General features: G+C 38.1%; 57 protein-coding genes (2 of these 57 running past the window's edge). 30 read left to right on the top strand and 27 right to left on the bottom strand.

The window, feature by feature from the left end:
* Window positions 1–715, top strand: partial view of a ribosomal protein uL16 3-hydroxylase gene (locus NBG71_RS03565; protein WP_191902050.1) — the 3' portion only. Its footprint begins 407 nt before the window's first position; only the last 715 of its 1,122 coding nucleotides appear in the window; the start codon falls outside the window, past its left edge; its stop codon occupies window positions 713–715.
* 163 nt (window positions 716–878) lie between these two features.
* On the opposite strand, the gene arsC is transcribed toward NBG71_RS03565, so the two are convergent.
* The 3 genes from arsC to NBG71_RS03550 form a co-directional block, all read right to left on the bottom strand.
* Window positions 879–1,304 (bottom strand): glutaredoxin-dependent arsenate reductase, encoded by a 426-nt coding sequence (gene arsC, locus NBG71_RS03560; RefSeq protein WP_075673826.1) that lies wholly within the window; start codon window positions 1,302–1,304, stop codon window positions 879–881.
* 10 nt (window positions 1,305–1,314) lie between these two features.
* Window positions 1,315–2,604, bottom strand: a complete 1,290-nt coding sequence (locus NBG71_RS03555) for an arsenic transporter (protein ID WP_075673825.1) — start codon at window positions 2,602–2,604, stop codon at window positions 1,315–1,317.
* Between the two features lie 74 nt (window positions 2,605–2,678).
* A complete protein-coding gene (locus NBG71_RS03550) occupies window positions 2,679–3,014 on the bottom strand; it encodes a metalloregulator ArsR/SmtB family transcription factor (RefSeq protein ID WP_075673824.1) in 336 nt (111 codons plus the stop codon).
* A gap of 261 nt (window positions 3,015–3,275) precedes the next feature.
* On the opposite strand from NBG71_RS03550, the gene dhaT reads away from it, so the two are divergent.
* Window positions 3,276–4,439, top strand: coding sequence for a 1,3-propanediol dehydrogenase (gene dhaT, locus NBG71_RS03545; protein WP_075673823.1), 1,164 nt, complete (start codon window positions 3,276–3,278; stop codon window positions 4,437–4,439).
* Between the two features lie 77 nt (window positions 4,440–4,516).
* Here the strand turns inward: dhaT and NBG71_RS03540 are convergent, their stop codons facing one another.
* The gene (locus tag NBG71_RS03540; RefSeq protein WP_075673822.1) at window positions 4,517–4,819 is read right to left on the bottom strand and encodes a hypothetical protein; all 303 of its coding nucleotides are present in this window, start codon (window positions 4,817–4,819) and stop codon (window positions 4,517–4,519) included.
* Between the two features lie 61 nt (window positions 4,820–4,880).
* Between NBG71_RS03540 and NBG71_RS03535 the strand changes: the two genes are divergently transcribed.
* Entirely contained in the window at window positions 4,881–5,405 is a 525-nt protein-coding gene (locus NBG71_RS03535) for a P-loop NTPase family protein (RefSeq protein WP_075673821.1), read from the top strand.
* 22 nt (window positions 5,406–5,427) lie between these two features.
* On the opposite strand, the gene tehA is transcribed toward NBG71_RS03535, so the two are convergent.
* Window positions 5,428–6,414: a dicarboxylate transporter/tellurite-resistance protein TehA gene (tehA, locus tag NBG71_RS03530; protein ID WP_075673820.1), complete on the bottom strand. Its 987-nt coding sequence runs from the start codon at window positions 6,412–6,414 to the stop codon at window positions 5,428–5,430.
* 229 nt (window positions 6,415–6,643) lie between these two features.
* Here tehA and osmB point away from each other — a divergent pair, with 229 nt between their 5' ends.
* The 4 genes from osmB (at window position 6,644) to NBG71_RS03510 (ending at window position 8,881) form a co-directional block, all read left to right on the top strand.
* Window positions 6,644–6,865, top strand: coding sequence for an osmotically-inducible lipoprotein OsmB (gene osmB / locus NBG71_RS03525; protein ID WP_006536908.1), 222 nt, complete (start codon window positions 6,644–6,646; stop codon window positions 6,863–6,865).
* Between the two features lie 519 nt (window positions 6,866–7,384).
* A complete protein-coding gene (gene ydfG, locus NBG71_RS03520; RefSeq protein ID WP_156733394.1) occupies window positions 7,385–8,134 on the top strand; it encodes a bifunctional NADP-dependent 3-hydroxy acid dehydrogenase/3-hydroxypropionate dehydrogenase YdfG in 750 nt (249 codons plus the stop codon).
* A 100-nt stretch (window positions 8,135–8,234) separates the two neighbouring features.
* Window positions 8,235–8,591, top strand: a complete 357-nt coding sequence (locus tag NBG71_RS03515) for a DUF1283 family protein (protein ID WP_075673818.1) — start codon at window positions 8,235–8,237, stop codon at window positions 8,589–8,591.
* A 53-nt stretch (window positions 8,592–8,644) separates the two neighbouring features.
* The gene (locus tag NBG71_RS03510; protein ID WP_250916536.1) at window positions 8,645–8,881 is read left to right on the top strand and encodes a DUF1161 domain-containing protein; all 237 of its coding nucleotides are present in this window, start codon (window positions 8,645–8,647) and stop codon (window positions 8,879–8,881) included.
* A gap of 277 nt (window positions 8,882–9,158) precedes the next feature.
* On the opposite strand, the gene bioD is transcribed toward NBG71_RS03510, so the two are convergent.
* The 3 genes from bioD to NBG71_RS03495 form a co-directional block, all read right to left on the bottom strand.
* Window positions 9,159–9,830, bottom strand: coding sequence for a dethiobiotin synthase (gene bioD / locus NBG71_RS03505; protein ID WP_075673816.1), 672 nt, complete (start codon window positions 9,828–9,830; stop codon window positions 9,159–9,161).
* 195 nt (window positions 9,831–10,025) lie between these two features.
* A complete protein-coding gene (gene mlc, locus NBG71_RS03500; protein WP_083629119.1) occupies window positions 10,026–11,237 on the bottom strand; it encodes a sugar metabolism global transcriptional regulator Mlc in 1,212 nt (403 codons plus the stop codon).
* Between the two features lie 128 nt (window positions 11,238–11,365).
* Window positions 11,366–12,280 carry a LysR family transcriptional regulator gene (locus NBG71_RS03495; RefSeq protein ID WP_075673814.1) on the bottom strand — a complete coding sequence of 305 codons (915 nt, stop codon included), beginning with the start codon at window positions 12,278–12,280 and terminating at the stop codon, window positions 11,366–11,368.
* A 125-nt stretch (window positions 12,281–12,405) separates the two neighbouring features.
* Here NBG71_RS03495 and NBG71_RS03490 point away from each other — a divergent pair, with 125 nt between their 5' ends.
* From NBG71_RS03490 to tus, 3 genes are all read left to right on the top strand, one after another.
* Window positions 12,406–13,689 carry an MFS transporter gene (locus NBG71_RS03490; protein ID WP_075673813.1) on the top strand — a complete coding sequence of 428 codons (1,284 nt, stop codon included), beginning with the start codon at window positions 12,406–12,408 and terminating at the stop codon, window positions 13,687–13,689.
* A 110-nt stretch (window positions 13,690–13,799) separates the two neighbouring features.
* Window positions 13,800–13,970, top strand: coding sequence for a hypothetical protein (locus tag NBG71_RS03485; protein WP_156733393.1), 171 nt, complete (start codon window positions 13,800–13,802; stop codon window positions 13,968–13,970).
* Window positions 13,971–14,146: 176 nt separating this feature from the next.
* Window positions 14,147–15,076 (top strand): DNA replication terminus site-binding protein, encoded by a 930-nt coding sequence (gene tus / locus NBG71_RS03480; RefSeq protein WP_250916535.1) that lies wholly within the window; start codon window positions 14,147–14,149, stop codon window positions 15,074–15,076.
* Between the two features lie 8 nt (window positions 15,077–15,084).
* Here the strand turns inward: tus and NBG71_RS03475 are convergent, their stop codons facing one another.
* Both NBG71_RS03475 and fumC read right to left on the bottom strand, forming a co-directional pair.
* Window positions 15,085–15,444 carry a hypothetical protein gene (locus NBG71_RS03475; protein WP_159242189.1) on the bottom strand — a complete coding sequence of 120 codons (360 nt, stop codon included), beginning with the start codon at window positions 15,442–15,444 and terminating at the stop codon, window positions 15,085–15,087.
* Between the two features lie 75 nt (window positions 15,445–15,519).
* On the bottom strand, window positions 15,520–16,917 hold the full coding sequence (fumC, locus tag NBG71_RS03470) for a class II fumarate hydratase (protein WP_075673810.1): 1,398 nt from the start codon (window positions 16,915–16,917) through the stop codon (window positions 15,520–15,522).
* Between the two features lie 580 nt (window positions 16,918–17,497).
* Between fumC and NBG71_RS03465 the strand changes: the two genes are divergently transcribed.
* The gene (locus tag NBG71_RS03465; protein ID WP_075673809.1) at window positions 17,498–19,180 is read left to right on the top strand and encodes a YdgA family protein; all 1,683 of its coding nucleotides are present in this window, start codon (window positions 17,498–17,500) and stop codon (window positions 19,178–19,180) included.
* A 79-nt stretch (window positions 19,181–19,259) separates the two neighbouring features.
* Here the strand turns inward: NBG71_RS03465 and NBG71_RS03460 are convergent, their stop codons facing one another.
* Complete coding sequence (locus tag NBG71_RS03460; RefSeq protein ID WP_075673808.1) at window positions 19,260–20,228, bottom strand: vWA domain-containing protein; 969 nt, start codon at window positions 20,226–20,228, stop codon at window positions 19,260–19,262.
* A 680-nt stretch (window positions 20,229–20,908) separates the two neighbouring features.
* Between NBG71_RS03460 and add the strand changes: the two genes are divergently transcribed.
* Both add and NBG71_RS03450 read left to right on the top strand, forming a co-directional pair.
* Window positions 20,909–21,910: an adenosine deaminase gene (add, locus tag NBG71_RS03455; RefSeq protein WP_099659701.1), complete on the top strand. Its 1,002-nt coding sequence runs from the start codon at window positions 20,909–20,911 to the stop codon at window positions 21,908–21,910.
* A gap of 132 nt (window positions 21,911–22,042) precedes the next feature.
* Complete coding sequence (locus NBG71_RS03450; RefSeq protein WP_075672046.1) at window positions 22,043–22,495, top strand: hypothetical protein; 453 nt, start codon at window positions 22,043–22,045, stop codon at window positions 22,493–22,495.
* Between the two features lie 96 nt (window positions 22,496–22,591).
* On the opposite strand, the gene NBG71_RS03445 is transcribed toward NBG71_RS03450, so the two are convergent.
* Both NBG71_RS03445 and NBG71_RS03440 read right to left on the bottom strand, forming a co-directional pair.
* Window positions 22,592–23,581, bottom strand: a complete 990-nt coding sequence (locus tag NBG71_RS03445) for a bile acid:sodium symporter family protein (protein ID WP_075672047.1) — start codon at window positions 23,579–23,581, stop codon at window positions 22,592–22,594.
* 22 nt (window positions 23,582–23,603) lie between these two features.
* Window positions 23,604–24,647, bottom strand: coding sequence for an oxidoreductase (locus NBG71_RS03440; RefSeq protein WP_075672049.1), 1,044 nt, complete (start codon window positions 24,645–24,647; stop codon window positions 23,604–23,606).
* A gap of 131 nt (window positions 24,648–24,778) precedes the next feature.
* On the opposite strand from NBG71_RS03440, the gene NBG71_RS03435 reads away from it, so the two are divergent.
* The 10 genes from NBG71_RS03435 (at window position 24,779) to NBG71_RS03390 (ending at window position 34,949) form a co-directional block, all read left to right on the top strand.
* The gene (locus tag NBG71_RS03435) at window positions 24,779–25,246 is read left to right on the top strand and encodes a DUF2569 domain-containing protein (RefSeq protein WP_088495674.1); all 468 of its coding nucleotides are present in this window, start codon (window positions 24,779–24,781) and stop codon (window positions 25,244–25,246) included.
* A 94-nt stretch (window positions 25,247–25,340) separates the two neighbouring features.
* Window positions 25,341–25,922 carry an electron transport complex subunit RsxA gene (gene rsxA / locus NBG71_RS03430; RefSeq protein WP_006536930.1) on the top strand — a complete coding sequence of 194 codons (582 nt, stop codon included), beginning with the start codon at window positions 25,341–25,343 and terminating at the stop codon, window positions 25,920–25,922.
* Complete coding sequence (rsxB, locus tag NBG71_RS03425; RefSeq protein ID WP_006536931.1) at window positions 25,922–26,548, top strand: electron transport complex subunit RsxB; 627 nt, start codon at window positions 25,922–25,924, stop codon at window positions 26,546–26,548. The genes rsxA and rsxB overlap by 1 nt, the downstream gene beginning before the upstream one ends.
* Window positions 26,541–29,078 (top strand): electron transport complex subunit RsxC, encoded by a 2,538-nt coding sequence (gene rsxC, locus NBG71_RS03420; protein ID WP_211839004.1) that lies wholly within the window; start codon window positions 26,541–26,543, stop codon window positions 29,076–29,078. The genes rsxB and rsxC overlap by 8 nt, the downstream gene beginning before the upstream one ends.
* Before the next feature lie 6 nt (window positions 29,079–29,084).
* On the top strand, window positions 29,085–30,161 hold the full coding sequence (gene rsxD / locus NBG71_RS03415) for an electron transport complex subunit RsxD (protein WP_075672057.1): 1,077 nt from the start codon (window positions 29,085–29,087) through the stop codon (window positions 30,159–30,161).
* 16 nt (window positions 30,162–30,177) lie between these two features.
* Window positions 30,178–30,804, top strand: a complete 627-nt coding sequence (gene rsxG, locus NBG71_RS03410) for an electron transport complex subunit RsxG (RefSeq protein WP_164530476.1) — start codon at window positions 30,178–30,180, stop codon at window positions 30,802–30,804.
* Between the two features lies 1 nt (window position 30,805).
* On the top strand, window positions 30,806–31,510 hold the full coding sequence (locus NBG71_RS03405; protein WP_075672061.1) for an electron transport complex subunit E: 705 nt from the start codon (window positions 30,806–30,808) through the stop codon (window positions 31,508–31,510).
* Window positions 31,511–31,522: 12 nt separating this feature from the next.
* A complete protein-coding gene (nth, locus tag NBG71_RS03400) occupies window positions 31,523–32,161 on the top strand; it encodes an endonuclease III (protein ID WP_075672064.1) in 639 nt (212 codons plus the stop codon).
* 113 nt (window positions 32,162–32,274) lie between these two features.
* A complete protein-coding gene (locus NBG71_RS03395; RefSeq protein ID WP_075672066.1) occupies window positions 32,275–34,221 on the top strand; it encodes an exoribonuclease II in 1,947 nt (648 codons plus the stop codon).
* A gap of 179 nt (window positions 34,222–34,400) precedes the next feature.
* The gene (locus NBG71_RS03390) at window positions 34,401–34,949 is read left to right on the top strand and encodes an RNA 2'-phosphotransferase (RefSeq protein WP_250916534.1); all 549 of its coding nucleotides are present in this window, start codon (window positions 34,401–34,403) and stop codon (window positions 34,947–34,949) included.
* Between the two features lie 52 nt (window positions 34,950–35,001).
* Here the strand turns inward: NBG71_RS03390 and yciH are convergent, their stop codons facing one another.
* From yciH to pgpB, 5 genes are all read right to left on the bottom strand, one after another.
* On the bottom strand, window positions 35,002–35,325 hold the full coding sequence (gene yciH / locus NBG71_RS03385) for a stress response translation initiation inhibitor YciH (RefSeq protein WP_075672070.1): 324 nt from the start codon (window positions 35,323–35,325) through the stop codon (window positions 35,002–35,004).
* A gap of 6 nt (window positions 35,326–35,331) precedes the next feature.
* Window positions 35,332–36,066, bottom strand: a complete 735-nt coding sequence (pyrF, locus tag NBG71_RS03380; RefSeq protein WP_075672072.1) for an orotidine-5'-phosphate decarboxylase — start codon at window positions 36,064–36,066, stop codon at window positions 35,332–35,334.
* A 45-nt stretch (window positions 36,067–36,111) separates the two neighbouring features.
* Window positions 36,112–37,281, bottom strand: a complete 1,170-nt coding sequence (lapB, locus tag NBG71_RS03375; RefSeq protein WP_075672074.1) for a lipopolysaccharide assembly protein LapB — start codon at window positions 37,279–37,281, stop codon at window positions 36,112–36,114.
* A 12-nt stretch (window positions 37,282–37,293) separates the two neighbouring features.
* Complete coding sequence (locus tag NBG71_RS03370) at window positions 37,294–37,551, bottom strand: LapA family protein (RefSeq protein WP_229578439.1); 258 nt, start codon at window positions 37,549–37,551, stop codon at window positions 37,294–37,296.
* A gap of 219 nt (window positions 37,552–37,770) precedes the next feature.
* Window positions 37,771–38,490 carry a phosphatidylglycerophosphatase B gene (gene pgpB / locus NBG71_RS03365; protein ID WP_219495423.1) on the bottom strand — a complete coding sequence of 240 codons (720 nt, stop codon included), beginning with the start codon at window positions 38,488–38,490 and terminating at the stop codon, window positions 37,771–37,773.
* Between the two features lie 266 nt (window positions 38,491–38,756).
* Here pgpB and ribA point away from each other — a divergent pair, with 266 nt between their 5' ends.
* Both ribA and NBG71_RS03355 read left to right on the top strand, forming a co-directional pair.
* Window positions 38,757–39,356, top strand: a complete 600-nt coding sequence (gene ribA / locus NBG71_RS03360) for a GTP cyclohydrolase II (RefSeq protein ID WP_075672080.1) — start codon at window positions 38,757–38,759, stop codon at window positions 39,354–39,356.
* A gap of 250 nt (window positions 39,357–39,606) precedes the next feature.
* Window positions 39,607–40,422 (top strand): MetQ/NlpA family lipoprotein, encoded by an 816-nt coding sequence (locus tag NBG71_RS03355; protein ID WP_109420116.1) that lies wholly within the window; start codon window positions 39,607–39,609, stop codon window positions 40,420–40,422.
* Between the two features lie 129 nt (window positions 40,423–40,551).
* Here the strand turns inward: NBG71_RS03355 and acnA are convergent, their stop codons facing one another.
* On the bottom strand, window positions 40,552–43,224 hold the full coding sequence (acnA, locus tag NBG71_RS03350; RefSeq protein WP_099659695.1) for an aconitate hydratase AcnA: 2,673 nt from the start codon (window positions 43,222–43,224) through the stop codon (window positions 40,552–40,554).
* A 219-nt stretch (window positions 43,225–43,443) separates the two neighbouring features.
* Between acnA and NBG71_RS03345 the strand changes: the two genes are divergently transcribed.
* Entirely contained in the window at window positions 43,444–44,274 is an 831-nt protein-coding gene (locus NBG71_RS03345) for an Evf family palmitoylated virulence factor (protein ID WP_083629077.1), read from the top strand.
* Window positions 44,275–44,335: 61 nt separating this feature from the next.
* Here NBG71_RS03345 and cysB read toward each other — a convergent pair whose 3' ends face one another.
* The 3 genes from cysB to topA all read right to left on the bottom strand — a co-directional run bounded on the left by cysB (window position 44,336) and on the right by topA (window position 48,825).
* Window positions 44,336–45,310, bottom strand: a complete 975-nt coding sequence (gene cysB / locus NBG71_RS03340) for an HTH-type transcriptional regulator CysB (RefSeq protein ID WP_075672088.1) — start codon at window positions 45,308–45,310, stop codon at window positions 44,336–44,338.
* Window positions 45,311–45,547: 237 nt separating this feature from the next.
* The gene (gene sodC / locus NBG71_RS03335) at window positions 45,548–46,072 is read right to left on the bottom strand and encodes a superoxide dismutase family protein (protein WP_099659693.1); all 525 of its coding nucleotides are present in this window, start codon (window positions 46,070–46,072) and stop codon (window positions 45,548–45,550) included.
* 155 nt (window positions 46,073–46,227) lie between these two features.
* A complete protein-coding gene (gene topA, locus NBG71_RS03330; protein WP_075672092.1) occupies window positions 46,228–48,825 on the bottom strand; it encodes a type I DNA topoisomerase in 2,598 nt (865 codons plus the stop codon).
* A gap of 307 nt (window positions 48,826–49,132) precedes the next feature.
* Here topA and NBG71_RS03325 point away from each other — a divergent pair, with 307 nt between their 5' ends.
* Window positions 49,133–49,381, top strand: a complete 249-nt coding sequence (locus NBG71_RS03325; RefSeq protein ID WP_088495697.1) for a YciN family protein — start codon at window positions 49,133–49,135, stop codon at window positions 49,379–49,381.
* 474 nt (window positions 49,382–49,855) lie between these two features.
* On the opposite strand, the gene sohB is transcribed toward NBG71_RS03325, so the two are convergent.
* On the bottom strand, window positions 49,856–50,902 hold the full coding sequence (gene sohB, locus NBG71_RS03320) for a protease SohB (protein ID WP_075672096.1): 1,047 nt from the start codon (window positions 50,900–50,902) through the stop codon (window positions 49,856–49,858).
* A gap of 213 nt (window positions 50,903–51,115) precedes the next feature.
* Here sohB and NBG71_RS03315 point away from each other — a divergent pair, with 213 nt between their 5' ends.
* A complete protein-coding gene (locus NBG71_RS03315; protein ID WP_191902114.1) occupies window positions 51,116–51,877 on the top strand; it encodes a YciK family oxidoreductase in 762 nt (253 codons plus the stop codon).
* A gap of 25 nt (window positions 51,878–51,902) precedes the next feature.
* Complete coding sequence (gene cobO, locus NBG71_RS03310; protein ID WP_250916533.1) at window positions 51,903–52,493, top strand: cob(I)yrinic acid a,c-diamide adenosyltransferase; 591 nt, start codon at window positions 51,903–51,905, stop codon at window positions 52,491–52,493.
* Window positions 52,494–52,537: 44 nt separating this feature from the next.
* Here the strand turns inward: cobO and NBG71_RS03305 are convergent, their stop codons facing one another.
* From NBG71_RS03305 to rnm, 4 genes are all read right to left on the bottom strand, one after another.
* Window positions 52,538–53,485, bottom strand: coding sequence for a hypothetical protein (locus NBG71_RS03305; protein WP_250916532.1), 948 nt, complete (start codon window positions 53,483–53,485; stop codon window positions 52,538–52,540).
* Between the two features lie 200 nt (window positions 53,486–53,685).
* Window positions 53,686–54,609, bottom strand: a complete 924-nt coding sequence (gene rluB, locus NBG71_RS03300) for a 23S rRNA pseudouridine(2605) synthase RluB (RefSeq protein ID WP_075672104.1) — start codon at window positions 54,607–54,609, stop codon at window positions 53,686–53,688.
* A 423-nt stretch (window positions 54,610–55,032) separates the two neighbouring features.
* Window positions 55,033–55,653, bottom strand: a complete 621-nt coding sequence (locus NBG71_RS03295; protein WP_023582284.1) for an L-threonylcarbamoyladenylate synthase — start codon at window positions 55,651–55,653, stop codon at window positions 55,033–55,035.
* A gap of 24 nt (window positions 55,654–55,677) precedes the next feature.
* Window positions 55,678–56,538: an RNase RNM gene (rnm, locus tag NBG71_RS03290; protein ID WP_159242180.1), complete on the bottom strand. Its 861-nt coding sequence runs from the start codon at window positions 56,536–56,538 to the stop codon at window positions 55,678–55,680.
* A gap of 306 nt (window positions 56,539–56,844) precedes the next feature.
* Here rnm and NBG71_RS03285 point away from each other — a divergent pair, with 306 nt between their 5' ends.
* Window positions 56,845–57,671, top strand: the 5' portion of a protein-coding gene (locus tag NBG71_RS03285; protein WP_235409970.1) for an anthranilate synthase component 1. It continues 751 nt past the right edge of the window; only the first 827 of its 1,578 coding nucleotides appear in the window; it begins with the start codon at window positions 56,845–56,847; its stop codon lies beyond the right edge, outside the window.

Below are 57,671 nucleotides of genomic sequence, written 5' to 3'. Positions count from 1 at the left end.
AATGGGACGCCGTCGCTGGCGTGTCGGTGATGCCCTGCCAATGCGTCAGTTCTGCCCACATCCGGCATTACTACATGTTGATCCGTTTGAGCCAATTATTGATGTGGAAATGGCGCCGGGAGATATTCTGTATATTCCACCTGGATTCCCTCACGATGGCTTCACTTTCGAAGATACCATGAACTATTCTGTCGGCTTTCGTGGACCAAATGGCCGTGATTTACTGAGTAGTTTTGCAGACTATGCGCTGGAGCAAGATCTGGGCGGGATAAATTATGGCGATCCTAACCTAACTGTACGTGACAATTCAGGAAGAATGGAAACTCATGAAGTTGAACGCCTGCGTGCCATGATGATTGAAATGATCAACAAGCCCGGTGATTTTGAACAATGGTTAGGCCGTTTTGCCACTACACCACGTCATGAACTGGATATCGCTCCAGCAGAACCACCATATCAGCCTGAAGAAGTATTGAGTGCTCTGAATGATGGTGAAAAACTGATCCGATTGAGCGGACTACGCGTCCTACGTATCGAAGATAATTTCTTTGTAAATACAGAATGTTGGGCTACCCAAGAAATGAAGGGAGCAAATGCACTGTGCCAGTTTACAGAAGTTGGAAAAGATGAACTCGGTGAAGCACTGATGGACTCAGCCTTTGTTGCGGAATTAACTGAATTTATCAATCAAGGGTATTGGTACTTCGAAGAATAGGCCTTATCTGCGGAATATGATAAAACACCTGCTTGCAGGTGTTTTATTTGATCGTTTCCGCCCTTCTTTTTTCTCAAATCAGATGGTGTTGGCTTAATAACAACAAAAAAACCTCGTTTTAACTAGGTTTTTATTACCGTAAAAATAGAGTTAATAGACTCTTTTATACCAGCCTATTTCCTTTTTCATCGACAACATTTTGTCCATCTTCTTTTGAAAAAGCACCTTTCTGTGCTTGTGAAAGAATATCTAAAACAACTTCAGAAGGTCGACATAATCGTGTTCCCAATGGTGTCACAACGATAGGTCTATTGATTAATATTGGATATTGCAGCATATAATCAATAAGTTGCTCATCAGTCGCATTAACATTATCAAGATCTAATTTATCATAGGGTTCAACATTCTTTCGTAATAATGCCCTAACAGAAATTCCCATATCAGTGATGAGTTTCTCTAAAACATGCTTAGAGGGTGGCGTATCAAGATAAAGGATAATTTCAGGCTCTATACCACTGTTGCGTATCATTTCAAGCGTATTTCGTGAAGTACCACAATGGGGATTGTGATAAATTACAATGCGATTCATATTGCCACCACTAATTCATTAATGTCAGTCTAAGCGCTAATGAAACCAATGTTACTGTTAGCACTGGGATGGTCATAACAATGCCCGTTTTAAAATAATATCCCCATGTAATGGTCATATTTTTTTGTGACAAAACATGTAACCACAATAATGTCGCTAAACTTCCTATTGGCGTAATTTTAGGGCCTAAATCTGCACCAATTACATTGGCATAAATCATTGCCTCTTTAATTAACCCCGTAGCATTACTGCCCTCAATGGATAAGGCACCAACAAGGACTGTTGGCATATTATTCATAATTGATGATAGAAATGCGGTGATATATCCTGTTCCTAAAGTTGCAACCCATACACCTTTGCTTGATAGGAAATCGAGAATTTCTGACAGATATTGAGTCAAACCCGCATTACGTAATCCATAAACAACAAGGTACATACCAAGGGAAAAGATCACGATTTGCCAAGGTGCTCCTCGTAAAACTTTTCGAGTATTAATCGTCTTTCCTTGTGCTGCAATAAACCACAAAATTACGGCACCACCTGCAGCAATGGCACTAATTGGAATACCCAAAGGTTCCAATATAAAAAAGCCAAATAATAAAAGAAGTAATACCAACCAGCCTGCTTTAAATGTTTTTACATCTTTAATTACTGTCGCAGGTACCGCTAATTTAGAGATGTCATATTGCTGAGGAATATCTTTGCGGAAAAACCAATGCAACATAATTAATGTCGCGATAATAGCGGCAATATCAACGGGGATCATCACTGAAGCATATTCTGTAAACCCGATATTAAAGAAATCAGCAGAGACGATATTGACTAAATTTGAAACAATTAAAGGTAAGCTTGCTGTATCTGCAATAAATCCTGCTGCCATAACAAAAGCTAGTGTTGTACCTTTACTAAACCCAAGCGCTAACAACATTGCGATCACAATAGGCGTTAAAATAAGTGCGGCACCATCATTGGCAAAAAGTGCTGCAACGGATGCCCCTAACAGGATAATATAGCTAAATAAAAGCCGACCTTTTCCACCGCCCCATTTTGCAACATGAAGCGCAGCCCATTCAAAGAAACCACTTTCATCAAGAATAAGGCTAATAATAATAACAGCAACAAATGTCGCGGTTGCATTCCAGACAATATTCCAAACCACAGGAATATCTTGGAGATTAATGACACCTAGTAATAGTGCGATTAACGCCCCTATTGTTGCACTCCAACCAATCCCCAATCCTTTAGGCTGCCAAATAACAAAAGTAATTGTTAGAACAAATATTAATACTGCAATAAGCATAAAAACCTCTCACAGAAGACCTATCATACAGATAGGTCATATCTGTTTTTTCATATATATTTAATTAAAAAAATTTATTCAGAACAGCAGATAACCGTTTCTTTCTTTTCAATAGATTGAAGCAAACCTGCTATTTTATTTTTCTCTGTCTCATAAGTGACTTCAATAATGTTTTTCACCCAAGGTAATAATGTCGGAGATAAACGATAGTGAACCCATTTCCCATGCTTAGAATCAAGTAATAGCCCGCTTTCCCGTAACATGGCGAGGTGGCGAGACGTTTTTGGTTGGGATAAATTTAAGGCAGTATAGATGTCACAAACACACAACTCGCCAGATGCTTTTAGCAGCAACACAATATCTAGCCTTGTTGGATCACTTAATACCTTAAATAATTGCAACGGTTCCATATTTGCTCCTCTCTTTGATAAACACCAACGTATACCTGAAATACATATCTGTCAAACCATATGTATTTAAATCGTTATTTTTACTTAACCTCACCCTCTCAAAGAAAGCATATCCTGTTGACTTATATCAAATGAACCAAAGTTAAATGAATCGATTCACCTTGTTAATGAGCCATGTCTCTTGACTTAATAAACTATGGTGTGAGAATGCACTAATACTTTAATTTATCTGAATAATAATCTGATATTGGAAGGTTTATCATGAGCTATCGTATGTTTGATTACCTGGTACCGAATGTTAACTTTTTTGGTCCAGGTGCTATCTCTGTTGTTGGCGAACGTTGCAAATTATTGGGTGGTAAAAAAGCCCTGCTGGTAACAGATAAAGGTCTACGAGCAATAAAAGATGGCGCCGTAGATAAAACTATCGGTTATCTAAAAGAAGCGGGTATTGATGTTGCCGTATTTGATGGCACTGAACCTAACCCAAAAGACACTAATGTTCTTGAAGGTCTTGCAATGTTCCGCAAAGAACAATGCGACATGATAATTACTGTAGGTGGCGGTAGCCCACATGACTGCGGTAAAGGTATTGGTATTGCAGCCACTCATGAAGGCGACCTTTACAATTATGCGGGTATTGAAACACTAACAAATCCACTTCCACCGATTATTGCAGTGAATACAACTGCGGGTACAGCAAGTGAAGTCACCCGCCACTGTGTTCTGACCAATACCAAAACTAAAGTTAAATTTGTTATTGTAAGCTGGCGTAACCTCCCTTCTGTTTCTATTAACGACCCACTATTAATGCTTGGCAAACCAGCAGGACTGACTGCCGCAACGGGTATGGATGCGTTAACTCACGCAGTTGAAGCTTATATTTCTAAAGATGCAAACCCCGTCACTGATGCTTCAGCGATCCAAGCAATCCGTTTAATTTCTCGTAACTTGCGTCAAGCTGTAGCCTTGGGGACAAATCTAAAAGCTCGTGAAAATATGGCTTATGCTTCACTTTTAGCAGGAATGGCATTTAATAATGCTAACCTTGGTTATGTTCATGCAATGGCTCACCAATTAGGTGGCTTATATGATATGCCACATGGTGTAGCTAATGCAGTGCTATTACCACATGTACTGCGTTATAACCTGATTGCTAACCCAGAAAAATTTGCAGATATTGCTGAGTTTATGGGTGAAAACATCACAGGGTTATCAGTGATGGATGCAGCAGAACGCGCTATTTCGGCTATCGCTCGCCTATCTGCGGATATTGGTATTCCGCAACATTTAGGTGAATTAGGCGTGAAAGAGTCTGATTTCCCATATATGGCAGAAATGGCACTTAAAGACGGTAATGCATTCTCTAATCCTCGTAAAGGTAATGAAAAAGAGATCATTGAAATTTTCCGTCAAGCATTTTAAGGTTTCAGTATCTGACCCGTTAATAATATTGTGTTAACGGGTTTTTTAACAATTTATACATCACAAATCCTATTCGTTTAAAATGCTTTCCATTTTTTTTTATATTCTAATGGCACTAATTCTTTGTTATAAACTCTATCGTGATAAATAACTCGTCCATCAAATCGCCGTTGAGGCACTATTGCAACACCGGTATCAAAAATGGCTTGATTCCAATCTTCTTTAATTAAACCTCTTCGCCATAAGCGGTAATATCGATTTGCTTGTGACTCTAATTTATTCTCTTTTAAAATAACCGATAATGGTGCAAATAGTTGTTGTGAAAGGTGATATTTTTCCATCAGCCAGCGTTTATTTCTTTTAATTAACTTTCTTTTCATCGTTATTAGCTCTATTTCCCTTTATACTATTCTTATCTTAAAGCAACTTATTGAAAAAGAAATGAAGATTTGTATTATGGGCCCCTCTGGAGCAGGAAAAACAACATTATCTAAGCAACTTGCAACTGCGTTGTCTTTACCTGTATATCCGTTTGATGCCATTTATTGGGATATGACTGGAGATGAATTCCATAAAAATAGTGAGGATTTTATAACATCTCAAGTAAATGCCATTAAAGAAACAGATAAATGGATCGTTGAAGGTGCTTACGACAAACGTTTATTACCCTTTCTTAATGACTGCACTGTTATTTTTAGAATAGACATTCCTTATTGGAAACGTGTTAATTACTTAATAAAGCGTTTATTTATTAATAGAATTAAGCGCCAATTACCTAAAGAAACGTTAGTAAATACGTGGGAACTTCTTCGCTTTTCAAAGCAATATAATAAACGCTTAGATGTTTTTTTTAATAATCATCCCGAATTATCTTCAAAAGTTATTGTTATTCATGATATTTCTTTATGTGTAGAAATATGTAATAAGCAACTTGAAAATAAAAAGAGCCTAAATAATTTTGTTTAGGCTCTCTTTGTTTTTATGTTTATTAAAGTGCTTTAGATGGACAACATAATTGTTTTAGTCCTTTAAAAGCCCATAATAATGAGTGCCAAATCAGTAATAAGATTATTAAATTAGCAAAGATAAATAGTGCTGTTGAGAGTAGCTGCATAAAATGACTATTAGATGTCATACTCATATTTAATGAAGCTTTTGCCAATGCAGATACACCGAAAGAGAAACTCCAAAAAGGTAATGAAAAAGGCTGTTTAACAAACCAAGGAATTAATCTCACCATAAACAGAAGCTGTAAAAGACCATAGCCTAATAACATTTTAGCGAAGAAATCGATATGATTGTCATTGATAGCCAAGTAAGCACTACAAGCAACTAAAGCAGGTGCTAATTGAATACCAAATGATAGCCGTGATTTTTCATCCATTAACCCTTCACTGCGTATTCTTTTTAAAATAGCGGGTTCTAAACTTAACCAAGAAAATACACCGGCACCGAAAAATAAAACACCCAGATCATTAAAACCTAATGCACCACATGCCATGGTACAAATGAAATTGTTCGCAACTGTGGGTAAATATAAAACTGGTGTCGTCGCCATTTTAGGATATTCACCCTTCCATTGATAACCAATTAACCAACTGGAATACCCTAACTGAGCAATTGCTCCTATGCTAAACAGTGTCAGAGAAAATAACGGTAAATATGGGTTTAGTCCTATCGAGACTAAGACTGTCGTTGCGGGAAATAAGCTAGTAAATCCACTGGCAACCGGATGTTTAATTTCATCAATAATTGCTTGTCGATGAAATAGCCATTTACTCAGCAAAAATAGTGTAAGTGTTAACCAAACCAAACAACCTACACCAATAAATATTTCACCAATATAAGACGGATAGTTGTGCTCTTTTGCTGCATAACGCCATGCCATCCCCGTACCAATCATCCCTAATACAACACCAAAATAACCCGATGCGAATTGTGAAGAGAGTGTTTTTAATTTATTTATCAATATCATATTGTTACGTTAACTCATATAAATGACATAATACATTGATGCTTTTCATCTGAGCATCAAATAATAATATAGATAATAAAATTTATTTTGATTAAATGCATTTAAAATGTATGTTATAAGTGTTCACTCATTTTAAGAGTTTTCTCTCCGTTGTTCCCGAATATTCCGATCCCTGTATAAATACGATAAGTTTATCTTTATATTGTCCTTTATATCGGAGTTTATAAAAATGAATATCACGTTAAAAAAGATTGGAACACTATGTGTCGCTTCTGTTCTGCTTTTTTCACTTGCGGGCTGTTCTAGCATGACAAAACGCGACCGTAATACAGCAATTGGTGCCGGCGCAGGTGCTATCGGTGGCGCTATTTTAACTGATGGTAGCGCATTGGGCACCATTGGTGGCGGTGTCTTAGGTGGCGTTATTGGCCATCAAGTTGGTAAAAAATAACCGTTGTTTTAATATTTTGTTAGACTGAGTTTATATTTTTTTGACTCAGTCTAGCAACGAGTCACAATAAGATAATCTGCATTTATTTTGGTGTGATATGAACAAATCGTTTCTCTCTCAATTAAAAAAAACCATCGTGGTTTTATATAAGTCGTGTAGCGATTTAGTTCATATCGTAGTGACCTTTATTTTTTGTTACTTCTGTTTTCTTTTATCACCCACACTAACGATTGCTGTAATTGGTAGCATCATTATTATTATCACTATGTTCTTACTGAGTTTATTTGTTTTACCTTGATAGCAGGCTTGAATTTTATCTTCTTTGTTTTTAACTAAATAATCACCTCTTGTTCTTCCAGTTAAAAACAAAAATACAGGTTATTATTAAAGATAAAAATCTTTCATATAAGAAAAGGGGCTGGTTTTTAGCCTGATTTATCACAAAGCCGGTTTTTAAACTTGACTCTTTCTAGTGATAGCCTTTTACTTTCAAATATTATAACTATCGAGGGTAATTAAATGATTATTTTTATCACGGGTGCTTCCGCTGGCTTTGGTGAAGCCATTGCTCGCCATTTTATCAGCCATGGACATAAAGTTATTGGTACTGCTCGTCGTTTGAATAAACTTAATAACTTGCATAAAGAGCTAGGTGAACAATTTTATCCGTTACAGTTAGATGTCACAGATAAAAAAGCAGTCAGTGAAATTTACACCCAATTACCTGAAAAATGGCGTGAAATTGATGTATTAGTCAATAATGCAGGCTTAGCCCTAGGTTTAAATACCGCCGATAAAGCTAACCTTGATGACTGGGATACGATGATCGAGACAAATAATAAAGGTCTGGTTCATGTCACTCGCGCTATTCTTCCTTTTATGGTTGAAAGAAATAAAGGTCATATTATTAATATCAGCTCAACAGCAGCCTCTTGGCCTTATATGGGCGGCAATGTTTATGGCGCCACTAAAGCGTTTGTTAAGCAATTTAGTTTAGGATTGCGTGCAGACCTCCAAGGTAAAAAAGTTCGTGTGACCGATATTGAACCGGGCCTTGTTGGTGGTACAGAGTTTTCATTAGTTCGTTTTAAAGGTGATAGTGATAAAGTTGAGCAAACTTATGCCAATGCAAATGCATTAACACCTGAAGATGTCGCAGAAGCGGTATATTGGACAGCGACATTACCTGCTCATGTAAATATCAATACCTTAGAAATGATGCCTGTAAGTCAGTCATTTGCAGGATTAAGTGTTCATCGTCAAAATTAAACGCACTGAAAACACATTTTTTATTAAGGTATCAGCTATAATTATTAAGATATAATAGTCATTGAGAGCAATAGCTACATAACTTTAGAGGATAGCAACCATGATAAACACACTAACTAAGAAACAAGCCATCAGAACCATGGTGTTCTCCTTATTTCTTGGTTTATCAGTGTCTTCTTTTTCTTCTGTTGCCGCTTCAACTAATGTAACCATTAATGGCGATGGCTATGACAATGTCTTAGATAAAGAACAAGCTCGACAAATGAAAGAAGACTGGGATCAAAAGCGCGAGCTTCGTACCCAAGTTAATCAACGAGAAAAAATTGAATTTAATAAAGTAGATAAAGCCATTGATGAGCGAGATGCTTGTCTAAAAAGTGCGAATGTCTATGCATATTGGGAGCCTGAAACGCGTCGTTGTTTAGACAGTAATACTGGTCGCCCTGTTAACCCGTAAGAAAATTGTGTAAAACAGTGATGTTTTACTTCGTAAAACAAGGAGAGAATGATATGAAAAAATATGTATTTGCAGTAATGGCCACTCTTGTTGCATTTGCACCTTTAGCCGCGAATGCGGGATGTGATGAAGTCGTTGAATCTATTCAACAAAAAATCGTTAACAATGGCGTGCCAGCAGCTAACTTTACTTTAACTGTTGTTGAAAACGACCAAGTTGCTCAAACAGATGGTAAAGTTGTCGGAACTTGCGAAAATGATAGTAAGAAAATCATCTATATTCGTCATTAATCTATAGTTGATAACATCTTGTGATTAAAAAAGGGCGCAATATAAGCGCCCTTTTTCTTTGCCACTGTTTATCAATGACTATTCATCTGATTTATCTGCATTTTATCTTATTTAGCTTCAATTTTGTGTGTTACTTTTATCATTAGTTATACTTGAGGCGAAATCAGAAAAAACAAAAACACCCAATGAGTTTACTCATCAGGCGTTTAAAAGTAACAAGTTTGGTATCGTTTAAAAACAGATAGCAATCCACTTCGTTACTTATTTATATTCTCTCTTAAGCAGGTACAGCGATTTCCAACTGACTTAAATCTAGGTAACAAGAGAGATCACGTTCTTCAGGACGTAACAAATATGGGATTTCACCAATCAGCGGTGCAGGAATATGCTGAGACAGCCTTTCCACTATTTTCGCGTAATAAGGTAATCCTGGATTTATTCTATTCGCAACCCAACCTACTAATTTTACACCATCGTTGATAATAGATTGCGCTGTTAATATTGAGTGATTAACACAGCCTGGTTGAATACCGACAACCAAAACAACTGGAATTTGTTCTTTTACCACCCAATCAGAATAAAAGGTATTATCATCGAGCAGATAACGCCAACCGCCATTACCCTCGATAACAACACACTCTGCTTTTTTACTTAAACTGTCGAGCTCATTTGAAATCTTATTAAAATCAATTTCATTTTCACTAACATAACAATTATCAAGCAAAATAGGATTAATTTCGTCGTAGCGAACTTCAACTGGCGATGAATTATGAATAATCATAGCGTCACGATTACGTTCACCATCAGCCGTTTCATGTAATTCTGTTGCAATAGGCTTATAACCCACTGCCGTTGACCCGCCACGATTTAATGACTGAAGAAGTGCTCGGGTTACAACAGTTTTACCCACGTTGGTATCTGTCCCCGTAACAAAAAAGCGTGTTAACATATAATTTACTTCCGTTATGACAGATAAATCAGGTTCATAAAAAATGACAGAGATTAGAGTTTAGGGTAACACTGTTTCTGGTGGCTTGAGATAGCTCAATTTTTTAGTTAATTGGTCGAAAATAGAGAATTCGTTAATGATCAATTGACAGATTTACGCTTGAAAAACACTTTTGTTACGATTTTTTCACTTAACCTAGCCTTGCATCAACTCAATTAACAAAGAGCCATTGTAGAGAGCTTCTTTTACAAGCGAAGCCGCAGGCAATGTTCCTTTGTTTCTTAACTCTGTTTCTTCAATAATTAAAGACTGCGCATAACGTGGCATAACGTGATATTGAACTTGCTTCAAGATCAAAGGAAAAAGAATGGATTTGGCTCGACAAAGTGGTGAACCAATTAATATTTTTTGCGGATTAAAGACATTAATCATGACCGCCAAAATAAAACCTAATCGTTGAGCAACTAAATTAACAATCTCAAGCGCTGATTTATCGCCAACTAATATTGCATCACACAATGTTTCTATAGTAATAGGATATTTGTTCAGCAACGAAGTCGGATCTTCTTGAGCTAATAATTGGGCTTTTTTAATTAATTGAGGAATAGCAATTTCTGTTTCTAAGCACCCTTTTGCCCCGCAATAACAGCTATTTTGAGAATCGATAACTTTAGTATGTCCAATTTCAACGGCACTATGACTGTTAGAGTGTAATGTTTTTCCATTACTTATCACGCCAGCACCAACAATATCATCAATAACAATTTGCAGAACGTCTGAATTGTTTTTTGCCGCACCGTATAACGATTCGGCCATTGTCCATGCAGTTACGCTATGTTGTAAAAATACAGAAACACCTGTTTTTTCATGAATTTTATCGGCAAGTGGAATGTCTTTAATATCATAATAAGGTGAGCTATAAATAACGCCACTAATGGGATCAACAATAGCATTCATTGTAATACTAATTGCCGTCAATCTCTCAACACGAGATTGATAACGTTCGAAGAATTTATCAATTGTAACTAAAAAGTGATTAAGAAAGTCATCGCTATATTCTTTGGGGAAATCGAAAGTATCTTCAGTAACCAGCTTGCTATCTAATTCTCTTAAACTAAAAAGCAAACTACCTTTATTGACGCGGATACAGAGAAATTGCCAGCCTTGACTTTCTAATTTTAATCCGACCGCAGGTCTGCCACGAAATCCCACATCTGGGAACTCTGTTTCATGAATAAGGTGTGCTTCAACTAATTCTCGTGTGATCTTAGTAATACTTGCTGGCGCAAGCTCTGCCTTTTTTGACAGTGAAATACGAGAAATGGGACCATGTTCATCAATCAAGCGAAAGACTGTGCCAAGATTAAATTGTTTTACGTGATCGATGTGACTAGGTTGGTTCCCCATTGAATGCATCCTTAATTAAGGAGCCATAATTAATTCGAGGCTCCAAATAATTCATTACCGATTATGTCGTCAATTTGTGATAATTGTACAATACTTACATAAAAAGCGTGATCAAAAACACAGATAAATCAAGATTTTTGGTGATCTAAGATATTTTTTAATAGTAATTGCGTTAATCGATTCGCTGCCGCTGGAATGGCTCGCTTATTATGAGAAACTAGCCAAACCTCAGAAAACGCCTGAGAATTTGCAAAGTGTAGATAATGCACACCATCGACTTTCATTCGCGTAAATGATTTTGTCACGATCGAAATACCAAGCCCTGCGGCAACCAGTCCTAAAATCGTCATGGCTTCACCCGCTTCTTGTGCAATAGTTGGCGTAATCCCTGACAAACTAAGCAATTGAATAATCTCATCATAAAGAGCCGTACCAACATCTCTTTCAAAGAAAACAAAAGGATATTGCCCAATATCTTGAATATTAACGCCCATTTCTTTGTAAGCAAGTAAAGGATGCCCTTCATAAACCGCTAAAATAAAAGGCTCACGAAACAATAGCTGGTGGTGCAAATTTTCGGGTAACGTCGTGTTTCGCATGATCCCCAGATCAATACGTCCTGTCAGTAACGGCGATATCTGTTGTTTTGTATTCATTTGATGCATATGAATACCGACTTCAGGATAGTTCTCTCTAAATTGTCGCAAACTCAAGGTGACTAAATGCATAAAAGGTGTCGTTGAGGTAAAACCAATTGAAATTTCACCTAACTCACCTTTTTCCATTCTAGCGGCACGTGTTGCGGCTGCGTTGACCTGCGCCATAATTTGATACGACTCTTTTAAAAACATTTGTCCTGCAGGTGTTAACGAAACAGAACGGTTAGTTCGTTCTAATAGCCTAGCGCCTATTTCACCTTCAAGTGCTTGTATTTGTTGGCTTAAAGGAGGCTGAGAAATGTTTAATCTTTCTGCGGCTTTACCAAAATGAAGCTCTTCTGCTACGGCAATAAAGTAACGTAAATGCCTAAGTTCAATATTCATATTTCTCTCATATCGTCATTGATACTTTAAAAGTCTTATTTCTAATGATTAATATATTAGACAAAAAAATCAAATATTTCTAACATTGACATAAATCAAATTTAAGTAATGGAAGTTTAATCAATATGGATACTCACGAAATAGACAGTAAAAGTATGAGCTTAGGCACTGATATTTCAGACAATAAATCAAGTATAGAAAAGCCTGCTCATCGCCAATCTAACCCTAAGCACTATATTCAGCGTGATGATGCGCTGTATATAAAAGTGACAGTGTCATTTTTTATGGTCGGTTTAGCGACATTCGCCTTACTCTATTTTGTGCAACCCATATTGCCGGTGTTATCTAACGAATTTTCCGTCAGCCCTGCGACCAGTAGTCTAGCTCTCTCCCTTTCAACCGCTTTAATGGCGTGTGGATTATTGATTACAGGCCCACTGTCAGACGCTTTTGGGCGTAAGAATGTCATGGTCATTGCATTGTTTTGCGCTGCATTTTTTACATTATTAAGTGCAACTATGAATAGCTGGACAGGTATTTTAATTACACGGGCTTTAGTTGGACTTTCATTAAGTGGTGTAGCCGCAGTGGCAATGACGTATTTAAGTGAAGAAATTCATCCTGCTTATCTCGCATTATCAATGGGTTTATATATTAGTGGTAACTCTATTGGGGGAATGAGCGGCCGCGTTATTACAGGGGTATTAAGTGATTATTATTCTTGGCGTTTATCTGTTGTTATTCTCGGCATTTTTGCCCTTTTTGCTGCAATTACTTTCTGGAAGATATTACCTGCTTCACAGCACTTTAGACCAACAGCATTAAAACCTCGTAATCTTCTTATTACCACTAAATTGCATTTTAGAGATAAAGGACTGCCTTTGTTATTTATTGAAGGTGGTTTATTGATGGGCGGTTTTGTCACTTTATTTAACTATATTGGCTATCGGTTATTAGATGCACCCTATTCATTAAGTCAAACCACAGTGGGACTAATTTCTATCGTCTATTTAAGCGGCACTTATAGTGCATCCAAAGCGGGCTTATTAACGACTAAATATGGATTAGGCAAAATCTTTATTGCTGGGATCTCAATGATGTTAATCGGCATATTGATCACCTTAATTGAATCCCTACCCGTTATTTTTATTGGAATGCTTATCTTAACGACAGGTTTCTTTGCTGCACATGCTGTTGCAAGTAGTTGGGTTGGTCGTCGTGCTAAACGAGGACGCGCCCAAGCATCTTCACTCTATCTCTTTACTTACTATGCAGGTTCTAGCCTTGCAGGAACAGTGGGTGGCTTATTCTGGGTGAGCTTCGGTTGGCTAGGTGTAGGTTTATTTATTGCCCTTTTAATGTTAATTGCTTTATTAATCGCATTACACTTAAACAAAGTTGCCCAATAACTTTATTGATAATGAATAAAGTGCAAAAGTGGATTAATACGGTTTAATGTTGTCGATTTTGCACTCTCTTCTTAAGGTATAGGCTTATTCTTTAAGAAGGAGCAACGATTATGTCTATTATAAAATTATCTATTACCTTATTGTTTTTCTTCTTTACTTCTCTTACGAGTGCGTTTACAGAACACTGCCCACCAACAAAACCAGATTGTGATGTTACTCATGGAACGTTAATACCAACGAGTGAAAAACAGGCTGTTATTGATTTAAAAACCATCAAATAATTCTCTTTTAGGAAAAACATCATCCAAATATGCCCTTTTCACGGTATACTGTATAAATAAACAGTATACCGTATTTTTGGCATTTTTTCCTGTTAAGCGATGTACTTTCCACTGAAGCTAATGTATTGTTTTAAACAAAGGCTTATAGTATGTTGTAACTAAATAAGGATATTAAGATGAGTCGATATGATTTAATTGAGCAATTCAATCTCAGTTTTCAGCAATTAGAAACTGAGATTAAAACGCTAACTGATGTGTTGAAAAATCTAACTTTATTGCCATCAGCCGTATTTGAATTGCCTGAAGTGAGCAAAGAAGAAGAACATGATGAGGTTGTTCGCGTTACAGTGTCACCCTGTTATGATGAAGAAGCTAGAGATCTCACTTTAAAGTTAATAGCGAATCTCTTTATTTATGACAATGCCCCACACATCAGTAGTAAACGCGCTATCCGTTTACCCGGTGTACTCTGTTTTAGTACGGATAATCAAACTTTTAAGTCTGTAAAAAAACACGTTGAGAAAATTAATTTATTAAAAAAACGGCTTTCAGATATTGTCACTAAAGAGCCTGGCATATCGAAGGAAGAGCGTTTTGATTTTGTCCATAATCAACTAAAAGGGTTAATTACGCTGAATGCTTATCGTACCCTCACCCTTTTGTCTGATCCTGATACTGTGCGTTTTGGTTGGGCAAATAAGAATATTATTAAGAATTTAACGCGTAACGATGTTTTGGCTCAATTAGAAAAAAGTCGCGAAGCCAATCGTGCAGTGCCTCCTTACACTAGTGAACAATGGGCTGAACGTATTGATAAAGAGATCATTACCCTTTCACAATTACCTGAAAATGCAAAACTAAAAATAAAGCGTCCTGTCAAAGTGCAACCTATTGCTCGTGTTTGGTATTCAGAACTTCAAAAACAAGTACAATATGCGTGTCCCTTGCCTTTATTAGCTTTCTATATTGATAAAGAGAGCAACTTTAAACCTGTTATTGGCGAGCTTCCTGATTATGATGCCGAGAATATTCAAATTCGCCATCGCCCTAAAGCTAAAAAGCTACAATTAATTATTCCAAGAATGCATTTGTACATTGAAGAATAGATAATATCTTATTTTTCAATAAGTTTAATTGAACTACCTTGAAGAATTTGGAGAAGATAATCATTAAGCTGAGCAAAGTGATTGTTTTCAATATCTAAATGGATCGTTATCACCACATTGTTTTTTAGTACAAGGACAATATTTTTTCGATCAAGCGTAATTTTTTCAAGTGTATTAATGGCTTCAATATCAGATAAATGAGTCATTAAACCAATCGAATTATCGATATCTTCATCTTCTTCGTCAAATCTTGAAAGAATAATGAAATGATCAGGAGAAACTGCATCATCCCCTATTCCAATAATGGTGACATCATCTTCGACATAGCAATTAACTTCTGTCGCAGTAAACGTAATTTCTTCAGTCATTATTTTTCCTATAAGATCTAAAAATCCCGCCATTATGGCGGGATTTAATATCGGCTAAATAAGTGTATTTAACACTTATTTTTTCATGCTACCAACCATATCTTCTGGACGTACCCAGCTATCGAACTCTTCCGATGTAAGGTAGTTCAGTTTCAGTGCGGATTCTTTTAGCGTTAAACCTTCTTTATGCGCTTTTTTCGCGATTTCAGCGGCTTTATCGTAACCGATATGAGTATTTAACGCAGTCACTAGCATTAATGATTCATGCAGTAGTTTATTGATACGCTCACGGTTTGGTTCAATACCAATTGCACAATGCTCATTGAAACTACGCATACCATCAGCCAGTAAACGGACTGATTGTAAGAAGTTATCAATGATCATTGGACGATAAACGTTCAGTTCAAAGTTACCTGATGCACCACCAATATTAATAGCAACATCGTTACCCATTACTTGAGCACATAACATCGTTAATGCTTCACATTGTGTTGGGTTAACTTTACCTGGCATGATTGAACTACCTGGTTCGTTTTCTGGAATAGCGATTTCGCCAATACCACAACGAGGACCAGAAGCTAACCAACGCACATCGTTAGCAATCTTCATTAATGAAGCAGCTAAACCTTTTAATGCACCATGTGAATGAACTAATGCATCACAAGTTGCTAATGCTTCAAATTTATTAGGAGCCGTTACAAAAGGCTGGCCTGATAATTCAGCAATACGCTTAGCAACACGAACAGCATATTCTGGATGGGTATTTAATCCCGTACCCACTGCTGTACCACCTAGCGCTAATTCACAAACATGAGGAACGGAATCATCGATATGTTTGATGCTGTGCTCAAGCATAGCAGCCCAACCGGAGATTTCTTGACCTAATGTCAGTGGTGTCGCATCTTGCAGGTGAGTACGACCAATTTTAACGATGTCATGGAAAGCTTCTGCTTTCTCTTTGAATACTTTCAGCAGTGATTTTAATTCTGGCAGTAAATCCTGACGTAATGCAATAACAGCAGCGACATGCATGGCAGTTGGGAACACATCATTTGAACTCTGACTTTTGTTAACATCATCATTCGGATGGATTTTGCGTTCCATGCCACGGATACCACCAAGTATCTCACTACCACGGTTAGCCAACACTTCATTCATATTCATGTTTGATTGAGTGCCAGAACCGGTCTGCCAGATTGCTAATGGGAATTCAGTTGGGTGTTTACCTGCAAGCACTTCATCTGCAGCTGCGATAATTGCATCAGCGCGCTCTTTTGGTAATAAACCTAAATCCATGTTAACACCAGCGGCTGCTTTCTTCGTAATAGCAAGTGCATGGATAAGTGCAACAGGCATTTTTTCAACTGAAATACGGAAGTGTTCAAGAGAACGCTGCGTTTGAGCTCCCCATAACTGGTCAGCTGGTACTTCGATTTGTCCCATTGAGTCTTTTTCAATGCGAGTGGCTGCCATTTCAATCTCCTTAAGTACACAGAATAATTGATTAATTCCGAATCACTTTCTAGTAAATAACTCGGATTCCAGTATCATGCCATAAACAGAATAATAAATATGAGAGCTAAAGCGAGCTTATGAAATTTATAACAGAATGAAATCTGTTGATTTTTTGGGGAAAGTACGATTAGCAATCTTATTTTATTGCCAATGTTATTATTTAAGCTTTCATATTTATATCCACACTTATTATGAGCCTTTATTATTCATCATAAATAGAATTACATCACAATTAAATATTGTCTAAATCTAAAAATGAGTAAGAAAAAAGAGTTTTAGCCCTTATTTAAATTATCTTATAAATCATATCCATTTTGCTTTAAACTCATTACGTTAGCGATTAACTAAGTAAGTTCTGATTGCGATTTTATTCCACTAAATCTATATTTACGGTTAATATAGATGGCGATGTATATATGTGGATTATCTATATTTAAACTTAGTAAAATTTATCACCAATTTATCGGGTTGTTTAAGGGTTACAAAACAGCCTTTATAACGTACATCGCCAGATGTACACAGAGGATGGACTAGAATTATGAAGAAATCGCTTGTCGCTGTTGGTGTTATCGTCGCACTCGGTGTTGTTTGGACTGGTGCGTCATGGTACATGGGCAGCAAAATTGAAAGTCGCTTACAGGAAGAAACGAAACTAGCTAATGTCCAATTAGCGCAACTTGCTAAAAATGCACAATTTGGTGCTGATGTTAAACTTGAAATTCGTGACTATAAGAAAGGGGTTTTTACCTCTAATGCAGACTTTGCTGTCGTGATTTCACAAGATGCTAGTGATGCAGACCAAGAGAAAAAAGTAGAAGAAGTTGTCTTCTCTACTGATATTGACCATGGTCCATTCCCTCTTTCTGATCTGGCTAAATTTAATTTGGCGCCAAAATTAGCAGCAATGAATAATACGTTGGTTAATAACAACACAACAAAAGATTTATTCAAGCTAACTAAAGAAAAATCTATTTTTAACGTTCACACCTCTTTAGCTTTCGATGGCTCTGTATCGGGTGATGCAACATTAAATCCTATCGATTTTACTGAAAATGGTGGCACAGTTAAAACAACACCATTAACTGTTGAATTCTCATCAGATAAAAATGCAACAAACTTTTCAACCAAAATTAAAGGTGATCAAGTTGTTGTGACTAAAGATGGTGAAGAAACCTTCACAATCAAGAATATTTCTGGTGCTATTGCTGGAACAAAAGTTAATAACGATCAATACCTATTTAATGAACAGTTATTAAGTTTTGCTGAAATTGCTCATACCAGTAAAGACAAAGCATCTGATTTCTCACTGAAAGATTTTTCTCTTACAACAAAAAGTGATATCAAAGATAAGCTCTTTAATATCTCTCAAACTTATTACTTTAAGTCACTGAATGTTGCTGGACTCGAATTTGGTGCAGGTAAATTTGGCTATTCGATTGATAAAGCTGATCCTGATGCAATGTTGTTATTAACCAAAGTTTATAACAACTCATTGTTACCATGGAATAAAAACCATTTTGATAATTCAGAAATGGTTGAACAAGCCGTTCGTGATGTTCTGGAGAAAGGCTTAGTTTTCCGTATCGATGAAGCGTCTTTAACCAATAAAAGCGGCGCAAGTAAGTTAACCTTTAACTTAGATTTAAATGCTTTTAACGTTAAGGTATTAGAAAACCAAGAGAAATCACCAGCAGAGTTATTTAACTATCTGTTTAAAAACATTGATTTCAATGTTGATTTATCTCTTCCAATGTTAGCTGAATTCCGTAACACCACTCAATATCTTGATGCGGCTCGTTACCAAGAAACCGCATTAACCGATGCTGAGAAAAAAGAGATCGAAGTAGCAACAGCTGCTGATATTGAGCAGTTAAAAACTGAATTACAACAAAATATCAATCAAATCTCTCAAGATGAAAAAGATGCATTACCACTGATGTTACTTGCACAAGACGGTAATGCATTAAGCATGAAACTGAACTATGCTGCTGATAAATTTACCATGAATGGTAAAACCTATACTTTTGATGAGTTTATGGATGTCACTCAAGCTCCTCAAATGTTAGGTTTAGCTGCAATGTTATTCGGCATGGGCGCATCATCTTATGATTACGATGACTCTGATTATTCAGAAGATGGTTATCAAGAAGAGATGACTGAAGATCCAGCGATTATCGAAGAGCAAGAAATCTTAATTCCTGAGCAACAACCAGCGCAATAATTAAGTTTCTGTTAAAACACATAAATAAAAACACCCCATTTGTCAAAACACAATGGGGTGTTTTTTCTTCGTATTTTAATTAACAATCACAATCTTTAGCCGGAAGGTGATGATTGCTCCATTCATCTTTACAGCAAGAATCAATGGTTTTATTAATTATTCCTGCAAGTGTATTTACTGTTGAAATAATCGAGGTTAATTGATCACAAACGTGGCTACAATTGGTCTCTTTCTCATGGGGTTTAGGAATATTAGGCGGAGTTAAGCTATCACAGAGGATCTCTTGCAATACTAATGAAAACTTAGCAATACCTGTTGTGTAGATATAAGAACGCCCTCCTGTTTGCTTCGCTAAGCGTACATACTCTTTTGTAATACTGTCTCTATCCGCAATACTTGGGAAACGATCTAAATTAGTCATTCTATCATCAGGCGTACCTTGGTAAGTGTACACTTTAACTTTCTCGTGCTGAGCAACAGCAATCGCTTCATTATTTTTTCTCTCCGCAGCATCAGTAAGAACACCACCGCCACCTTCCATGCCTTCATCGCCCAACACAAAAATGGCACGACGCGCACCATCACGCCAATCAAAGTACTTACTTAAATCAATCACAGCACGACATAAATCCTCTTTATTACCCGCATGATCACGGCCGTCAGCCTCTTTAAACGGCTTTCTTGCCTGTAAACGATTCTCAGGAACACCCAGCGCTTTTAAATAATCACTGGCTGATTGATCAAATTTAGTGTCATCCCATGTGCCTTCTATACCTAAAAATGTGACCCGAAGTTTTGATGGACATTTTTCTGACGCTTCTTGTATTGCTGCATCAACTTCTTTGCTCAAATCCGAGGATTCATCAGACATTGAACCACTTGTATCAATAACAACAACTAAATCTAACGCAATCGCACCATCGCCAGTAACGACTTGAGAACCATAAGTAAGATTATTTTCTACTGAAGGAGGAAGTAATTTTGAAGCCAACAGATTTTTAATTTTATTATTTCTTTTTTCAATATTTAAATCAGAATTCTCATTCATAATTATTAGCCTTAATTTTAAGTAATAAATTAATATTAAAAAGTCATAATGAAATGACTCCATTCAATTAAATATTTCTATTTAACTAAGAAGTATTATGGCTTTAATTTCTTTTCCGTTATCACTTATTTAATAATATAAATATATTATTATTTGTTTTAATTTTGTTTAATTAAAACCGAACAATATTAAATATAACCAAATTTTAATATCATACTTTTATGAAAAATATCTTAAACATTTTAGCTAATAAAACAAAAAACACACAAAACAGGTAATTTATTGAATAACCAAATGAAAAATTAATATCTTGGCTATTTTTTTCTGTTCGTTTACCCCTGAGCAACCTATCAAAACAATTGATAGGATATTTCAATTGTAATGACAGCCTTATTTTTAGATCAAAAACCGATGTATCAGTTATTTTGATAATACACGTCAATTACATTGAATGTTATAGCTAATAAATAGACAGACCTATTTTTCATTTTTACTTTTTAACTTAAAACTGAGAAAAATAGTCATTTTTAGCTTCAGAAATAACCAATTTATGTTTATTTATTAGTGAATGAAATAAAAATAAGTCATAATAACCCGCAACTATTTTATAACTTACCGATTATAAGAAAATCACTATAAACGATAGATTTTCATTATTTCTATTAAAAGGAAAATAACACGTGATTGACACACAGTTGCCTTTAACCGATTTACATCGCCATTTAGATGGTAATATCCGTCCTCAAACAATTCTAGAGTTAGCAAAACAGCATAATATTGCGCTACCAGCTTATGAATTAGAAGCATTGCGCCCTCATGTGCAAATCACAAAGAATGAGCCAAGTCTTGTTAGCTTTTTACAAAAATTGGATTGGGGGGTGGCGGTTTTAGCCGACTTAGATGCATGTCATCGTGTTGCTTATGAAAACGTGGTGGATGTAGTTAATGCAGGTATTGATTACGCTGAACTGCGTTTTTCTCCTTACTATATGGCAATGAAACATCAACTTCCTGTCGAAGGTGTAGTGGAGGCTATTGTTGATGGTGTACAGAGTGCATTGCAATCTCACGATGTAGACATTCGTTTAATCGGTATTTTAAGCCGTACCTTTGGTGAAAATGCCTGCCAACAAGAACTCAATGGTTTGCTAAAACATCAAGATAAAATTACTGCGCTTGATTTAGCGGGTGATGAATTAGGTTTCCCAGGTCATTTATTCCAACCTCATTTTAATCGTGCTCGTGATACAGGCTGGAATATTACTGTTCACGCAGGTGAAGCTGCGGGTGCAGAAAGCATTTGGCATGCGATTAAAGAATTAGGCGCAAGTCGTATCGGTCATGGTGTTAAAGCTATTGAAGATCCACGTTTAATGGACTACCTCGCAGAGCATCAAATTGGGATTGAGTCTTGTTTAACGTCGAATATTCAAACCAGTACCATCAATTCGTTAGCAGAGCATCCTTTAAAAAAATTTTTAGAGCATGGCATTATTGCATCGCTTAACACAGATGATCCTGCGGTTGAAGGCATTGAATTAAAACACGAATATACCGTTGCGGCACCGGCAGCTGGATTAACGCCAGAGCAAATCCGTCAGACACAGATTAATGGCTTAAAAATGGCATTTATTAGCCAAGCAGAACGTGACGCATTAATTAAGAAAGTCAGCTCACGTTGATATTTTAATAACTTATTGATTAAAACCATCTGTTAATCAGATGGTTTTTTATATTTATTGAAAATAGATGGAATTATTAATGACTCTTAGACTAAAATTAATTTTCAAGGGGTTACTTATTAAGGAAAATCTATGTGGAATATTCATCCGACAAGAGGTCAATATAGATTATTAGCTCAGTATCTATCACCACTTGATGCTTCTATTGAAGCAGGCTTTCTTCAGTCAGAAGGCATTGATGCTATCCTTTTAGATGAAAATATTGTTTGGAATAACCAAGTGTATGCTCAAGCTACTGGTGGCGTAAAACTACTGGTTAACTACAAAGAATTTGAGCAAGCGCAAGCAATGCTTAATGAGCTTTACCAAGGCAAATATAATATTAACGACCAGTTAGAACCCATCGATTGTGAATTAAAAGTTGATGTGAAAAATAATATATCCGACTATTTAAATATGGGTTTTGTTTTCTTAATTTACCTTGTATTCGGCTTACCTCTTCCCTTTAAATCTCAACAACTTTCATTAACAGATAAAAAAGAAAATAGTGACCATAACAAGAATGATGACCTTTATAACAAATAAAAAAGCACCGATGAAAAACTAAATCGATGCTTTTTCTTATTTATCTAATTATCAATATTTAATTAATATTATTGATTACCCACCAGCTTAAATACATTATTTCTTTTCAGTTTCTTTAGCTTGATTAGCGTAGCGCTGTGCTAACACAGCACAAACCATTAATTGGATCTGATGGAATATCATTAATGGTAATAACATTACCCCAACTGTCGCTGCAGGAAATAACACATTCGCCATAGGGACACCATTTGCTAAGCTCTTTTTAGAACCACAAAAAACAATGGTGATTTCATCTTCTTTATTAAAACCAAGCAATCTAGCACTATATACGTTCACAAAAATGACAATCGCTAACAAAATACAGCTCACTATTGCAATCGTTAATAGCGACCAACCGTCAATTTTATGCCAGATCCCTTCAACAACCGCCTCACTAAATGCGACATAAACCACCAGCAAAATAGAAGAGCGATCCGTTCTATTAACTAATTTTTTATGTTTATCAACCCAGCGACCAATTAAAGGTCGTGATAAATGACCAATTATAAAAGGTACCATCAGTTGCAGTAAGATTGATTGAATAGCCCCTGCCGTGTCGAAATCATCCGCAGAGCCTTGTGTTTGCATTAAAAAACCAACTAATACCGGCGAAAGGAAAACACCAAGAATACTGGATGCAGATGCACTACAAATAGCAGCAGCTACATTTCCCCCAGCGACAGAAGTAAAAGCAATGGCAGATTGAACTGTTGCAGGTAACGCACAAAGGTATAAAAAACCCATATAGACAGTCGGTGACATCCATTCAGGCACAATAACTTGTAATCCTAGCCCTAAAACAGGGAAAAGAATAAAGGTACTGGCAAATACCGTAAGATGTAAACGCCAATGCCCAAGCCCTGCCAATATCGCCTCTCTAGAAAGCTTGGCACCATGCAAGAAGAACAGCAGAGCTATCGCACCAGTTGTAAGATATTGGAACAGGACTTTAATATCGCCTTGTGCGGGTAGTAGCGTTGCTAGCGTCACCACACAAATCATAATCATGAGAAAAGGATCAAGTTTTAGTTTTTGCCACCAAGACATTAGATTTAACGCTCCCTTTTGCTTATAGCGTAATAGTTTGTTTTAAACGATTAGAAATTTCGCCAGCTTCAATCAAACGCATAATGGCTGTTGCTTGTATTGGCGTAACAGGGTTTTCTTCACCCAATGTAATTGCACGATAAATTTGTTGATAGTAAGCGGGGTAATCACCAGAAAGTGTAGTGAGTGTGGTTGTCTCTAACTCACCAGACTCTGACAGTGTTGTTAACTCACCATCTTGACTATCCCTTCCCCAATTATAAGCTTGATTAGGGAGATAGCCGGCTTTTAGGGCGTCTTCTTGAGTATCTAGGCCATATTTAACATAACTGCCTTTTGTCCCATGAATAGCAAAGATAGGTGTTGGAGAAGCAACGAGCATAGAGGCATGAAGGACAACTCTAAGATTGTCATATTCTAATAGTGCATGAAAGTAATCGGCATTTTTTGCATTAGGGCGTAATTGAGCAATATCAGCAGTAATTGCCTTAGGTTCACCAAAAAGGCAAACCGCTTGGTCAAGTACATGGGGCGCTAAATCATACCAAAGCCCCCCTCCTATACCTGCATCTTCTCGCCACCGTTGGCGCACGGTTGGACGAAAACGATCAAAATGCGCTTCATAAGCACTAATCTCACCGAGTGTTTTATCCGCTAAAAGTTTTTTAACGGTTAAGAAGCCAGAATCCCAACGGCGATTATGAAAGACAGAAAGGAGTTTACCGGCATCTGTAGCTTGCTGAGTCAATTTCTCTGCTTCTTCTAGCGTCAATGTAAACGGTTTATCAACAATAACATGTTTACCTTTTTCCAGAGCCAGTGTAGCCAGTGAATAATGGGTATCATTCGGCGTTGGAATAATGACTAAGTCTATTGAGGGATCGTTAATAAGTGCTTGAGGGTCTGCATAAACCGTAATGTGAGGAAAATCTTGTTTAACTTTATTTTCATCAGAGCTTGAAATTGCACTAAGATTTAAGCCTTCGGTTGTTGTTATTAGCGGAGCATGAAAGGTTTTACTTGCATAACCATATCCGATAATCCCAACATTGAGTTTAATTGCCATAACCCTATCCTATTTTTATATACTTTTTTATTAACAAAAATCACTTTCACTTTTGTAGCTAAATAAATAATAACAAAGTTTGTGATAATATCCCGTTTAGTTCTATACATACGAGTAGGAATAATTAATTAATGAAATTTGATCTCAAAGCAAACACGCAGAATAACCTTTCAGGAAAAGCGCCTATTACAGGGTGGTTGCTTGCGCCATTGGCTTATATGATCTTGTCAGTGATTGGTTCTGGGTTGATGTCTGTTTTGTATATTATTAAATATTTTTCAGACTTTTCGATCCTCCACCAGCTTCCTTTTCATTTGATCTCAAGTTGGTATCTCTCCGCGTTAACAACATGGGTAATGTTTAGTTTTACGCTTTATCTACTAAGACAATTTTTTTATCGCGCTAAAAACTTTCCGCGTCTGTTTATTTTTTGGTTACTTATCAACTTACTCTTAGCCATTAAGAGCTTTGGTTTTGCGCCTGTCGACGACCAAACAGCATTACAATCCCTTCTATGGTCTGTTTTCTCAACTGTCTGCTTTGTGCCTTATATCAAGTACTCTAAACGTGTTCGTGAAACTTTCACACAAGTTCGATAACTTCACAACTTTACCCTTGATATTATATACACTTGTTTAGCCTCTTTATTTCAGGAGGCTTTTTGTTTCTCTGTTTAACAATTTTGGCATAACAATGACTGATTACTTACTTCTATTCGTCGGCACCGTATTGGTGAATAACTTTGTACTCGTCAAATTCCTTGGTTTATGCCCATTTATGGGTGTATCAAAAAAATTAGAAACCGCGATTGGTATGGGATTTGCGACAACCTTTGTTATGACTCTCGCCTCGATTAGTTCTTGGCTGATGGATAATTTTATTTTAGTTCCTTTAGACTTACTTTATTTACGCACACTGAGCTTTATTTTAGTTATTGCAGTAGTTGTACAATTCACGGAAATGGTCGTAAGAAAAACAAGTCCGACACTCTATCGTTTATTAGGGATCTTCTTACCTTTAATCACCACAAACTGCGCTGTATTAGGTGTGGCATTATTAAATATCAATCAAGCCCACACATTTATGCAATCTGCCGTTTATGGTTTTGGTGCAGCCGTCGGTTTCTCTCTTGTAATGGTATTATTTGCTGCTATTAGAGAACGCTTAGCCGTCGCCAATGTACCCGCACCCTTTAAAGGTGCTTCAATTGGTTTAATTACCGCAGGTTTAATGTCTCTCGCCTTTATGGGTTTTAGTGGTTTGGTGAAACTGTAATGAATTCTTTATGGATAGCAATTGGAGTACTTGGTGCGCTAGGTCTTATCTTTGGGCTAATTTTAGGATATTCCGCACGTCGCTTTAAAGTGGAAGAAGATCCTATTGTCGAAAAAATTGACGCAATATTACCGCAAAGCCAATGCGGACAATGTGGTCATCCTGGGTGTCGTCCTTATGCAGATGCAGTCGCAAACAATGGTGAGATGATTAACCGTTGCGCGCCAGGTGGCGAACAAGTGATGTTAAAAATAGCTGAATTGATGGGTGTTGATCCTCAACCACTTGATGGTGACGAAGAAGCATTAAATCCAATTAGAAAAGTCGCCTTAATTGATGAAGATAATTGCATAGGATGTACTAAGTGTATCCAAGCGTGCCCCGTTGATGCCATTGTGGGTGCCACACGCGCTATGCACACCGTTATTGAAGACTTATGTACTGGATGTGATTTATGTGTGCCTCCTTGCCCTACTGATTGTATAACTTTGGTTCCTGTCAAAGTCACAACCTCAAATTGGAAATGGGATTTAAATACAATCCCTGTAAAAAACATTCCCGCAGAGCCAGAAGAAACACCTGAAGATGAACCGTCATTAAAGACGGAGGATAACGCTCATGTTTAATCTCTTTTCACTATTTAAAAAAGATAAAATCTGGGATTTTAAAGGCGGTATTCATCCTCCTGAAATGAAATTACAGTCAAGTCGTACACCAATGCGTATCGCGCAATTACCTGATGAAGTGATTATTCCTATTCATCAGCACTTAGGTGTACCTGGCCAACTGTGTGTCAGCGTAGGTGAACATGTTTTAAAAGGCCAACCATTAACAAAAGGAGTTGGTAGAACATTACCTGTTCATGCATCTATCTCTGGTACAGTTACAGCAATAGAACCGTTTCCAAGTGCTCATCCTTCTGGATTACCTGAAATTGCGGTAAGAATTCAATCTGATGGTAAAGATGAATGGCGAGAGAAATCCCCTATCATCGATTACCAACTAGAAAGTAGAGATACATTACTTAACCGTATCCATGAAGCAGGTATTGCAGGATTAGGGGGCGCGGGATTCCCAACTGCATCAAAATTAAAAGGTGGTGGTGACCTCGTTAAAACACTCATCATCAATGCGGCGGAGTGTGAACCTTATATCACAGCAGATGATCGCTTAATGCAAGAACATGCTGATGAAGTGATTGCTGGGTGTCAGGTCTTAATTCACCTTCTCTCTCCAGATGAAGTGTTAATTGGTATTGAAGATAATAAGCCTGAAGCCATTGAGTCATTAAAACACGCTTTAAGTGCTGTACCTGATGAGAAACGTATTTTCATTCGTGTCATCCCCACTAAATACCCATCAGGTGGTGCTAAACAACTTACTAAGATCTTAACCGGTAAAGAAGTCCCATCAGGAGGACGTTCGTCTGATATTGGCGTTTTGATGCAAAACGTAGGTACAGTTGTTGCCATCAAACGTGCCATTATTGACGACGAGCCATTAATTGAACGTGTAGTCACGGTCACAGGTAATGGCGCTAAAACACCGGGTAACTTTTGGGCTCGTTTAGGTACACCTATCTACTCATTACTAAAACAAGCTGGTTTTGTTGCTGGCTCTGAGCAGATGGTAATTATGGGTGGGCCATTAATGGGATTTACATTACCAGACTTAAATGCCCCTGTTGTTAAGATAACCAACTGCCTACTTATTCCTTCAGTCGAAGAGATGGATACAGATAACCTTGAAGAAGCCTGTATCCGTTGTGGTCATTGTGTTGATGCTTGTCCTAGTGGTTTATTACCTCAACAACTTTACTGGTTTAGTAAAGGTAAAGAGCATGAGAAAGCACAACAACATAATTTATTTGATTGTATTGAATGTGGTGCCTGTGCGTATGTTTGCCCAAGTAATATTCCGTTAGTTCAATACTATCGCCAAGAAAAAGCAGAAATACGTGAAATTGATGCAGAAGCAAAACGCGCGGCTGAGGCCAAAGCACGTTTTGAAGCGAAAAAAATACGTATGGAGCGTGAAAAACTGGAGCGTGAAGCCAGACATCAACGCGCCGCAGTTAAGCTTGATGATGAAGATCACAGTGAAGTTCAATCTGCACTTTCTCGCGTAAAAGCGAAACAATCTATTGGCAAAATTATTTCTGTTAAAGCGGGTGAAGAGCCAGATAATGCAGCCGCTATTGCTGCGCGTAAAAAACGTAAAGAGGAAGTCAGAGCAAAACAAGCTGCTAAATTAGCACAGCAAAAAGCACTAGAAGCCTCGAGCGAGAATATAGCGAGTGAAAGCAAAGATGCTGATCCGCGTAAAGCCGCCGTTGCTGCTGCATTAGCGCGTGTTAAAGCTAAAAAAGCACAGCAAGCTAATGAAACAACTTCAACTGTAGAAACACCTGCTCAAAATGTTGAAGTGGAAAATGTCGATCCGCGTAAAGCCGCTGTCGCTGCCGCTATTGCCAGAGCTAAAGCTAAAAAAGCACAGCAAGCTGCTGAAACAGCTTCAACTGTAGAAGCGCCTGTTCAAAATGTTGAAGTGGAAGAAGTCGATCCTCGTAAAGCTGCTGTCGCTGCGGCTATTGCCAGAGTGAAAGCAAAGAAAGAAGCTCAACAAGCTCAAGCTGAAACAACGATTGATAAAGCACCGGCTCAAAATGCTGAAACGGAAGAAGTCGACCCGCGTAAAGCTGCTGTCGCTGCGGCTATTGCCAGAGTGAAAGCTAAAAAAGCACAGCAAGCTGCTGAAACAGCTTCAACTGTAGAAGAGCCTGCTCAAAATGTTGAAACGGAAGAAGTCGACCCGCGTAAAGCTGCTGTCGCTGCGGCTATTGCCAGAGTGAAAGCTAAAAAAGCACAGCAAGCTGCTGAAACAGCTTCAATTGTAGAAGAGCCTGCTCAAAATGTTGAAGTGGAAGAAGTCGACCCGCGTAAAGCCGCTGTCGCTGCCGCTATTGCCAGAGTGAAAGCAAAGAAAGAAGCTCAACAAGCTCAAGCTGAAACAACGATTGATAAAGCACCGGCTCAAAATGCTGAAACGGAAGAAGTCGACCCGCGTAAAGCCGCTGTCGCTGCCGCTATTGCCAGAGTAAAAGCGAAAAAAGAAGCCGAACAACGTCGAGCTAAAGAAGAAGTTACCTTGGATTAATCACAGATGAAATTCAGACCAATACAAAATAACAATAGTAAATTAAAAATTGCGAGTTCACCTTTTACGCATAATCAACAGTCCACCAGCCAAGTTATGCTATGGGTAACATTAGCAGCACTGCCGGGGATCTTAAGCCAGATCTATTTTTTTGGCCTAGGAACCATTTACCAAATTGTGTTAGCGATTGTCGTAGCGCTTGTCACTGAAACACTCTGCGTAAAACTCAAAAAAGAAGATCCTTTACTGTATCTGAAAGACAACTCAGCGTTGCTGACTGGCGTATTACTCGCCATTAGTATTCCACCTCTAGCGCCGTGGTGGATCATTGTGTTAGGCACTTTTGTTGCCATTGTTATCGCAAAACATATTTATGGTGGCTTAGGGCAAAATCCATTTAATCCAGCAATGGTGGGTTATGTGGTTTTACTTATCTCATTCCCAGTACAAATGACATCATGGATGCCTCCAGTTGAATTACAAACTGTCTCTTACAATGTAATGGATAGTTTAAGTATCTTCTTTACTGGACATACATCATCTGGCTTAACGCTTGAAGATTTAAGACGCTCTGTTGATGGAATTACACAAGCAACGCCTCTTGATAGTTTTAAAACAGGCTTATTAACGCACTCTATTGATGAAGTGTTAGCGACACCTATTTTACAAGGTGAATTTGCGGGTATTGGCTGGCAATGGGTGAATGTAGCTTATTTAGTTGGTGGATTAATTCTGCTTTATAAACGCATTATTAGCTGGCATATCCCTGTTGCGATGATTTCTGTATTAGCACTATGCTCGGTTATTAGCTGGGGCATTGATCCTACACGTTACTCACAACCGCTATTACAAATTTTCTCTGGAGCAACCATGCTAGGGGCATTTTTTATTGCCACTGATCCGGTTAGCGCCTCAACAACGCCTAAAGGTCGTTTAATTTATGCAGGAATGATTGGTTTATTAGTTTGGGTTATCCGCGTTTATGGTGGCTATCCAGATGCCGTCGCGTTCTCTGTATTACTTGCCAATATCGCTGTACCTCTTATTGATAGCTATACACGCCCTCGTGTTTACGGGCATTAATGCTAAGGAGAAAATGATGATCGAAATCTTAAAACGCCATGGACTCACATTAGCTATCTTTGCTGCTTGTACTACAGGTTTGACAGCAGTGGTCTATCACCTGACGGCAGATACCATTGCAGAGCAAGTAGCCTTAGAGAAACAAAAACTATTGGATCAAGTGATCCCCAAAGCGATGTATAACAATTCGCTTTCTAAAGATTGTTATCTTCTTACAGCACCAGAGTTAGGTAATACCAAGCCCCATAAACTGTATGTTGCCCGTTTAGACGGCAAGCCAATTGCTGCCGCGTTAGAATCTACGGCACCCGATGGATATTCAGGTGCCATTGAACTTCTTGTGGGTGCCGACTTTAAAGGAAATGTCCTTGGTGTGCGTGTTACTGCCCATAATGAAACACCGGGGCTAGGTGATAAAATTGAAACTCGTATTTCGGATTGGATCACGACACTGAGTAATAGATTCATTTCCAGTGAAAACGATCCTCACTGGGCAGTAAAAAAAGATGGCGGCGATTTTGATCAATTCACGGGTGCGACGATCACCCCTCGTGCTGTCGTCAACTCATCAAAGCGTACTGCGTGGTTAATACAATCTTTACCAGAGAAACTAGATACACTCTCTGTCTGTGAGGCAAATTAATATGAACTCAATTAAAGAGCTCTTTTCTCAAGGGCTATGGAAAAATAACTCAGCTTTAGTGCAATTACTTGGGTTGTGCCCTTTACTTGCGGTTTCCTCAACAGCAACAAATGCCTTAGGCCTTGGTATTGCGACAACATTAGTCCTATTTTGCACAAATGTGGCCGTTTCTAGCTTACGTCGTTGGGTTCCTTCTGAAATTCGTATCCCAATTTATGTTATGATAATTGCGTCAGTCGTCAGCGCTGTACAATTACTGATCAACGCATACGCCTATGGCTTATATCAATCTTTAGGGATCTTCATTCCATTGATCGTCACTAACTGCATTGTTATTGGTCGTGCTGAAGCTTTTGCGGCTAAGAATGAAGTTTTTCCTTCTGCTATTGATGGCCTAGCAATGGGGTTAGGTGCAACTGCTGCGCTCTTTGTTTTAGGTGCTATACGTGAAATATTAGGTAACGGTACATTATTTGACGGGGCTGATTTACTATTAGGTGAATGGGCTCAAGTATTAAGAGTTGAGATAGTACATTTAGACTCACCCTTCTTACTTGCTATTTTGCCACCGGGTGCTTTTATCGGCTTAGGCTTTATGTTAGCAGCAAAATACCTAATTGATGAAAGACAGAAAAAGCGCAGCGCTTCGACAACTAAAACTTACGAAAAAGAACAAGGCTGTGGTAGTCATATCGTTAAAAATTAATTTGTGAGCATAATGAATCAAGCAAAACGTATTGAAATTCTAACTCGGTTGCGCGATGACAATCCGCAACCAACGACAGAGCTAAAATTTGACTCTCCGTTTGAACTATTGATCTCCGTATTACTCTCTGCACAAGCCACCGATGTGAGTGTTAATAAGGCAACAGCTAAGCTTTACCCTGTTGCCAATACACCGCAGGCGATACTCACTTTAGGCGTCGATGGTCTTAAGAAATACATTAAAACCATTGGTCTATATAATACTAAAGCTGAAAATGTGATTAAGACATGTCAAATCTTAGTCGATAAACATAACAGCGAAGTTCCTGAAAACAGAGAAGCCCTAGAAGCTTTACCCGGCGTCGGTCGTAAAACAGCAAATGTCGTTTTAAACACAGCATTTGGTTGGCCAACAATCGCTGTCGATACGCATATCTTTAGAGTGAGTAATCGCACAGGTTTCGCCCCAGGTAAAAATGTCAATGAAGTCGAACAGAAACTGTTAAAGGTTGTTCCGGCAGAATTTAAAGTTGATTGTCACCATTGGCTTATTCTTCATGGTCGTTATACCTGTATTGCACGAAAACCGCGGTGTGGCTCTTGTATTATTGAAGATCTTTGTGAATTTAAAGAAAAAACAGATCCTGAATAATTTTTTACTGATTTGTCTGTTTTGCTGATGCAATATTACTTGCGTCACTACACACAATCGAATAAAACTATTGCCCACTTTTATTATTAAAACTGCCGACTTTCCGGAAAAATATGTTTCAAGACAATCCGCTGCTTGCACAGCTAAAACAGCAACTCCATGCCCAGACACCGCGCGTGGAAGGCCTTGTAAAGGGAACAGATAAAGGCTTTGGCTTCCTTGAAGTTGATGGTCAGAAAAGCTATTTTATCCCCCCTCCACAAATGAAAAAAGTGATGCACGGCGACCGAGTTATTGCTGCAGTTCATACAAACGGCGATAAAGAGTCAGTTGAACCTGAAGAATTAGTCGAGCCGTTCTTAACACGTTTTGTCGGCCGTATTCAGAAAAAAGAAGGTGATAACCGTCTGTGGATAATTCCAGACCACCCTCTTTTAAAAGACGCTATTCCCTGCCGTCCTGCTCAAGGATTAACACATAGCTTTGTTGATCAAGATTGGGCCGTTGCTGTAATGCGTCGTCACCCTCTTAATAAAGGTGATAAAGGTTTTCAGGCAGAAATAACCGACTATATCACGGATAAAGATGATCACTTTGCTCCTTGGTGGGTGACCTTAATGCGTCATCAACTTGAACGTGATGCGCCTGAAATGGGTAACGAAGCGCTGACATTACATGACACTTTGCCTCGTGAAGACCTAACTTCTCTCTCCTTTGTCACTATTGATAGTGCATCAACAGAAGATATGGATGACGCGCTCTTTATTCGTAAAGAAGAGAATGGTCAATTAACGCTATTTATCGCAATCGCCGATCCAACAGCTTATATTCTGCCAAATAGTGAATTAGATAAAGTTGCGGCACAACGTGCCCTGACTAATTATCTACCAGGCTTTAATATCCCAATGTTGCCTCGTGAGCTGTCAGATAACATTTGCTCATTACGCCCTAATGAAAAACGCCCTGCATTAGTTTGCCAAGTCAGCATCAATGAAGATGGTGCTCTGCTTGAAGATATTCACTTTTACTCTGCATGGGTAGAATCAAAAGCTAAGCTGGTTTATGACAATATTTCAGATTGGTTAGAAGGTGAAAATTCACAATGGCAACCTGAAAATGAAATGGTTCATGAGCAAGTAATGTTATTGAAAGAGATGTGTGAAAAACGTCATGAATGGCGTGAAAAGCATGCTCTGGTCTTTAAAGAACGCCCTGATTACCGTTTTATTCTTGATGAAGGCGGCAATGTTTTAGATATCGTGGCAGAAAAACGCCGTATCGCAAACCGCATTGTTGAAGAAGCAATGATCACCGCCAATATCTGTGCAGCAAAAGTACTAGCGAAAAACTTAGGTTTTGGCGTTTACAATGTTCATACAGGCTTTGATCCCGTCTATATCGATCAAGTCGTACAGACCTTAAAAGATAACGGTATTGAAACGACATCTGAAAGTTTGTTAACACTTGAAGGTTTCTGCCAATTGCGTCGTGAACTTGATAATCAGCCAAATCAATTCGTTGATAGCCGTATTCGTCGCTTCCAGAACTTTGCTGAAATCAAAGCTGAGCCAGGCCCTCACTTTGGATTGGGATTAGAAGCTTATGCGACATGGACTTCACCAATTCGTAAATACAGTGATATTTTAAATCACCGTTTACTCAAAGCGATTATCAGCAAAGAAAGTGCTGAAAAACCGCAAGAAGAAGATGGCATTCGTATTGCAGAGCGTCGCCGTGCTAACCGTATGGCTGAACGTGATGTGGGCGATTGGTTATATGCTCGTTTCTTAAAACCTTTTGCTGGCACTGAAACACTATTTAATGCAGAAATTATCGATATTACTCGTGGTGGTGTTCGTGTTCGCCTAGTTGAAAATGGTGCTGTCGCTTTTATTCCTGCACCATTCTTACATGCTGTACGTGATGAAATCCAATGTAGCCAAGAGACAGGCACCGTTATTGTGAAAGGCGAAACCGCATATAAACTCAACGATGTCATTCCTGTTCGTATTGAAGATGTAAAACTAGAAACTCGTAATATCGTCGCTCGTCCTATCTAATAGGACTTAAATCGGTATACAATAAGGCTGATAGTTCGTTTTGAGCTATCAGCTTTTTTATATCTCTAGTTTTTAAATTAGTGATAAAAAGAGCATTCAAAAGAAAGGAAATGTTTTTATGTTGCATGGGAATTTTCTCTTGCATCATAAATTTAATAATTAATAAATGGATTAAATCAATGAAAGACAAAGTACAAATTAGTCGCTTTTTAAGTTATATCTTACGCCATGCTCCTGAAAGTATCGGTTTAACATTAGATGACCAAGGATGGGGAGAAATATCAAAATTGATCCCATTAGCACAGAAAAATGGAACTGCGCTAACCCTTGAATTAATTAAAGATGTTGTAGAAACCAATGATAAAAAGCGTTTTGCTATCTCAGAAGATGGGCTTTTTATTCGTGCAGTTCAAGGCCACTCGCTTAAAACCACAATTGATTACCAAGCCATCACTCCCCCTAAAATACTTTTTCACGGTACAGCAACTCGCTTTCTCGACAGTATTTTTAAGCAAGATTTAATTCCTAATAGTCGTCAATATGTTCATCTTTCACAAGATTATAAAACAGCCGTGAATGTTGGTGAGCGTCATGGAAAAGCTATTGTTTTAACGGTGGATAGTGAAAAAATGTTTAGTGAAGGTTTTGAGTTTTACCAGGCTGAGAATGGAGTCTGGCTAACACTTTCAGTGCCGGTGAAATATCTAAAAATAGATGAGAAAGAATAAAATGAAATACAAAAAAATAGGTGACATTGTCACCTATAATCTGTTAAATAAATTAGCCACCAGCGAGTTTAACTTTCATTCCTTTGGCTTCTAATAGCGATTTAATTAAATCACGTTTATCGCCTTGGATCTCAATTAAGCCGTCTTTTACACTGCCACCACAACCACATTTTTTCTTCAGTTCAGCCGCCAGTTTAGCTAACTCTGCATCATCCAGATCGATACCTGAAACAACGCAAACACCTTTACCTTTACGTCCACTAGTTTGACGCTGAATACGCACAATACCATCACCAGTAGGGCGAGCCGGCTTTTGCTCTTCTTCTTTAATGCGACCCGCATCTGTGGAATAAACCAAACGAGAGTTATTATCCATGTTAAATTACATACCTTGTATAGAACGATTAATTTGATGCAGTGTTTCAAGAGGGTTATCGCTACGCGTGATAGGACGACCAATCACCATATAATCAACACCGGCTGCAATAGCTTGCTCTGGTGTCATTACGCGACGCTGATCGCCAACATCACTTCCTGCCGGGCGAATACCCGGAGTGACTAATAAGAAATCATCACCACAAACTTGTTTAAAACGCATTGCTTCATGCGCAGAGCAGACAACACCATCAAGACCACAAGATTTTGTCAATAATGCTAAACGTTCAGCTTGTTCTGCAGGCGTCAATGTTATTCCCAATTCAATTAAATCAGATTGGTCCATACTGGTAAGTACTGTCACTGCCGTTAAAAGTGGCGCATCTTTACCAAAGGCTGTAAGGCTTTCTTTGGCTGCACGCATCATACGACTTCCACCACTCGCATGTACATTGACCATCCATACACCTAAATCAGCGGCGGCGGCGACAGCTCTTGCAACGGTATTGGGAATATCATGGAATTTCAAATCTAAGAAAATATCAAACCCTTCTTTTTGTAACTGAGTCACAAATTGAGGCCCAAAACGGGTAAACATCTCTTTACCAATTTTTAAACGACAAGATGCGGGATCGATACGTTGTGCAAAATCTAATGCACTTTTTTGGTCTTCATAGTCTAGTGCTACAATAACGGGCGCGCAGGTAAGCTCGGGCGATTTTTTATCACAATGAAATGACATTTTAGGGCCTTTATTTATAAAGAGACTATTAAAAAAGTGACATCGTCACTGACCATCTAAACCGCGAATAGGTTTAACGGTATCCCATGAACGACAGGATGGACAATGCCAATATAATGCATGAGAGGTAAAGCCACATTTATGGCAACGATAATCTGGTTTTGTGCGAATTTGTTCACCAACCATATAGCGTAATAAGATAAGGCTCTCTTTGGCGCGTCCTTCTTCCGCCTCTGCTAAATGGTAACGCATTAAGCGATAGAACAGGCGCATGGTTGGATGACGTTCTAATTGGCGATTAATGTATAACTGAGCCGCTTCAATACCTTCTTTAGCTTCAATAATGTCAGCAAGGTAAAGTTCAGCAATCGCACCACAATTACTATCCACACATTGACGTAAATAAGTTTCCCAGCGAGAAGTATCGCCTTGAGATTGGAAACATTCAAAAAGCATAGGTAAGGTTTCACTGACCATCTCTTTATCTTGCTCAATGACTTTCATTAAAACATCAATGGCTTTTTGCTTATCATCACGAGCAATATAGATACGACCATACATAATTGAAACACGGGCACAAAGTGGATCCATTTGCCCTGCTTTTTGCAACAAATTAAGCGCATTATCAAGATTATCACTGCTCATTTCTTGAAGTGCCAATTCACAATAAAAATGTGAAATTTGTTCTTTTAATTCATGCTGACCTAACTTCACCAATTTTTCAGCCGTTTCTATGGCTTTCCCCCAATCACTGGTTAACTGGTAAATAGCAAGCAAAGACTGTAGCGCACTTTGGCGAAATTCTTGTTCATCAATAAGTTGCTGAAACATATTTTCAGCACGATCGTAAACACCCGCCGCCACATAGTCGCGACCTAGCTGTTGAACAGCAAGTAGGCGTTGATCAAAAGAAAGTGCAGCACTCTCCATTAACGATTGGTGGATACGAATAGCTCGTTCAACTTCGCCACGAGAGCGGAAAAGGTTACCTAAAGTAAGATGAGCCTCAAAAGCGGAGCTATCTTCTTTAAGCATTTCGAGGAAAAGATCAACCGCTTTATCTTGTTGATCAGAAAGTAAGAAGTTAACACCCGCCACATACTCACGTGACAGGCGATCGGCGTTCTGCTGTTTGTCCTGTTGAGCGCCACGACGCCCCATATACCAGCCGTAAGCCGCAGCGACAGGTAATAACAGAAACAGCAATTCTAGCATCAGCTATCGTCCTTATTTCGTAGCAGAAGCAACCGTTGGGCGACTTTCTTGGTTTTCTTGTTTTGTTTGAGCGCTTTCAAGACGTTTAATTTTACGTTTTGCTCGGCCTAATGATAAGCGTGCACGTAGATAAAAAACACCACTTACAATCCAGCCAAGTACAAAGCCTACACCAAACAGGGTCGCTAACAAGGTAGAAATACGATATTCATCTTGAGCAATAAGGTAATTAAATGTGACTACCTGATCGTTATTTGTGCCTAAAGTCATGGCGATCACCACGATGGCAAGAACAAGAATAACCAAAATAAAAAGTAGGACTTTTTTCACATTATTTCCTTTTTTATTCTCTTTTCTTTAGTAGACAGATAAAGGTAGCATTTTCACTGCGCACAAAGAAAGTGATTTCTTAGAATCATCTGATTTTCGTATATTTTTTCACATAAATATCGAAAAAGACATTCTGTATCTCAAAAATAAGGGCTATCGTTAGGATTTGAGCAATAAACGTCGCTCAATCACCTTAAATGCACACCAAACCAGCACTGTGCTGATAAGAATACCGACAATCACATCAGATGCCCAGTGCATTCCTAATACAATACGCCCTACCGTGACATCAATTCCCCATAATAACCCGAGTGACGCTAAAAAATAATGACGACGCAACATAAAAAGGGCAAAAACAAATAATGCGAGCGTGGCAGAAAATAAGCTATGACCCGACGGGAAAGCATAACCCGTTTCAGCTTTCCAATGTTTAAGTTGCCATTCAGGGATCACAGGTGAGTTGGTTAATCCATTTTGAAGCAATTGTTCTCGCTCTAGTCTTGAAACTTGATAAAAAGCCTCAGAGCTAATGTGCAAATTTTCACTAACCCAAACAACATAAGGACGAGGCTCTTTTACTGTGTTTTTAACCGCAACTTTAATTAATTGTCCAATAGCCAGTGTAGCAATAATTATCACGGCTAATTGAATAAAATGGTTACGCTTTAATTTTAAAACCATAAAAAGCAACGTTAAGAAAGTAATAATAGTCACAGCACCCCAAGGTTTTGCTGCACTATCTGCTATCCATAATGTACTTATACCGCCTAAAGGGTGGTCGGTAGGTTGCCATTTCCAACCCAATATCAAAACAACACTCGGTATGATTAAGAGCAACATACTGCCTAATAGAACCAACTTTGTTATTTGCTTATTCAATATATTGCCCCTTCTTAAATACAAATATTATCTTCCGTTCACAGCTAAAGATTATCAGTATAAACGATGCAAGTTTAGCAATAAATCATTATGCAAGAAGGCGCAAAATCTGATAATTTGTAATGGTGTGAATTTATAAGTGTGTGTTACCCCATTTCCTTGCCTATTAGACATGGAAGCATTTCAGTGTTTTATTTCTCTTTGTTCTCGTTATAAAGTGTATAATCTTGAACGAGAGTTTCACCTGAAATTATGAGTCAAAAATAATGAAATTAAGACGTATCGCAGAAGCAAAACTACCTACCCCTTTTGGTGAGTTTTTAATGGTTGGTTTTGAAGAAATCGCAACAGGAAAAGATCATGTCGCACTTGTTTACGGTGATATTTCAGGCTCAGAGCCCGTATTATCTCGTATTCATTCAGAGTGCTTAACGGGCGATGCTTTATTTAGCCTGCGTTGTGATTGTGGTTTCCAACTTGAAGCTGCGCTTTCACAAATCAGCAAAGCGGGTCGTGGCGTATTACTTTATCATCGCCAAGAAGGCCGAAATATTGGATTACTAAATAAAATACGCGCTTATGCACTACAAGATAAAGGATTAGATACCGTTGAAGCGAACCTCGAGTTAGGTTTTAAAGCTGACGAACGTGATTTTACCCTTTGTGCTGACATGTATAACCTATTAGGTGTTCATGAAGTTCGGTTATTAACCAATAATCCGAAGAAAATTGAAATCATGAAAGCCGCAGGCATTAATGTTATCGAGCGAGTGCCATTGATCGTTGGACGTAATCCAAGCAATGCGCATTATCTTGATACTAAAGCCGATAAAATGGGTCATCTTCTATTTAAGAAAGCGCAATAATAAAGTAACAACACAGCATTAATTATTTTCAAATCCGAGTCTGAGTCACTCGGATTTTTTATTTATCACTTTACTCTATTGCCTTGTAAATTCATTCTTTATCTATTTTTCTCTGCTGATATTTTGTTCTTTTTTACTGCTCTTTCATCATTAAATTATATCATGTGAAAATTTGTCATATGCGATTTCATTGACTATCAATCTTATTCTAAGTTATTTATTAATAAATAAATTTTCATAGGAATGCATTATGCCATTACATTTTTCTGGTAGGATCCTCGGCGCACTATTATTAGCAGGAACGTTATTAACTGGTTGTGATAATAGCGATAAAACCAGCTATTCAATCAAGGTTGGTGTAATTAATGGTGCTGAACAAGATGTGGCTGAAATTGCCAAAAAAGTCGCAAAAGAAAAATATGGCTTAGAGGTTGAATTGGTGAGCTTCAGTGGCTCTTTATTACCTAACGATCCCACCGCAAATAAAGAGCTTGATGCCAATGTTTTTCAACATCGCCCTTTTCTTGCCCAAGATAATCAATCTCGTGGTTACAATTTAGTCGCAGTTGGTAATACCTTTGTTTTTCCTATGGCTGGCTATTCAACAAAAATTAAGCATCCTTCGGAGTTAAAATCAGGCGATACCATTGCCGTTCCTAACGATCCTACCAATTTAGGTCGAGCATTACTGCTATTAGATAAAGAAAAGCTGATTACATTAAAACCAAACAGTGGTTTATTGCCTACGGCTATCGACATTATTGATAATCCACTTAAACTTAAAATTATGGAGCTAGAAGGCGCACAATTACCACGAGTTTTAAACGATCCAAAGGTGACTGTCGCAATTATCAGTACAACTTACATACAGCAAATTAATTTATCTCCTACCAAAGACAGTATTTTTATTGAAGATAAAAACTCTCCTTACACCAATATTATTGTGACAAGAGAAGAGAACAAAGACGCTGATAACGTGCGGGATTTTATTAAGGCTTACCAATCACCCGAAGTTGCCACCGCGGCCGAAACCATTTTTAACGGCGGCGCGATTCAGGGCTGGTGATAGAAGCTCAATTTAGCATCAGGTCTTCTTTCAAAATACCAAGCATCATCTAAAGCAATATCTATACGAGGAATATAACGCCCCATTATTTTTATAATGAGGCGTTTGATTTATTACAACTAAACCTAATTAAAGCATATTACGAATAACATAATGCAATATGCCACCGTGTTGGAAATAGGCTAATTCAGTTTGAGTATCAATACGACAACGCGCCATAATGGTTTCAGTGCGATTATCTGCGAAAGTAATATTAACTGCGACATCTTGGCTCGGTGTTAATGCATTAAGCCCTGTGATCTCAATTTTCTCATCACCTTTTAAGCCCAATGTTTGACGTGTTACCCCTTTAGGAAACTCTAAAGGTAAAACTCCCATACCGATCAAGTTGGAACGGTGAATACGCTCAAAAGAGCCTGCGATAACGACTCGTACACCTAATAAACGTGTTCCCTTCGCAGCCCAGTCTCGACTAGAGCCTGAACCGTATTCACTACCAGCAATAATCGCTAATGGTGTATTTTCTTGCTGATAACGCATTGAGGCGTCATAAATAGCCAGTGTTTCACCTGTTGGGATATGCTTAGTAAAACCACCCTCTACTCCAGGCACCATTTCGTTACGAATACGAATATTGGCAAATGTGCCTCGCATCATGACTTCATGATTACCGCGCCTTGATCCATAAGAGTTAAAATCTTTCGGCTCGACACCGTGTTCACGTAAATAACGTCCCGCTGGACTATCTGCCTTAATATTACCCGCAGGTGAGATATGATCAGTTGTCACCGAATCACCTAAAATAGCCAAAATACTGGCTTGATGAATATCTTTAATTGGCGCTGGTATTTTTGACATTCCTTCAAAGAAAGGAGGATGTCGAATATAGGTAGAATCGGGCTGCCAATCATAGACAGGTGTATCTTGTGTTTTCAGTGATTTCCATGTTTCATCACCTTCAAATACAGCGGAGTACTCTTTATGGAACATTTCTGTTTTAACTTTCTCAACAGCATCAGCAATCGCTTTACTATCAGGCCAAATATCTTTTAAATAAACAGGATTGCCCTGTTTATCTTTACCTAATGGCTCTTTAGTGAGATCGATATTCATATTTCCTGATAAAGCATAAGCAACCACTAAAGGCGGTGAGGCTAACCAGTTGGTTTTCACTAAGGGATGAATTCGACCTTCAAAGTTACGGTTACCAGATAATACAGCCGCAATAGTTAAATCATTATCCTTAATTGCACTTTCAATCGGTGCTAATAAAGGTCCTGAGTTACCAATACATGTTGTGCAACCATATCCCACAAGGTTAAATCCTAATTCATCAAGATAAGGGGTTAATCCTGCAAGATTAAGATAATCCGTGACCACTTTAGAGCCTGGAGCCAAAGAAGACTTAACCCAAGGTTTACGCTGTAATCCTTTTTCTACCGCATTTTTAGCCAGTAATCCGGCTGCCATTAAAACATTAGGGTTTGATGTGTTGGTACATGATGTGATCGCTGCAATAACGACAGCACCATCAGTTAACTCAAATGCTGGATAATCATCGATTTTTACTTGAGGAGTATTCGCCAGTGGTTTCTTATTAGTTTCAAGATCTACTGCCGCTTTAAATGCTTTCGGAACATTAGGTAAATTAACTCTATCTTGAGGACGTTTAGGCCCAGCAAGGCTTGCTTCAACAGTTCCCATATCTAGCGATAAAGTTGACGTAAAGATAGGCTCATCGCCAGTATGGCGCCATAAACCTTGTTCTTTACTATAAGCTTCAACAAGCGCAATTTCTTGTTCTTCACGTCCTGTTAAACGTAAATAATCAAGGGTGATATCATCGATTGGGAAAAATCCGCAGGTCGCACCATACTCTGGTGACATATTCGCTATTGTTGCGCGATCAGCTAAAGGTAACGATGCTAAACCGTCTCCATAGAACTCTACAAATTTACCAACAACACCATGAGCACGTAACATCTGGGTGACGGTTAAAACCAGATCAGTTGCGGTGATCCCTTCACGTAATTTTCCTGTCAATTTAAAGCCAACAACATCAGGAATTAACATGGAGATAGGTTGACCTAACATTGCAGCTTCTGCTTCAATGCCTCCTACCCCCCAACCTAGGACACCAAGACCGTTGATCATTGTGGTGTGAGAATCCGTGCCAACTAAGGTATCTGGATAAGCCACATGACGTCCATTTTGCACTTCAGACCAAATAGCTTTACCTAAGTACTCAAGGTTTACCTGATGGCAAATTCCTGTACCTGGTGGCACAACACGGAAGCGTTCAAAGGATTGCTGTCCCCAACGTAAGAAAAGGTAGCGTTCATAGTTACGCTCCATTTCAATTTCCACGTTTTCAGCAAACGCATTTTTACTGGCATATTCATCAACCATAACTGAGTGATCGATAACCAAATCAACAGGTGATAATGGATTGACTTTATCCACTTGCCCACCCAAAGATTTCACTGCTTCACGCATAGCGGCTAAATCAACGACCGCAGGTACACCGGTAAAATCTTGCATAAGCACCCTTGCAGGTCGATAAGCAATTTCACGTGATGCATGCGCTGTTTTTTGCCACTCAACCAACGCCTTAATGTCCTCTTCAACAACAGTTTCATTGTCGAGATAACGCACTAAGTTTTCTAGTAACACCTTCAGAGATTTAGGAAGGCGGGTAATATCGCCTAATTGACGGGCAACTTCTGAAAGACGGTAATACTCATATTCTTGAGATCCGACTAAGAGCGTGGAATGGCTCTCTTTTTTCAAACGTAACGACATAGCTCCTCCTTCTTATTTTTATACTGACAGCATGTTTAAACCATCAAAATAGGTAAGGTTATCTATTAAACATATCATATAACATTGAATTTCGCTTAAAGATCACACGATTTGTTAACGCAATGTTATGACTGTCATGATGTTAATAAATTTTAGTCTCTAGATTTTCACTTAATTAGACTTTAATGGCGGAGGTATAACTGTGTAAGGATAATATTTATGAATAACAAACAATCTGATTTACTAAAAAATATTATGAATGCCGATCGCTATTTTGCGGAGCCTGTTACACCGCCTTTTCCGCAAACCTTATCGATGAATGCATTACATTCTCAAAACATAAAAGATGCAGAAGGTTTAGTGCAGTTTATCATCGCATCACCAAAACCTTTTGAGCCTTCCGAAATAGAAAAAATGTCACAACTTAAAAATATTCAAATTGGACTCATTTCTATTATGGCAAACCATCTTGCTGCATTAAAAAAAGAGGATAATGAAGCCTATTATCGCCCTGAACATTGGTTAGATACCCTCAATCATTTACCCCTTCTAGGGCACAATAAAATCGAAACAAAAAAGCTTCATAAGCAAACCTTTGATTTTTCCGTTGCTCAAGCATTTATTCAGTTATTACTAGGTGCTGCAATCAATGCCACATCACCCGCACTTGGAGAGTTTATTGATTTCTTACGTACCCAAGGACAAAAAATAGAAGTCGGCTTACGAAAATCATTAGACAGCTATCAAACGATAACTATTGCGGGGATCACAGAGATACTCAATCATAATAATCATCTTATTTTTGTTCCAAAGCTGAAAATTTTGAGTCTACGTTTTTCTTATCAATCAGCGAAAATGCTACTCGCCAGCTGTATAGGTCGTAAATTTACCCTCTCTTTAGAGTACACGACTATTACTTCTGTATTTGATGCTAGCGCACTTGATGATCCACTGATTAATCAGCAATTTTATGATTTTTTAAATAAATATCGTCAGTTAAGTATTGCAAAATCCGATGCTTTTTTTAGTGGGGATTTTTATTTGAAATGAGTAATAGCAGAAATTAGGTTTATGAACACGCTTGAAGGCGGGGATCACCCGCCTTTCAGTATTACACTAAGGGTAATTCGATATCTTTAAATAACTCTTCAATCTCTTCGTTAGTTCGCAATGCAACCGCTTGTTCAATCAAATTACGCGTAAGATGAGGGGCAAAACGCCACATAAAATCATACATATAGCCACGTAAGAAACCACTACGACGGAATGCAATTTTAGTGGTGCTATAACTAAACTTATCACGCATATCAATTGCGACTAAATCGCTATCGAGTACAGGATCAAATGCCATACTGGCAATCACACCAATACCTAAATGTAATCTCACATAAGTTTTAATAACATCCGCATCGGTTGCAGTGAAAACAATTTTAGGTTTTAACCCTACTTTACCGAAAGCATCATCAAGATCAGAACGCCCAGTAAAACCTTGGGTATAAGTGACAATATCGTAACCCGCAAGCTCTTTCAGCGTCACCTCTCGTTTTTGTGCCAATGGATGATCTTTTGAAACCACCACAATACGGTTCCAACGATAACAAGGTAACATCACTAAATCGTTATAAAGATGCAGTGATTCTGTCGCGATCGCAAAATCACTTTTACCTCTGCATACATCTTCAGCAATTTGTGTTGGCGACCCTTGGTTCATATGCAATGAAACATCAGGATAGCGCTCAATAAAACCTTTTATTACTGGAGGTAATACATAACGAGCTTGTGTATGCGTTGTTGCAATCGATAATGAGCCTCTATCTGGATAAGTGTGTTCACCCGCAGCAGACCGAATAGCTTCTGTTTTTGATAAGATTTCTCTAGACAGCCTTACAATTTCTTCACCCGCAGGTGTCACATGCGTTAGATGCTTACCACTACGAGAAAATATTTGTATACCTAACTCATCTTCTAACATGCGAATTTGTTTACTTATTCCCGGTTGAGATGTATACAAACGCTCTGCCGTGGTTGAAACATTTAAATCGTTATTCACCACTTCAACGATATAACGCAACTGTTGTAATTTCATGGAGAGGCTATCCCTTCAACAAAAGACTTATTATTCCGTTATTCTATTTATATTCATATAACTAAAAAGAATAATAAAGATGTAATATATAACCACTATATCACTTATTTCATTTCGGTCTAACGTAATTAATAGCGTTATTTAGGTTTTGTTATATCGAATAGTTATAAGCTATAAACAAGCATAAAAAAAGCCGACGTTCACTGTCAGCTTTTATTTCATAATAATGGTACTAAATTATTTAATCACACCGCATGCCATTCTTGCACCACCACCGCCAAGAGCCTCGGGATCATCAGAATAGTTGTCTCCCCCCACATGCACCATGATTGCTTTATCTTTCACTTGCTCAAGTTTGGTGAGTTTTGGCGCTAATACTGCATAATCTGCAACACCTTTGTCATTCACGACTAATCCTGGTAAATCACCTAGATGCCCATTTTTATTATAAGGCCCCAAGTGAACACCAACTTTTTCAGGATCTAAATGGCCACCCGCTTTTAAAGCGGGTACAGGTTTGCCATCTTTCATATCTGGTTCACAAGAACCATTAGCATGAATATGAAAACCATGAATACCCGGTGTTAATCCAGTGAGTTTTGGCGTAAATAACAGCCCATAATCAGTTTCAGTGATAGTGACAACACCAATATCGTTGCCAGCACCCGTTGGTAAGGCTTCTTTTAACGTGACATCTAACGTTGCAGCGCTCGCCACAGAAGTGAAGAGTAAGCCAGATAGTAACAAAGGCATCAGTTTCATAGTATCTCCGTCTTATTATTAGCAAAGTAAAATATCAGACAAATAGAAATCAACCATTAATACTGTTTCAATATCTTTAATTAGCATACCTTCTAAATACAAAAAAGCGACTAACTCTCATTAGTCGCTTTTTTATTTAGCACGTAATACCGATGTTATTTGGTTTTTTCAACCCATTTACCATCGACATAAAACGCAGACCAGCCTGTTGCTTTGCCATCTTTCTCTGAAGAAACATATTGCTGTTTTGTTTTACGGCTAAAACGCACAATCGTTGGGTTTCCTTCAGGATCAGCCACCGGCGCTTCTGCTAAATAACGCATTTTCTCTGCTAAACGGTCTTTAAAGCGAACCAGTTCTTCTACTTTTGGTGCACGCGTTTCTCTTGATTTAGGGAACGTGTTTGCAGCCAAGAAGACGCCCGCAGCACCGTCTCGTAAGACAAAGTAAGCATCTGATTTTTCACATGGCAACTCAGGAAGCGGAACGGGATCTTCCTTTGGTGGTGCAATTTCACCGCTTTTTAAGATCTTACGGGTATTTTTACAATCATCATTAGTACAGCCCATGTATTTACCAAAACGCCCCATTTTCAGGTGCATTTCAGATCCACATTTATCGCACTCAATAACTGGACCTTCATAACCTTTTAAGCGGAACTCACCTTCTTCAACTTCATAACCATCACATGCAGGATTATTACCACAAACATGTAATTTACGATGAGTATCAATCAGGTAACTGTCCATTGCAGTACCACATTTCGGGCAACGACGACGAGCACGTAATGCATTGGTTTCTGCATCTTCCCCTTCAAGAATATTTAATAATTCATCTTCAGGGATAAGGTTAATGGTTTGCTTACAACGCTCTTTAGGCGGTAAAGCATAGCCTGAACATCCTAAGAATACGCCTGTTGTCGCCGTTCTAATTCCCATATGACGAGAACAGGTTGGACATTCAATCGACGTAATAACCATTGGATTTGGTCGCATTCCGCCTTCTTCAGGATCTTTTTCAGCAATTTCTAATTGCTGACTAAAATCGGTGAAGAACGCATCTAATACCGCTTTCCAGTTTTCTTCATTATTAGCAACATGGTCGAGGTGATCTTCCATTTGCGCAGTAAAATCATAATTCATTAAATCGCTAAAATTCTCTTCTAAGCGATCGGTTACAATTTCACCCATTTTTTCTGCATAAAAACGACGGTTTTCAACTTTCACATAACCACGATCTTGAATGGTGGAGATGATAGATGCATATGTTGATGGACGGCCGATACCGCGTTTTTCTAATTCTTTAACTAACGTCGCTTCGCTAAAACGAGCTGGTGGCTTAGTAAAGTGCTGAGTAGGTTCTAATTCAGCTAAAGCTAGTTTTGCCCCTACATCAACGGCTGGTAAGGTTTTATCTTCATCTTTATTACGCATCGCTGGCATGACTTTCGTCCAACCTGCAAAACGTAAAGTCCGACCTTTAGCACGTAGTTTATAATCACCTGATTCGACTGTTAATGTGGTCGAATCGTATTTTGCCGGTGTCATTTGGCAAGCAACAAATTGATTCCAAATCAGTTGATATAAACGTTTGGCATCGTTATCCATATCTTTTAAAGATTCTGCGATAACGTTGATATCTGAAGGACGGATAGCTTCGTGCGCTTCTTGAGAATTTTCTTTGCTCGAATAAACGTTTGGCTCTTTCGGCAAATACTTAGCGCCAAAATTCTCATTGATATAATCACGCGCCATTTGAATTGCATCCTGACTTAAGTTAGTTGAGTCAGTACGCATATAGGTTATATAACCTGCTTCATAAAGGCGCTGAGCTAGCATCATCGTCTTTTTCACACCAAAGCTTAAGCGCGTACTTGCCGCTTGCTGTAAGGTTGATGTGATAAGTGGTGCGCTTGGCTTGCTGGATGTTGGTCTATCTTCACGATCTTTTACCGTGAAGGTCGCATTCTGTAATGCTTTAACCGCAACCTGTGTTTCATCAGATGAAACAGGGTTGAAGGCTTTATCATTATAATGCGTGACTTCCATACGCAATGGCTGTTCATCAGGCGTTAACAGTGACGCGTGTAATTGCCAATATTCTTCGGGAACAAAGGCTTTAATTTCACGCTCACGTTCAACTAAAAGACGCACGGCAACTGATTGCACTCGACCCGCAGATAATCCACGAGCCACTTTTTTCCAAAGTAAAGGTGAAACCATATAGCCCACAACACGATCCATAAAGCGACGTGCTTGTTGCGCGTTAACGCGATCTATATTTAACTCACCCGGAGTTTGGAAAGCTTGTGTAATGGCATTTTTAGTGATTTCGTTAAAAACCACTCGACTAAATCGTTCATCATCACCGCCGATAACTTCGCGTAAATGCCACGCGATAGCTTCTCCTTCGCGGTCAAGGTCCGTTGCGAGATAGACATGATCAGCTTTCTCAGCCAATGCTTTTAGTTCAGCCACTACTTTTTCTTTACCGGGTAGAATTTGATAATTCGCATTCCATCCGTTATAGGGATCAACTCCCATACGGCTGACTAAGGCTGATTTCTCATCCTTTTTAACTTTTTTCACGCCTTTCGTGGCGGATGAGTTTTCGCTCTTCTGGCTGCCAGAACCACTCTTTGGCAAATCACGAATGTGACCCACGCTAGATTTAACTACGTAGTCATTGCCAAGATATTTATTGATTGTTTTGGCTTTAGCCGGGGACTCCACGATAACAAGAGCTTTACCCATAATTACCTTTACCTAATTAAACTTTGTTATGACGGTATCGTTTAATACCTTCAACTAAAAAAATGTTTAAAATCTCTTTTTTATATTGCGTTAGTTTTGCAATATATCAACCTGTTTTTATTCAAAGCTTTTGTTCGAGCTCAAAACTCGTGACTTTTTTTGAGGTATTTTAATCACCTCATCGCTTTGATCGGGTACAGGCAAATCATTGTTTGCTACATATAGAGTAGCTAAGCTTTTAAAAATGCCACACTCTACCTGATAAAAAGTGAGGCGCAACAAATTATTTTTCTAAGGAGCACATATTATGTCAACACAAACTACACCGATTACAACAGAGATGCTACTTGAAAAAGCGAATAAAATCATATGTGAACATGAAGATTATATACACGGTATGCGTGCTGATTCGGTTGAACAGAAAGGTAATGTCCTCGTATTTAAAGGTGAATTTTTTTTAGATGAACAAGGTTTACCTACTGCAAAAAGCACCGCAGCATTCAATATGTTTAAGCATTTAGCTCATGTGTTATCTGATAAATACCATTTAGAATAAATCATCTTCGTGATTATTTTTATTTAATCACTAAAGTAAATTTATCGATAACAAAAAAAGAGGCTTTGCTTGCCAGTTATTGCATTCATTTAGATGACAATAACTGGCATAACCAAACAAAAATAAAGAATAAAAATTCATTTTGAACATAATGCGGATTTTCTGTCACATCTCAACTCACGATTACACTTACCTATCAATACAATCAGTAATATCAATTATTTTTATTTTCTATTTACGGTTATATTGAAACCTCCTAGAAAGAGGAAATATTTACCCTGTTGTTGTTATAAGCAATATCAATTATTTCTTTGATTGCCAGTGAAATTTTCACTGGCTTTTTTTTGTCTTATCGAAATAAAAGCTTTTAGAATAGAATATTTATTTGAAAGATTAGGGAATAGTGATGGATAAGAAAAGATGATATCAGCAATAATCCGTATCGCTGATATCATTTATAGTGTACTTATTGACTTATAGTAGCGGTTTTTTACTTCTTTGTACCCAACGCATCATCAGTTTATCAATGCTTTCCACTGCACCGCCTGTAACACGTTCGACCATTTTCTTCTTGGTAACATATTGGACAGAGAGAACTTCAAAATCATTAATATGGCCGATCAACCAATCATCACTCACACCAACTTCATCAATTAAGCCTCTGTTTAGTGCTTCTGAGCCGTACCAATACTCACCGGTTGCAACACTATCGATATCAAGTTGAGGGCGATATTTATGCACAAATGATTTAAATAACAGATGTGTTTCATTTAAATCTTGCTTAAATTTCTCACGTCCTTCTTCGGTATTTTCGCCTAATAGAGTTAATGTGCGTTTATATTCGCCAGCAGTATGTAACTCAACATCAATATCATTTTTCTTGAGTAAACGGTGAATATTAGGGATTTGAGCCACAACACCAATCGAACCAATAATCGCAAATGGTGCAGCAACAATTTTATCTGCTACACATGCCATCATATATCCTCCGCTGGCAGCCACTTTATCGACAACCGCAGTCAGTTTAATGCCCTTTTCTTTTAAACGCGTTAACTGAGCTGCTGCTAATCCATAACCATGAACCATACCACCCGGACTTTCTAAACGCAGTAATACCTCATCACCCGATTGTGCAACAGAAAGAATGGCACTGATTTCTTCACGTAATGCACCCACTTCGTGGGCATCCATGCTACCGTTAAAATCAAGCACATATAAACAAGGTTTTACAACGCCTTTTTTACCTTCTTTCGCATTGTTTTTACTCTGTTTATTCTCTTTTTTCTGTTGCTTCTTAAATGCTTTATACCAGACTTTTAATTCAGCATCGTCCATTTTCGCTTGTTGCATAACGCGCTGTTTTTCTTCATAGGCTTCAGCAAGATCTGTGACTCTTAATGTCCCTTTACGATTTTGCTTTTTATTTCCAATCACGACGAAAAACAACACGATAGCGATAATCGCCACAACAACAGTGACAATTTCTGCTAAAAACAGTCCATATTGCAAAATATATTCCACAAAGACCTCTTTTTAAGGTTAATAACACTGACTCAAATCAATACGCCTAGTTTAACGAAATTCTGCTTTAGCGCCAGCAACAAAGGCATGATTATGTTTAATACCATAAAGAAAACAGCCATAAATTGTAAACAAAAAGTCAGACTAAACTGGTCGCTAGACAAATAAGACGTTACACTTTATTTACTTTTTACTAGACAGGATATCAATATGTTGCAATATCAACCCGATCATAGCGTGCTAAAAGATAAAATTATTCTAGTAACAGGTGCTGGTGATGGCATAGGAAAAGAAGCTGCTCTAACTTATGCGCAATACGGCGCAACACTTATCTTATTAGGCCGTACTCTATCAAAACTTGAGGATGTTCAAGAAGAGATAATCACATCAGGTGGCCAACAACCTATGTTATATCCACTTGACCTACTTACAGCGACAGAGAACGATTTTCAGCAATTTGCAGATACTCTCGTTAAACGCTTCCCTCATATTGATGGTGTATTACAAAATGCTGGTTTATTAGGTGTTGTTGAGCCTATCATTAATCAACCAAGCAACCTTTGGCATGACGTTATGCAAGTTAACGTTAATGCGACATTTATGCTCACAAAAGCCCTATTGCCATTGATGCTCAAAGCGCCTCATGCGAGTCTTATCCTCACGACATCCAGTGTGGGTCGCCAAGGTCGCTATGGTTGGGGGGCTTACTCTGTATCAAAATTCGCAACAGAAGGCTTTATGCAGGTACTTAATGAAGAATATAACGAAAGTACTTTGCGTATTAACTGCATCAATCCTGGTGGTACTCGTACAGCAATGAGAGCGAGTGCATTCCCTGATGAAAATTCACAAAAGCTAAAAACACCTAAAGATTTGATGCCGTTATATCTCTATTTGATGAGTGATGACAGTATTGATGTGAAAGGACAATCTTTAGATGCACAACCTGGTCGTAAAGCTGGCCCTGCTGAATAACGTAATCTAAGCTCGAGGTAGTTCAATGAATGATGCACAACACCAAAAACGCCAACAACGTTTAAAAGAAAAAGTAGATACCCGAATTGAGCAAGCTCAACGAGAACAAGGTATTGTGATGATTTTTACTGGTAATGGTAAAGGAAAAACAACCGCAGCTATGGGTACTGCAACCCGCGCAGTTGGTCATCAAAAAAAGGTTGGTATTGTGCAATTTATTAAAGGAACTTGGGAAAACGGTGAACGTAACCTACTGGAGCAATTTGGCGTACCTTTCTATGTAATGGAAACTGGATTTACTTGGGAAACGCAAGATAAAAGTGCAGATACAGCCGCCTGTTTAAATACATGGCAATATGCACTCAAACTGCTTAATAACCCAGAATACGATCTCGTTATTCTCGATGAAATTACCTATATGATTAGTTTTAACTATTTACCATTAGATGAGGTTATTTCAGCGATTAGCTCTCGCCCTTCTCATCAAAATGTCATTATCACTGGAAGAGGCTGTCATAGAAAATTAATCGATCTAGCAGATACTGTGACAGAAATGCGTCCTATTAAACATGCATTTGATAGTGGGATAAAAGCACAAAAAGGCATAGATTGGTAATAATCTCTTACCACCTTTTCATTTATGTAAAAATGAATAATTATTTATATTAAAGCTGGCTCACTTAATATGCCAGCACCAAATATACGCCCTGTTTCATTTATCAGTTTAAAGTAAGCTTCTCTATCATCGAATATATCATTCTGTATTTGCTGATTATAAACCATAGCCATTGCCATTATATGAAAATGATATTCATTATAGTAATTTTGCTTTTCATTCGGATCACGTGAAGCTAAATAGGAATTGGTTATTTTATAAATACTTTTAGCCTCTTTCAGCATTTCGCCATTATTAAATTCAATATGACTCAATGTTGGAATAAAATCATCTGTTCGCGTATTTTCATCATTTATCCAGTTGTATTTATCTTTTTCTTTATGGGCTTCTAATAAATTACGTCCTGCATAAACATTAATACCATATGGCTTTCTTGATATAAAATCTTGAAATTCAGATTGGGAAAAACACTTAGTTAATACATTTACCACTCCCTTATTACTCCAATCAGGTAAATAAGTTGGGATAGGTTCATTTAATGGGATTTCACAGCGGAAAACATTATTATCAATAAACATAGCATCAGAGCTATTAATAGCACCATGCACAAGCTGGCCATTAATCCAAATGGAACGCATTGTTAAGTACAAATGCTCACTGCCTTCTTTAGGAGAAAAAATAGAAGTAAAACTATAGTAGATTTCCCTAGATGGATTAATTATTCCGCCATGATTACCGGGATAAATCATAAAGGTTTTCTTCGTTCCATCAGCATCAACTAATACATGTTTTCCATTCTCTAATTTTATTTCTTTCACTTCACCGGTATTAATCCAAAAAGAATTATTATCTATTTGAAATACTAACGGTGTTGTTTTATTGTTACTAATATAAAACACGCCAGACTGTGAGTTTGAATTAGTCGTTGGCTCACAACCCGTAGTAAGAGTAGTCGCACATAACATTGTTGTTAAATAAAAAGAACGATGCATATATCGCGTATACCTTATCGTAAAATATACAAATAAAATATTATTTTAATAAAAATGACTTCTCATCTCATTAATCCGTGCATCATAGTTTCATTTATGGAAAAAAGAAAGCCATCAAAAAAAAGAAGCTCCCTATTCAATGGGTGCTTCTTTATGAAAGATGATATTTTAATTTAAAATAATAAATAATTATTCGCTAATTACTTTTTATTTCCTGCTGACTGGCGACGACTTGACGCTCTTTTAGCTGGTGATGTTGAAGTGCGTGCTGAAATCTTAGTATGACGCTTAACAGCACGACGGATCTGATTCGCTTTGATGCGACGCTGATCTTTTTCTACTGCAACTTTTGTTACTGTCTCGTCGTTTAATTCAACTAACTGACGTAAATAGTTGATTTGATCTAATCCAAGTTCAACCCAACCACCACGTGGTAAGCCTTTTGGTAAATCAATATCACCATAACGAACACGAATAAGGCGACTAACTTGTACACCAACCGCTTCCCACATACGACGAACTTCACGGTTACGTCCTTCTGTAAGAGAAACGTTATACCATTGGTTAATCCCTTCACCGCCACGATAAGAAACAGAGCGGAATGAAGCTGGGCCATCTTCTAATTGTACACCGCGAGTTAACTGACGAATTTTGGCATCATCAATTTCACCAAAAACCCGTACTGCGTATTCACGCTCAACTTCGCGGCTAGGATGCATTAAACGGTTAGCTAATTCACCATCTGTTGTAAATAACAGTAATCCACTGGTATTTACATCAAGACGACCCACTGCAATCCAGCGAGCACTGTTAAGGCGAGGAAGGCGTTGGAAAACAGTCGGGCGACCTTGTGGATCACTGCGAGTACACAGTTCACCTTCAGGCTTGTAATAAGCAAGCACACGACAAACATCTTTTTGTGCTTCACGAATATTTAGAATACGTCCATCTAAGCGGATTTTTGCTGTAGTGGTGACATCAATACGATCACCTAATTTCGCTTTTGTACCATCAATGCTGATACGTCCTTCTTGAAGATAACCTTCAATTTCACGGCGAGAACCGTGACCAGAACGAGCAAGGATTTTTTGTAATTTTTCAGTGCGTTGCGATTTATCGCTCATGAAACAACCTCATGTGTCGCCTTCACAGGCGTCATAAAAATAGAATTAATTTTTAAAAATCAATTAAATAAAAATAACCCATGTTTATTAAAATAAGAAATAAACACAGGTTTATTGATTCAATAGTGAACAATGTTGATGATTTTTCACATCAACATTGTGATAATAAATAGTGCCGATAAAACGATGTTGGCAAAACTATAGTGACAGCTTAACCGTTTGTCTGCTTATCAAGTTACTGTGCTTAGCGCTTAAAATGCGCGTTGGTATAACTGATATCAAAAACAGTCACCGTGATTTTTATCGCAATGTATAAATTTAACACAAGCGATAGATCCCTTCACCTTTTATCTCTTTATCTCGTGATAAATTTCTTCGCTATTGAATTATTTACTTCCAAATTAGTTTAATCAACCAAATTGCTTACTGAAATGGCGTAATATCACCCGTACCTTCGCGTACGATAACAGGGGTATCTTCCGTTAAATCAATGACCGTTGTCGGTTTTTGTCCTAAATAACCACCGTGGATCACCAAATCAACTTGTTTACTTAATAAATCTTCGATTTCTTCCGGATCAGATTCCGCAAAATCATTGCCCGGTAAAATCAGGCTTGTTGACATTAATGGCTCACCAATGTTTTCTAACAATGCCAGTGCAATTGGGTTAGAAGGAACACGCAACCCTATGGTTTTACGCTTATCATTCATCAAACGCTTTGGTACATCTTTAGTTGCTTTTAAGATAAAGGTGTAATTACCTGGGGTATTATTTTTTATTAAGCGAAACACCACATTATCAACATAAGCGTAGTTAGCGATTTCGGACAAATCACGGCACATCAGTGTGAAATTGTGGTTTTTATCTAATTGGCGAATACGACAAATTCGCGTCATTGCATCTTTATTTTCTAAACAACAGCCTATAGCATAGCCAGAGTCTGTTGGATAAATCACCACACCGCCTTTGCGTAAAATATCAGCACTTTGTTCAATTAAACGAGCCTGCGGATTATCAGGGTGAATATAAAAAAGTTGGCTCATACATCCCTCAACGAATTTCTAATGTTACTCTTGCCATAGCGACCAAACGGGTTCGACGCCACTGGGTAACCATAAATTACGCCCCAATTCTATCCACGAGCAAGGGCGATGAAAGTCAGAACCTAACGAAGCTTTTAACCCATAAAGTTGTGCTAATGCTGCGTGTTGTTCCCGTTCTTGTGGTGGTTGTTGGCATTGTGCCACTTCGATTGCATCACCACTGAGTTGTTTAAAATAAAGCGTTAATCGTTTTAACCATTTAGAGGATAGACCATATCGTCCCGGGTGCGCTAATACTGCAACACCACCAGCTTCATGAATTGCCGTGACAGCGTCACCGATTGAACACCATTGTGGTGGTACATAACCGGTTTTACCTTTCGCTAAATAACGTTTAAACACTTTATTAACCGAGGCAACATGCCCTTCATTCACGAGAAAACGGGCAAAATGTCCTCTTGTCACTTGTCCATCATGCGCTAAGGCTTTTGCCCCTTCAAATGCATTTGCAATACCTGCTTTTTCTAATCTCTCACCAATCATTATCGCTCGAGTTTCGCGACATTGACTTTGTGACAAAAGAAGTGCCTTGATTGCGTTGTGGTTGATATCAATATTCAATCCAACAATATGGATTTCTATATTCTCCCACAAAGTCGATATTTCGACACCTGATATCAGGGTAAGAGGCAGATTTTTTTCTGCAATATAATCATTAGCAGGAGTAATCGCCGCCGTTGTATCGTGATCGGTAATCGCTAAGACATTAATTTGACGCTCTATCGCTCTATCAACCAATTCTTCTGGTGAAAGCTCGCCATCTGACGCGGTAGTGTGGCTGTGCAAATCATAAATCACTCTTAAATCAGATAGCACTTCTGTCATTGCTTCTCCCTTTTTACCTTAGCAAGATAATAATTTTTAAAGAGTATGCCATAAAGTACTTGACGAACCCAACGCAATCCAGTTTACTAGTACACAACACGAGCTAGTCTATTAACTTATTATCTGTCGTTAGCTGTAAGGAGATCTTATGAATATCAATCAACGTCTTATCGCTCTTTGGTGGCGCAATACTCTTTTATGGGCGGTTTGATCTCCGGCTTTACGTCAGTGATATCTAAAACCCGCCTACGCGGGTTTTTTTATGCATTAAAAATGGTTAGTAAAAAATAATATAGAGCGATAATAATGAATACATCACTTGCATTCTCATTTAACACCAAGGCAACGCCACTGCCTTACCACAGCGAACCAGCTTTACTTTTCAATACATTATGTGAAAACAAACATCACACACTGTTGTTAGAATCTGCACAAGTTGACACGAAAGCAAACTTAAAAAGTTTGTTAATTGTTGATAGCGCATTACGTATCAGTGCAGTAAAAAATCAAGTCACTATTGATGCATTAAGCGTTAATGGACAAGCTTTATTACCTGCATTAAAAATCGCACTAAAAGAAAAAGCTTTCTTAACACAAGAGAGCGATAAACAGTGTGTTTTTACCTTTTCAGCACCTGCACAAAATATTGATGAAGAAAGCAAATTAAAATCAGCCAGCGTATTTGATGCTTTACGCTTCTTTCTTGCTAATAAAGACACTAAAGATGCTAATGCTATTTTTGTTGGTGGTTTATTTGCTTACGATTTAGTCAGTGGATTTGAACCTATTCCTGAATTAGACACCATTTTTTCATGCCCTGACTACTGCTTTTACTTAGCAGAACAATTAATTGTGATTGATCATCAGAATAAAGATAGTCAGTTAATTTCTATTGCTTTTACTGATGATAAAACCGAGTGTCAACGCCTCACTTCGCGACAAACCGAATTAATTTCACTGGCCAAGCAACCATTAAAGCATCCTATTCGCCGTGCTTTAACAGCAGCAGAATCAACAATACAAGGCAATATGGATGATAAAGGTTATGGCGATATCGTTGAAGCAATGAAAACCTATATTCGTCGTGGTGATATTTTCCAAGTTGTTCCATCACGTCGCTTTCAAGTTGCATG

Origin of the sequence: Proteus sp. FZP2095 (assembly GCF_023701425.1) — a bacterium.
Classification (GTDB): Bacteria; Pseudomonadota; Gammaproteobacteria; order Enterobacterales; family Enterobacteriaceae; genus Proteus; species Proteus cibarius.
The sequence above is the reverse complement of the archived record's forward strand: the minus strand, read 5'-3'. Positions and strand labels throughout refer to the sequence as shown.

Bases quoted from the DNA above. Each gene is read 5' to 3' on its own strand.
- arsC (WP_075673826.1), bottom strand. From the start codon at position 1,304: ATGAATCGCATTGTAATTTATCACAATCCCCATTGTGGTACTTCACGA.
- NBG71_RS03555 (WP_075673825.1), bottom strand. From the start codon at position 2,604: ATGCTTATTGCAGTATTAATATTTGTTCTAACAATTACTTTTGTTATT.
- NBG71_RS03550 (WP_075673824.1), bottom strand. From the start codon at position 3,014: ATGGAACCGTTGCAATTATTTAAGGTATTAAGTGATCCAACAAGGCTA.
- dhaT (WP_075673823.1), top strand. From the start codon at position 3,276: ATGAGCTATCGTATGTTTGATTACCTGGTACCGAATGTTAACTTTTTT.
- NBG71_RS03540 (WP_075673822.1), bottom strand. From the start codon at position 4,819: ATGAAAAGAAAGTTAATTAAAAGAAATAAACGCTGGCTGATGGAAAAA.
- NBG71_RS03535 (WP_075673821.1), top strand. From the start codon at position 4,881: ATGAAGATTTGTATTATGGGCCCCTCTGGAGCAGGAAAAACAACATTA.
- tehA (WP_075673820.1), bottom strand. From the start codon at position 6,414: ATGATATTGATAAATAAATTAAAAACACTCTCTTCACAATTCGCATCG.
- osmB (WP_006536908.1), top strand. From the start codon at position 6,644: ATGAATATCACGTTAAAAAAGATTGGAACACTATGTGTCGCTTCTGTT.
- ydfG (WP_156733394.1), top strand. From the start codon at position 7,385: ATGATTATTTTTATCACGGGTGCTTCCGCTGGCTTTGGTGAAGCCATT.
- NBG71_RS03515 (WP_075673818.1), top strand. From the start codon at position 8,235: ATGATAAACACACTAACTAAGAAACAAGCCATCAGAACCATGGTGTTC.
- NBG71_RS03510 (WP_250916536.1), top strand. From the start codon at position 8,645: ATGAAAAAATATGTATTTGCAGTAATGGCCACTCTTGTTGCATTTGCA.
- bioD (WP_075673816.1), bottom strand. From the start codon at position 9,830: ATGTTAACACGCTTTTTTGTTACGGGGACAGATACCAACGTGGGTAAA.
- mlc (WP_083629119.1), bottom strand. From the start codon at position 11,237: ATGGGGAACCAACCTAGTCACATCGATCACGTAAAACAATTTAATCTT.
- NBG71_RS03495 (WP_075673814.1), bottom strand. From the start codon at position 12,280: ATGAATATTGAACTTAGGCATTTACGTTACTTTATTGCCGTAGCAGAA.
- NBG71_RS03490 (WP_075673813.1), top strand. From the start codon at position 12,406: ATGGATACTCACGAAATAGACAGTAAAAGTATGAGCTTAGGCACTGAT.
- NBG71_RS03485 (WP_156733393.1), top strand. From the start codon at position 13,800: ATGTCTATTATAAAATTATCTATTACCTTATTGTTTTTCTTCTTTACT.
- tus (WP_250916535.1), top strand. From the start codon at position 14,147: ATGAGTCGATATGATTTAATTGAGCAATTCAATCTCAGTTTTCAGCAA.
- NBG71_RS03475 (WP_159242189.1), bottom strand. From the start codon at position 15,444: ATGACTGAAGAAATTACGTTTACTGCGACAGAAGTTAATTGCTATGTC.
- fumC (WP_075673810.1), bottom strand. From the start codon at position 16,917: ATGGCAGCCACTCGCATTGAAAAAGACTCAATGGGACAAATCGAAGTA.
- NBG71_RS03465 (WP_075673809.1), top strand. From the start codon at position 17,498: ATGAAGAAATCGCTTGTCGCTGTTGGTGTTATCGTCGCACTCGGTGTT.
- NBG71_RS03460 (WP_075673808.1), bottom strand. From the start codon at position 20,228: ATGAATGAGAATTCTGATTTAAATATTGAAAAAAGAAATAATAAAATT.
- NBG71_RS03450 (WP_075672046.1), top strand. From the start codon at position 22,043: ATGTGGAATATTCATCCGACAAGAGGTCAATATAGATTATTAGCTCAG.
- NBG71_RS03445 (WP_075672047.1), bottom strand. From the start codon at position 23,581: ATGTCTTGGTGGCAAAAACTAAAACTTGATCCTTTTCTCATGATTATG.
- NBG71_RS03440 (WP_075672049.1), bottom strand. From the start codon at position 24,647: ATGGCAATTAAACTCAATGTTGGGATTATCGGATATGGTTATGCAAGT.
- NBG71_RS03435 (WP_088495674.1), top strand. From the start codon at position 24,779: ATGAAATTTGATCTCAAAGCAAACACGCAGAATAACCTTTCAGGAAAA.
- rsxA (WP_006536930.1), top strand. From the start codon at position 25,341: ATGACTGATTACTTACTTCTATTCGTCGGCACCGTATTGGTGAATAAC.
- rsxB (WP_006536931.1), top strand. From the start codon at position 25,922: ATGAATTCTTTATGGATAGCAATTGGAGTACTTGGTGCGCTAGGTCTT.
- rsxC (WP_211839004.1), top strand. From the start codon at position 26,541: ATGTTTAATCTCTTTTCACTATTTAAAAAAGATAAAATCTGGGATTTT.
- rsxD (WP_075672057.1), top strand. From the start codon at position 29,085: ATGAAATTCAGACCAATACAAAATAACAATAGTAAATTAAAAATTGCG.
- rsxG (WP_164530476.1), top strand. From the start codon at position 30,178: ATGATCGAAATCTTAAAACGCCATGGACTCACATTAGCTATCTTTGCT.
- NBG71_RS03405 (WP_075672061.1), top strand. From the start codon at position 30,806: ATGAACTCAATTAAAGAGCTCTTTTCTCAAGGGCTATGGAAAAATAAC.
- nth (WP_075672064.1), top strand. From the start codon at position 31,523: ATGAATCAAGCAAAACGTATTGAAATTCTAACTCGGTTGCGCGATGAC.
- NBG71_RS03395 (WP_075672066.1), top strand. From the start codon at position 32,275: ATGTTTCAAGACAATCCGCTGCTTGCACAGCTAAAACAGCAACTCCAT.
- NBG71_RS03390 (WP_250916534.1), top strand. From the start codon at position 34,401: ATGAAAGACAAAGTACAAATTAGTCGCTTTTTAAGTTATATCTTACGC.
- yciH (WP_075672070.1), bottom strand. From the start codon at position 35,325: ATGGATAATAACTCTCGTTTGGTTTATTCCACAGATGCGGGTCGCATT.
- pyrF (WP_075672072.1), bottom strand. From the start codon at position 36,066: ATGTCATTTCATTGTGATAAAAAATCGCCCGAGCTTACCTGCGCGCCC.
- lapB (WP_075672074.1), bottom strand. From the start codon at position 37,281: ATGCTAGAATTGCTGTTTCTGTTATTACCTGTCGCTGCGGCTTACGGC.
- NBG71_RS03370 (WP_229578439.1), bottom strand. From the start codon at position 37,551: ATGACTTTAGGCACAAATAACGATCAGGTAGTCACATTTAATTACCTT.
- ribA (WP_075672080.1), top strand. From the start codon at position 38,757: ATGAAATTAAGACGTATCGCAGAAGCAAAACTACCTACCCCTTTTGGT.
- NBG71_RS03355 (WP_109420116.1), top strand. From the start codon at position 39,607: ATGCCATTACATTTTTCTGGTAGGATCCTCGGCGCACTATTATTAGCA.
- acnA (WP_099659695.1), bottom strand. From the start codon at position 43,224: ATGTCGTTACGTTTGAAAAAAGAGAGCCATTCCACGCTCTTAGTCGGA.
- NBG71_RS03345 (WP_083629077.1), top strand. From the start codon at position 43,444: ATGAATAACAAACAATCTGATTTACTAAAAAATATTATGAATGCCGAT.
- cysB (WP_075672088.1), bottom strand. From the start codon at position 45,310: ATGAAATTACAACAGTTGCGTTATATCGTTGAAGTGGTGAATAACGAT.
- sodC (WP_099659693.1), bottom strand. From the start codon at position 46,072: ATGAAACTGATGCCTTTGTTACTATCTGGCTTACTCTTCACTTCTGTG.
- topA (WP_075672092.1), bottom strand. From the start codon at position 48,825: ATGGGTAAAGCTCTTGTTATCGTGGAGTCCCCGGCTAAAGCCAAAACA.
- NBG71_RS03325 (WP_088495697.1), top strand. From the start codon at position 49,133: ATGTCAACACAAACTACACCGATTACAACAGAGATGCTACTTGAAAAA.
- cobO (WP_250916533.1), top strand. From the start codon at position 51,903: ATGAATGATGCACAACACCAAAAACGCCAACAACGTTTAAAAGAAAAA.
- NBG71_RS03305 (WP_250916532.1), bottom strand. From the start codon at position 53,485: ATGCATCGTTCTTTTTATTTAACAACAATGTTATGTGCGACTACTCTT.
- rluB (WP_075672104.1), bottom strand. From the start codon at position 54,609: ATGAGCGATAAATCGCAACGCACTGAAAAATTACAAAAAATCCTTGCT.
- NBG71_RS03295 (WP_023582284.1), bottom strand. From the start codon at position 55,653: ATGAGCCAACTTTTTTATATTCACCCTGATAATCCGCAGGCTCGTTTA.
- rnm (WP_159242180.1), bottom strand. From the start codon at position 56,538: ATGACAGAAGTGCTATCTGATTTAAGAGTGATTTATGATTTGCACAGC.